Consider the following 57,671-nt stretch of genomic DNA (forward strand, 5'->3'; position numbering starts at 1 on the left):
CACCGAGGTTGAGGTCACACCACCGGCGCCATCTCATCCTCCACCCGGCTCTGCCGCAGCGCCCGCGCGTAGAGCATCATGCCCTCGCGCACCTTGCGTTGCTCGGCTTCCGTCAGCGCCGCCAGCGCACCACGCACCTGCTGCCGCCCGAACGCATGCAGCGCCTCCAGCGTGCGCCGGCCCTTCGCCGTGAGCGACAATAGCTTGCTGCGGGCGTCGAGCTCGTCCGGCGTCTCGCGCAGCTCGCCGCAATCGATCAGCTTGCGCACCAGGCGGCTGATGCTGGATTTCTCCAGACGCAGGAAATCGCCGAGCTCGCCGGAGGTCATGGGCCCGCGGATCCCGATCTCCAGGATGGTGTGGACGGCGGACGGCGGATAGTCCGATGCCGCCACCGTCGCATCCATGAAGCCGAGCTCGCGCACCATCAGGCGCGAGGCGGCGCGGATGTCGTCGATCAGCGAAAGCTCGGCCATCCTTGACTCCCGGCATATAGTTGTACCATACAACTATATGGGCGCAACGGCGCGCGCAAGCGTCTTGGAGTCGACCATGAGCGGAGCTTTGCCGACGATGCGAATGACGGGCAAGGTCTGCCTGATCACCGGCGGCGGCAGCGGCATCGGTCGCGCCACCGCGCTGCGGATGGCATCCGAGGGTGCCGAAGCGATCCTGGTCGCGGGCCGCCGCGAGGCCGAGATCGAGGCGACCGCCGCGTCATGCCGCGAGCTCGGCACGGCGGCGATTGCGCTCCAGACCGACATCACGCGCGAGGCCGAGGTCGAGCGGTTGGTCCGCACGGCCGTCGAACGCTGTGGCCGGCTCGACGTCGCCTTCAACAACGCCGGCTTCCAGGAACGGCGGGCGCCGCTGGAGGAGCAGGGCACCGAGATCTACGACAGCGTGTTCGACACCAATGTCCGGGCGCTGTTCCTGTGCCTGCGCCATCAATTGCCTGTCATGCTGGCGCAGGGGCGCGGCAGCATCGTGGTCAACGCCTCCGTCAGCGGCGTGCGCAATCCCAATCCCGGCTTCTCGCTCTATTCGGCCTCGAAGGCCGCCGCGATTTCGCTGACGCGCTCGGCGGCGCTGGAGAACGCCCCGCGCGGCATCCGCATCAACGCGATCGCGCCGGGTCGTGTCGTCACCGACATGATGCTGCGCGCCGGTGTCGGCGACGTCGCGACGGTGAGCGCCGGCCTGCCGCTGCGGCGGATGGGGACCCCGGAGGAGGTGGCGGAGGCCGTGGTCTGGCTGTCGTCCGACGCGTCATCCTATGTGGTCGGGCACGTGCTGGCGGCGGACGGCGGATTTCTGGCGTCGTAGTGGCGTAGCCCGGATGAGCGAAGCGACATCCGGGACCTTTGGTGCAGCCCCCCGGATATCACTTCGCTCATCCGGGCTACGACAGGCTCAATGCTTCTGCCCGTACAGCACCGGCACCGCGGAATCCACGACGACCTCGATCAGGCTCGTGCTTGCATAGGCCATGCCGCGCTTCAGCGCCTCGCCGAGCTCCGCGGCCTTCGTGACCCGCACCGCATGGCAGCCCATTCCTTCGGCGAGCCGGACGAAGTCGATCCCCGGCAGCTCCAGCCCGGGCACGTTGCGCACCTGCATCACCTGGCTGAACGAGCGCATCGCGCCGTAGCCGGAATTGTTGATGACGACGACAGTGAGCGGCAGCTTGCGCTGCGCGGCAGTCCACAGCGCCTGGATCGAATACATCGCCGAACCGTCGCCGATCAGGCACACCGTGCGCTGCTTCGGCTTGCCGAGCGCCATGCCGACGGCGGCGGGCAGCGAATAGCCGAGGCCGCCGCTCGCCATGGTATAGAAACTGTCCTGGCCCGGCATCGGCAGAAACTTTTGCATCGCCGGCCGGTGAGAGGGCACTTCCTCGACCAGCGAGGCGCCGTCCGGCATCGCCTGCGACAGCGAATGCAGCAGGAACTCGACCGGCAGCGGATCGGCGGCCTGCGGTGCCGGCGGCAGCGTGCGGCCCTTGGGTGTGGCGCGCTTGCTCTCCGGCAGCAGCTCGAGCAGCAGGCTCAGCGCCGGCTTCATGGTTGCGATGATGCTGGTGCCGACCGGCGTCACCGCAGCGGCGTCCGCATCGTCGGTGATCTGGAAGATGCTCGCGCCACCGTCGAAGATCGCGGCATGGCCCTCGACATGGAAGGTGAACACCGGCGCGCCGATCACGACGACGAGGTCGTGCGCGCGCAGCGCGTCGGACAGCTGCGCCGGCGAGGCGTGCAGGAAGCCGGCGAATTGCGGATGCCGCTCCGGGAAGGAGCAGCGCGCGGAGAACGGGCTGACCCAGACGCTCGCCTTGGCCTTTTCGGCCACGCGCACCATCAGGTCCACCGCGCCGGCGCGGTCGACGCCGGGGCCGACCACAAGGGCAGGGTGCTTTGCGCTGGCGAGCGCCGCGACCAGCGCCTTCATCGCCTCAGGCTCTGGGCCGATCTCGCGGCTGACCTTGCGCGCTTCCACCGGCGCGGTGGCATGGGTCCAGTCGTCGATCGGGATCGATACGAAGGTCGGCCCGCACGGCGGCTGCATCGCGGTGTAATAGGCCCGCGCGATCGCGGCCGGCACGTCCTCGGGCCGCGCCGGCTCGACGCTGTACTTGACGTAAGGACGCGGAAATTCGGAGGCGCGCTCGGCATAGAGGAATGCCTGCAGCGGCAGGATCGAGCGCGCCTGCTGGCCTGCGGTGATCACGAGCGGCGTCTGGTTGCGATGCGCGGTGTAGATGTTGCCGAGCGCATTGCCGACGCCGGCCGCCGAATGCAGATTGACGAAACCGGCATTGCGCGTCGCCTGCGCGTAGCCGTCGGCCATGCCGACGGCGGAGGCTTCCTGCAGCGCCAGCACGTAGTCGATGTCATCGGGCCAGTCGGAGAGGAACGGCAGCTCGGTCGAGCCGGGATTGCCGAACACTTTTGTGATGCCGAAGGCGCGCAGCAGGTCGAGCGTCGCCTGCTTGACGGTGACGGACTTGCTGCCGCTCTTGCCGTTCTTGGCCATGGTTTCCGTCCCCTTCTTATTCCTCATCCTGAGGAGCGCGTCTTCGCGCGTCTCGAAGGATGAAGGCCCGGTTGGCGGCCTCGCCCTTCGAGACGCGCGCGAAGGGCGCGCTCCTCAGGGTGAGGGTCTAACTTCCTACATCGCTGTTCGCAACGATGCGGACGGAGCTCACCACACCGCCGTGCCCTTCATGGTCGGCTGCCCCTCCGCATTCGCGGTCCACAGCTCCATGCCATCAGCGGTCTCGTTGGCATTGACCGAGAACTCGCTGCCCTCGAACAGCGGCTGCAGGCCGCGATAGCTGAACTTCTTCGGCGCCTTGCCGCCGCGAAGCTTGGCCGCCATCTCGATGATCAGTGCCGCCTGCAGCGGGCCGTGGAAGATCAGGCCCGGATAACCCTCGACCTTGGTGACGTAGTCGCGGTCGTAATGGATGCGGTGGCCGTTGAAGGTCAGGGCGGAATAGCGGAACAGCAGCACGGGATCGGAGACGTGGGTCTCGCGGTGCTGCGCCTTCGGCGGCGGAGGCGAGGCCTTCGCGCTTGTCGGCGCGCTGCCGGTCATCTCGCGATAGACGATGTCCTGCCGCTCGCGGATGGCGGTGCCGCGCGGCGAGGAAATGCTGTGCTCGACCGAGACGAAGCACAGCGTGCCGGTCGAGCCTGATTTCACCTGCACATCGGCGATACGGGAGGTCCGTGTCGATTCATCGCCGACGCGCAGCGGTTGCAAGAACTCGATCTCGCCGCCGGCCCACATCCGGCGTGGCAGCGGCACCGGCGGCAGGAAGCCGCCGCGGGTCGGGTGGCCGTCGGGCCCGAGCATCGACATCGGAAACACCGGCTGCGCCAGGCACCAATGCACCGTGAACGGCGCGGCGTCACCCTTCCTGGGCTCGCCGACGTCCTGGAACAGTGTCGCGCGCAGGCCCATCACGAGCTGCGCGGTGACGATGTCGGTCGCCTCCGTGCTGCGGCCGATCCATTGCCGCAAGTGATCGATGTCGAGCTTCTCGGTCATGACGCCCTCGCTCTTGTTACTTCCTCGATGGACGTTCGCCGATCGCGGGCACGGCGCCGTAGCTGCGCGCCTCGCCGATGATGATCGGCGCCGGCGCGGGATAGCTGACACGGCCGTTCGGCGTGTCGACCTCGATGCGGCGCAGATGCGGATGCTTGGCGAGATCGGCCATGGTGTTGACCTCGGCAAAGGCGATGTCGGCGTCCGATAGCCGCTTCAACAGCTCGTCGCGCGTCATCTTGCCGAAGATGTCCGCGACCGTCGTGTCGGTGAAGTCGCGGTTGCGCACGCGCTCGACCATGTTGGCGACGCGCGGATCGGCGGGCAAATCGGGTTGATCCAGCACCTTGGCGCACAGCGTCTTCCACTCGCGCTCGCTCTGGATCGAGATCAAAATGTCCTTGCCGTCCTTCGAGGTGAACACGCCATAGGGCGCGATCGAGGGATGGCGCAGGCCCATGCGCTTGGGCGGATTGCCGGCCTCGGAGTTGAGTAGCGGCACCGTGCACCAGTCCGCCATCACGTCGAACATGGAGATGCGGATGTCGGCGCCCCTGCCGGTGCGCCCGCGCGCGATCAGCGCCTCCAGGATCGCGGCATGCGCGGTGGCGCCGGTTGCCACGTCCACGATCGACATGCCGACGCGCGAGGCGCCATCAGGGTTTCCGGTGATCGAGGCAAGCCCGCTCTCGGCCTGGATCAGCAAGTCGTAGGCCTTGCGATGCGCATAGGGGCCGTCGTCGCCATAGCCGGTGATGGTGCACGAAATCAGCTTCGGATAGTCCTTCAAGAGCCGCTCGCGGGAGAAGCCGAGCTTGTCCATCGAGCCCGGCTTCAGGTTCTGGATCAGCACGTCGGCGCCGGCGATCAGCTTTTCCAGCTCGGCGCGGCCTTCCGCCGTCGTGAGATCGACCACGGCCGATTGCTTGCCGCGGTTGAGCCAGACGAAATAGCTGCTCTGGCCCTTGGCCGCCGCGTCATAGCCGCGGGCGAAATCGCCTTCGGGCCGCTCGATCTTGATCACCTCCGCGCCGGCATCCGCCAGGCGCGAGGAGCAGAACGGCGCCGCGACCGCCTGCTCGACCGCGATCACCCTGATCCCGTCAAGTGCTCCCATGGCCGGACCTCAGTACGAGCGCGGCATGCCGAGCACGTGCTCGGCGACGAAGGAGAGCACGAGGTTGGTCGAGATCGGCGCCACCTGGTACAGCCGCGTCTCGCGGAACTTGCGCTCGACGTCGTATTCCTCGGCAAAGCCGAAGCCGCCATGAGTCTGGATGCAGGCGTTCGCCGCTTCCCAGGACGCATCGGCCGCCAGCATCTTGGCCATGTTGGCCTCCGCGCCGCAGTCGAGCCCGGCCTCGTATTTGCGCGTCGCTTCCTTCACCATCAGCTCGGCCGCGCGCATCGAGGCATAGGCCTTGGCGATCGGGAACTGGATGCCTTGATTTTGGCCGATCGGCCGGCCGAACACGGCGCGCTCCTTGGCGTAGTTCGTCGCCTTGGCGATGAACCATTTGGCGTCGCCGACGCATTCGGCGGCGATCAGGATGCGCTCGGCATTCATGCCGGAGAGGATGTAGCGGAAACCCTTGCCTTCCTCGCCGATCAGGTTCTCAGCCGGCACCTTCATGTCGGTAAAGAACACTTCGGTGGTGGCGTGGTTCATCATGGTGCGGATCGGGCGGATCTCAAGGCCGTTGTTCTTGGCCTCGCGCATGTCGACAATGAACACCGACAGGCCGTCGGTGCGCTTCTTGACTTGCTCCTTCGGCGTGGTGCGCGCCAGCAGCACCATCAGGTCGGAATGCTCGGCGCGGCTGGTCCAGATCTTCTGGCCGTTGACGATGTAGCTGTCATTGCCGTCCTTGCGCGCGAACGTCTTCAGCGAGGAGGTATCGGTGCCGCTGGTCGGCTCGGTGACGCCGAAGGCCTGCAGGCGCAACTCGCCGCTCGCGATCTTCGGCAGGTACTTCGCCTTCTGCTCGGCATTGCCGTGGCGCAGCACGGTGCCCATCGTGTACATCTGGGCATGACAGCCGCCGCCGTTGCAGCCCGCACGCTGGATCTCTTCCAGGATCGCCGCCGCGGCCGACAGCTTCAGGCCCGCGCCGCCATATTCCTCGGGGATCAGCACCGAGAGATAGCCGGCCTCGGTCAACGCGTCAACGAAGGCCTTCGGATAGGCCATCTCGCGATCGAGCTTGCGCCAATATTCGCCGGGAAACTGCGCGCAGAGCTTTGCGACGGCTTCGCGGATGTCGGCGTAATCTTCGGTGTGGTGTTCTTCGCTCATGGCGTTTCCCGTTCCTAGCGGCAGTTAAGATAACGCCGGCAATCCCTTGGCGTTGTGAAAACAACGCCAGCCCCCTATGCTCATTTGTTATAGCGTATGAAGCAGCCTTCCAGGATTGGCAAGCATGGATTTCCGGCAGCTCAGGACCTTCAGTTGCGTGGCGGAGCTCGGCAGCCTCTCCAAGGCGTCCGACACGTTGCGCGTGGCGCAGCCAGCGCTCTCCAGGCAGATCAAGCTGCTGGAACACGAGCTGCGCACTGAACTCTTCACCCGCAACGGCCGGGGCATGGTGCTGACCGAAGCCGGCCGGCTGCTGCTGGCGCGCACCTCCGGCATCGTGCGGCAGATCGACCAGATCCGCGACGACATCCAGTCGTCCCAAGGGCCGCCTTCGGGCCAAGTCGTGCTCGGCCTCGTTCCGACCGTCAGCTGCGTGCTGTCGGCGCGCTTTGCGCGGCGCTGCGTCGAGAAGTTTCCCGGCATCTCGCTGCGCATCGTCGAGAGCTACAGCGGCCATCTGGTCGAATGGCTGCATCGCGGCGAGATGGATCTCGCCATCCTCTACGGCCGCTCCGCCGATCTGCATCTCAACGTGCAGAGCCTGGGGCGCGACAACATCGTCGCGGTCGGGCCGCGCGGCTGCGGCCTTTCGCGCAAGAAGAGCGTCGACATCGGCTGGCTGCTGCGGCAGCGGCTGGTGCTGCCCTCTCATTCCCACGGCCTCCGCGCGCTGATCGAGCACGCGGCCGCCCAGCGCAAGATCAAGCTCAACGTCCAGCTCGAGGCGGATTCCTTCCGCGTGCTCACCAGCCTGGTCGAGGAGGGGCTCGGCTTCGCGCTGCTGCCGCCCTCGTCGGTCCATGGCGAGGTCGCGGAGGGGCGGCTGGAAACCACGTCCGTGTCGAAGCCGATGACGCGCGAGCTCATTTTCGCTTCTCCGATCGATCGGCCGGTCTCGACGGCCTCGCTGGCGGTCACAGCTCTCCTGCGCGAGGAAGTCGCCGCCTGCCGCAAGGACGGCGTGTGGGACATCAAATTGAGCTAGATGTGCCGATGTCGTAGAACAGTCAGGCGCCGACTTGCCTTCGCATCTGGCGCGAGCTGTCATGCCGAAATTTTATAGCTGGGCTTCAATGCCTGATCCTCATCCTGAGGAGCGCGTCTTCGCGCGTCTCGAAGGATGAAGGCCCGGCTGGTGGCCTCGCCCTTCGAGACGCCCGCTTCGCAGGCTCCTCAGGGTGAGGGGGAGCGGTTCAGCGCGCCGCAGCGTTCGCTGTCCGGAATGTGGCGCGCCTATGTATCCAAGACCTCGTCATTGCGAGCGCAGCGAAGCAATCCAGGAATCTTTCCGCGGCGACGGTCTGGATTGCTTCGTCGCTTCGCTCCTCGCAATGACGGCGGAGAGAGCTCAGCCCGGAATCCGCACCGGCAGCGTCTCATACCCCTTGATGAAGCTCGAATAGATCCGCTTGGGCTCGCCGACCACCTCGATGCGGTCGAAGCGCTTCAGCATCTCCTCCCAGACGATCTTGAGCTGCAGTTCGGCGAGCCGCATGCCGACGCAGCGGTGGATGCCGAAGCCGAAGGAGAGGTGGGTGCGCGGGCGCGGGCGGTCGATGATGAACTCGTTCGGCTGGTCGAACATCTCGTCGTCGCGGTTGCCCGAGACGTACCACATCACGACGCGGTCGCCCTTGCGTATGTGCTTGCCGCCGATCTCGGTATCGGCAAGCGCGGTGCGACGCATATGCGCCAGCGGCGTCTGCCAGCGGATCACTTCCGGCACCATGGAGTCGATCAGCTCCGGATTGGCGCGGAGTTTGTCGTACTGCTCCGGGTTCTCGTTCAGTGCCAGCACCGAGCCGGTCATGGTGTTGCGCGTGGTGTCGTTGCCGCCGACGATGAGCAGGATGATGTTGCCCATGAGATTGTCGGGGTCCATGTGGCGCGTGGCGTCGTTATGGGCCATCAGCGACAGCAGATCGTTGCGGGGTGCCGAGTTGACGCGCTCGTTCCAGAGCCTGGACATGTAGGCATAGCATTCGTCCATCTCGCGGCGGCGCTCTTCGGCGCTAGCCACGATGCCGCTCTTGGGCAGCGCGGTCGAAACGTCCGACCAGCGCGTCAGCTTGCGCCGCTCCTCCCAGGGGAAGTCGAACAGCGTCGCGAGCATCTGCGTCGTCAGCTCGATCGAGACGTGCTCGACGAAGTTGAAGGTCTCGTTGCGCGGCAGGTTGTCCAGCACGGTCTGCGAGCGCTGGCGGATCAGCTTCGCCAGCTCGTCCAGATGCGTTGGCGTGAACATCGGCGACACCGTCTTGCGCTGTGCCGAATGCCGGGGCTGGTCCATCGCGATGAAGCTCGGATAGTCGTAGCCCTCCGGCACGTCGCGGATCGAGATGCCGCCGAGCGTCGAGTCCGAGGAGAAGATGCCGTGATTGGTGTCGACATGCATGATGTCGTTGTACTTCACCACCGACCAGTACGGCTCGATCGGCGCGTTGGTGCAGTAATGCACCGGCTCTTCCTTGCGCAGCCGCTCGAACCAGGGCCACAGCGTGTCGTCCTGGAACAGCCGGGGCGCGCCGGGGTGGAATTGCGACAGCGGCGTCGCATAGGCCTCCTCGCGGGCCTTGCGCATGCGTTCGGCCTTGTCCACCTTAACCGGCGCTTGGATGTTCATCGTCGTGGCTCCAATGTTTCTCTTCCTTCGCCTCTCCTCGCTTGCGGGGAGAGGCCGGATTGCATCGAAGATGCAATCCGGATGAGGGGGACTCTCCGCGAATCCGTCTCTCAGCGTGTGTGCGGAGAGAGCCCCTCACCCCGACCCTCTCCCCGTAAGAACGGGGAGAGGGAGATGTCCTAAGCCGCAATCTTCACCGGCAGCTCTTCCAAACCCTTAACAAAGCTCGAATAGACCCGCTTGGGCTCGCCAACCACGTCGATATGGTCGAACCGCCTCAGGATCTCTTCCCAGATAATCTTGAGCTGGAGTTCGGCAAGCCTGAGGCCCACGCAGCGGTGAATGCCGAAGCCGAAGGACAGATGCGTGCGCGGTCGGGCGCGGTCGATGATGAAATCATAGGGCCTTTCGATCACCTCCGCGTCGCGGTTGCCCGAGACGTACCACATCACGACCTTGTCACCTTTCTTGATCTGCTTGCCGCGGAACTCGAAGTCGGAGAGCGCGGTGCGGCGCATATGCGCGAGCGGCGTCTGCCAGCGGATCACCTCCGGAACGAAACTGTCGAGCAGCGCGGGATTCTCGCGCAGCTTGCGATATTGCTCCGGATACTGGCTCAGCGCGAGAAGCGAGCCGGACATGGTGTTGCGGGTGGTATCGTTGCCGCCGACGATCAGAAGGATGAGATTGCCCAGGAAGTTCTTTGCGTCCATGTCGCGCGTCGCGGCGCCATGCGCCATCATCGAGAGCAGGTCGCTCTTCGGCGGCTGCTCGGCGCGTTCCTTCCAGAGGCGCGAGAAGTAGGCCGCGCATTCCCCGAGCTCGGCCAGACGTTCCTCGTCGGTGGCGACGAGGCCATCAGGCCCGGGAATCGTGGTGGCGACGTCGGACCAGCGCGTCAGCTTGCGGCGGTCCTCCCAGGGGAAGTCGAACAGCACCGCCAGCATTTGCGTCGTCAGCTCGATCGAGACACGGTCGACCCAGTCGAACACCTCGCCGCGGGGCAGATTATCCAGGCACTCGGCCGAGCGCTTGCGGATATTGAGTGCAAGGTTGTCCAGGTGCGTCGGCGTGAACATCGGCGCCACGGTCTTGCGCTGGGCGGCGTGGCGCGGCGGATCCATCGAGATGAAGCTCTCGCGGCGCAGGTCCGGATCGATGTCACGGATGGTGATGCCGCCGAGCGCGGAGGCCGAGGAGAACACCGCATGGTTGGTCTCGATCTCCATGATGTCGTTGTAGCGGGTTATCGACCAGTACGGCCCGAACATCGAGTCCTTGCAATAATGCACGGGGTCTTCCCGGCGCAGGCGATCGAAATAGGGCCAGAACGTATCGGTCCTGAACAGTTCGGGATCACCCGGATCGAATTGCTCCAGCGGCAATGACTTGGCGCGCTCGCGAAGCGTGTCGAGCTTGGCCGCGCTCTCGATGGTCCCATGCATGACCGTTCTCCCTGGCACGAACCGCGCGTTCTCGTTGAATTCTGCGCTGCGGTATTTGATTTGCAATTACAGCCGGTTGTCTGCGCCGGGGCAAGGGAGAGTTTTGCCACATCCAACCCTTGCGAGAGGGGAATGCGTAGCCCGGATGAGCGAAGCGACATCCGGGACCTTGCTCGCGGCGTCCCCGGGTATCGCTCCGCTCACCCGGGCTACAGGATTGGACTACGAAGCTGCAGCGTGATCCGCCGCACACCGTTTGTCGTGAAATCATGCAAGAATCGACTGGAATCGAGCTAAATCGAACCCGGCCGTGTTGGGGATCGACCAATCTCGGATCTATAGTTTGATTGCAACAGACCGACATCCCGAGGTTGCCGCCGTGAACGACATGCAATGGACCCCGATCGGCTCTGAGCCCATTCCGCCGCCGCTGCCGCCGACGCGCGTCGAGTTTTCCGGCAACCGCTCCGAATTCCGAAAAATGGTCACCAAGGGGGCCATGCTGGAGCTCGTCACCTTCGGCTTCTACCGGTTCTGGCTCGTCACCGACATTCGCCGTCATCTTTGGGCGCACACGGCAATCGACGGCGATGCCGCCGAATATACCGGGCGGGCCAAGGAGCTCCTGGTCGGCTTCCTGTTCGCGCTCGCGATCCTGGTGCCGATCTACCTCGCCTACTTCCTGATCGGCATCGAGTTCGAGCGCTGGCAGGGCTTTGCCTCGACGCCGCTGTTCATCGGCTTCTACGCCTTCGGCCAGTTCGCGATCTTTCGCGCGCGACGCTATCGGCTGACGCGCACGGTCTGGCGCGGCGTGCGGTTCTGGATGGACGGCTCCGGCTGGGCCTATTCGTTCCGCGCCATGGCCTGGGGCCTGTTGGTGTTGCTGACGCTCGGCCTGGCGCTGCCGTGGCGCGCGGCCGCGCTCGAACGCTACAAGATGCAGCACAGCCATTACGGCGATCTCACCGGCGATTTCGAGGGTGACGGCTGGACCTTCTTCAAGCGCGCCTGGTGGCTGTGGCTGCTCAGCCCGATCGCGCTATTCGTCTTCCCGCTCGCGCCGTTCGTCTATGCCGAATTCAAGGCGCGCGAATGGCGCTGGTGGCTCGACGGCATCCGCATCGGCGGCGTCAGCCTGTCCTCGAACCTGCCTCATGATGCCTTCTACGGCCTGTACTGGAAGGTGGTCGGCTGGTGGATGCTGCTCACGGTCGCCTTCGCTGTCTACATGGGCGGCGGCTCCTTGCTGCTGGTTCAGCTGAGCGGCGTTTCGGCCGAGGAGATCTTCGCCGGTGACAACGCCGTCAAGAGCATCCCGATGGTGGTGATGATGGTGATCGGCTATTTCGCCCTGGCGCTCGCGATCAACATCGTGATGCGGGTCTATCTCCAGCGCGATCTCTGGGCCAAGGTGCTGGAGACCGTCGAGGTGCACGACATCGCCGCCGCGGCGGATGTGCGCGGCAGCGGCCAGCTCGCCAGCGCGCTCGGCGAAGGTTTTGCCGACGGGCTCGATGTCGCGGGATTCTAGGCTGTGAGTGAAACATTTGCCGAAGCGCCGGCGCAGTCGGCGAAGCCGACCATCTTCTTCGACGGAACGTCGAGCCGCAGGCGGCAGGTGACATTGGCGCTCGGTGATGCGCTCGAGATCGCCGAGGAGGGCGGGGCGCCGGTTCGCTGGGCTTACGGCGACATCCGCCGTGCCGACAGCCCGCCCGGCATCCTGCGCCTTTCGTGCACCGCCGCGCCGCCATTGGCGCGGCTGGAAATTCGCGACGCGGCGCTTGCCGCGGACGTGACAGTCCGTTGCATGCGGCTCGACGAGCACAGGACCTCGCGCCGCGGCATGGCAAAAATCGTCGGCTGGTCGGTGGCGGCCGCCGTCTCCATCGTCTGCGTCGTTCTGTTCGGCGTGCCGCTCGCCGCCGACCGTCTGGCGCCGCTGGTGCCGAAACCCGTCGAACGGCGCATCGGCGACGCCGCCGAAGTGCAAGTGAAGACCATCTTCGGCCGCAGCGTCTGTGAAGACCCCGCAGGCAAGGCCGCCTTCACCAAGCTCGTCAACCGCCTGCGCGATGCCGCCGGTCTCGACGACGATTCCATGACCGCGGGCGTGCTGCCGAGCTCGGTGCCGAACGCGTTCGCGCTGCCGGGCGGCAAGGTCTACCTGCTCAAGGGGCTGCTCGACAAGGCCGAAAGCCCCGACGAGCTCGCCGGCATCCTCGCGCACGAGCTCGGTCACCTCAAGCATTACGACAACATGCGCGGGCTGATCTACAACGGCGGCACCTCGTTCCTGATCGGCCTCTTGTTCGGCGACGTCACCGGCTCGTCCGCGGTGATCTTCGCCTCGCGCAGCCTGGTCGAAGCCTCCTATTCGCGCGAGGCGGAGACCGCCGCCGATACGTTCGCGATCGAGATCATGCACAAGCTCGGCCGCTCGCCGAAGCCTGCCGCCGAATTGATGTTCCGCATCACCGGCAAGGAAGGCGGCTCGACGCTCACGACCATCCTCGCCAGCCACCCGCTGACCGAGGACCGCCTCGCCCGCATGACCAGGGAAGATCGCCCGGCCTCCGGCCCGCCGCTGCTGACGGACAAGGAATGGCAGTCGCTGAAGCTGATTTGCGGCAGCGGGAAGGTCTAGGCTCCTGCCTATCGCGTTCCGTAGGCGCGGTCGCCGGCATCGCCAAGGCCGGGCAGGATGAAGCCGTTGTCGTCGAGGCCCTCGTCCACCGCCGCCGTCCAGATCGGCACGTCGGGATGCAGCCCGCGCAGCCGTTCCAATCCGACCGGCGCTGCGATCAGGCAGGCGAGGCGGATGTCCCTGGCGCCGCGCTCCTTCAGCCGGTCGATGGCGGCGACGGCCGTGTTGGCGGTCGCGACCACCGGCGTCACCACGATGGCGAGGCGCTCGCTGAGATCGGACGGCGATTTGAAGAAATACTCGACCGCGGCAAAGCTGTGCGGCTCGCGGTAGAGCCCGATATGGGCGACGCGCGCGGTCGGCACCAGGTCCATCATGCCGTCGACGAAGGTCGTGCCGGCCCGCAGCATCGGCACGAACACCAGCTTCTTGCCGGCGATCTTGGCCGAATGCATCGTGGCCAGCGGCGTCTCGATCACGGTGTCAGCGAGCGGCAGATCGCGCGTCACCTCGTAGCAGAGCAGCATGCCGATCTCCTTGATCAGCTCCCTGAACGATTTGGTCGAGATGGACTTGTCCCGCACCAGGGTCAGCTTGTGCTGCACCAGCGGATGATCGACGATCGTGACGCCTTCCATGACGGATGCTCTCTTCTTCCCTTCTCCCCTTGTGGGAGAAGGTGGCGCGAAGCGCCGGATGAGGGGTCTGCTTCCACGAACTCAAGCGAGAGATATGCCCGCGGAGACAACCCCTCACCCGGCTTCGCTTTCGCGAAGCCACCCTCTCCCACAAGGGGAGAGGGTTAGAAAACCGTGCCGTCGCTGATCACCTTGAGCGGCGGCGAGCCGTCGGGGCGACGAGCGAAGGCGATGGCGCGGCCGGCGGCCCAGGTGCCGCCTTCCAGGATGCTGGCGAGCGGCAAGGTCTCCGGCGTGCGGCCGAGCTTTGCGCGAACCAGTTCGGCGAGCCGGTCCAGCAGTGCGACCGTCAGCGCGCGCCATTCCACGACGAGCAGCGAATCCACCGCATGCGCGCGCTCGGCATCGGCGCCATCGCGCAGGCGCAGCACCTCGTGATCGACGAACAGGCCGCCATTGCGATATTCGGCCAGTCCTGTCAGGCCGTCGATGTCGGTCACGTCGAAGCCGGAGCGCTGCAGCGGCTCGATCAGCGAATAGCTCAGCCATTGCGACAGCTTGTGCAGCGGCACGAGGCCTGCCGTCGCGTCGTCGGCCTTGAGCGCGGGATGGCGCCAGCAATCGCCGAGCGGGACGCCCGCCAGCTCGAGCCGTGAGGGCCAGATCGGTCCGAGCTGGTTCAGCACCGCGGCGAGGATCGCCGGCGCGGCAATGGCGCCGCCCTTCGCCTGCGCCGCGATGTGATCGAACAGGCCGCCCGGCCGTGGCGTGTCACGCAGGCCGAACACGTCGGCGCGCTCCGCCACCAATGTTCCGAGACGCCGCAGCAGATCGACGCGTCCCTCGAGGCCCAGCAGCGGGTTGGCATCGCTCACCTGAAAGGCGGAGGTGAGGGAGGCGAGCGGCAGTTTTGCCAGCACGTCCGCATCAGCCCTGAACGGCGCGCGGGCGGCGTCCGAGAAGAGGCCGCCCGCGAACATGTCGAGGCTCGCAATCGCGAGTCCCTCGGAGCGGCCGATGTTCTCGCCGTTCGTCGCATCGCGATATCGCCAAGCCGCGCCGGCGCCGGCGTCGAGCAGCACGCTCACGATCGCAAGGTCGAACTCGGCACGCGCCCGTGCCTCGCGATCGGGCCAGGGCGCCGTGTCCGCCAGCCGCGCCCAGCGGTCGACGCCGCCGATCACAAAATGCCGCCAGCGCGCATGGAACGGAATTTCCAGCGTCGGATAGGCCTGTCGCGTCACCGCGAGCACGGCTTCCGCGACATTGTCCATGCGGTCGAGATCGATCGTGAAATGGCTCAAGCCGCCGGCAAGGCCCAGCCCGAGCATCTGTCCGGCACGCGCGCGCACCGCTCCTGCGCTGAGCAGGGAGCGGGCCTGTCGTTCCAAAGCGTCCGCCATCGTGCGATCAGTATTTTTCCAGCGAACGTCCGACCACGCCATCGACGTCCTTCTCCGGCGCGATGTCGGTCGAATAATAGCCGGCGGCCTTCTTCGCGGCGATCTCGACATAGGCGTCGGCCGGGATCAGCTCCGGCGGGATCGGCACGCGCTCGACGATGTCGATCCCTTGCGAGGTCAGCGCGTCGTATTTCATGTCGCTCATCGACAGGAAGCGGTCGATGCGCTTGAGGCCGAGCCAATGGATCGTATCCGGCATCAATTGCTGGAAGCGCGCGTCCTGGACGCCGGCGACGCATTCGGTGCGTTCGAAGTAGGCGGCGGCGGCGTCGCCGTCCTCCTGGCGCTTGCGCGCGTTGTAGACCAGGAATTTGGTGACCTCGCCGAGCGCGCGGCCTTCCTTGCGGTTGTAGACGACGAGCCCGAGCCCGCCCTCCTGCGCGCCGCGCGCCGATTCCTCGATACCGTGGATCAGATAGGGCCGGCAGGTGCAGATGTCGGAGCCGAACACGTCGGAGCCGTTGCACTCGTCATGCACGCGGCAGGTGATCCTGGTGCGATGATCCGGCAGTTTCGTCACGTCGCCGAACATGTAGACGGTGGTGCCGCCGATCGGCGGCAGGAACACCTTCATGTCGGGGCGCGTCACCAGCTCGGGGAACATGCCGGCGGTCTGCTCGAACAGCGTGCGGCGCAGCTCGGTCTCGCTGGTGCCGAAGCGCGTCGCAAGGCCGGGCAGGTACCAGACCGGATCGATCGCGATCTTCACCACGGAGACGCTGCCGTTGGCGTGCACGACCTCGCCGTCGGCGCGCAGCCGTTTTGCGGCGAGCGCCTCGCGGATCTCCGGCAGGTCCAGCCGCGCCCGCGTCACCGCGATGCTGGGGCGGATATCGGCGCCCTCGGCGATCTCCTGGCGGAAGTTCTCGGCGACGAGATGGCCCCAGGGATCGAGCGCGACGATCTTGGTGGGATCGCTCCATTGCGGGAACGGGCCGATCGTCGCGGCCGGAAACGTGTTGGTGAGGTCGGGGCGCCGGATCGGATCGAGCGCGCCGGCGGACACCGCGAGCGCACGGTACATCGCGTAGGAGCCGCCATGGCTGCCGATCACGTTGCGATCGCCGGCGCGCGACACCGTGCCGATGACCGGCCCGCGGGCGCGCGCCTCGGTGGCGCCCCAGTGGATCGGAAAGGCGGAGGTCCGGCCCGGCTCCGGATGGGAGGTCAGGCGGATGTGGTCGGTACGGTTCGCGCGGCTCATGTCCAGGCTCCCAAAAAGCCAACGGCCCGCCGCTCGGACGGGCCTGGCTCGCTTGCGGCACGGCTCTCGGAACAGCCGGCGACGCAAGCTCAATCCAACATATTGTAACCCCGGCGAGCGACAGACAAGTTAATCGTGCGCGGCCGCCGAGACCCGTTCCCGCGCCCGTCCGGATCGGCCAACGGCGCCAGAATGCTCCCTATATCTATGTAATTGCTATAATTTTTGAAGGGGCGGGCGGCGCCCCGGCGGCCCGAACAGGTGACTGGATAAAGCCTGCATATTCGGACATATCGACCGGATCGGCTCTATTCCGGAGATCCCCATGCCCGCCAGTTACATCGACCCCCGCAACGGACAGCTCTACCCGCTCGACCAGCCGCGCTGGTGCTCGGACGAGCGCACGCCGCTGCTGGTGACGCCGGGAGCCGGCATCTCGCGTGATGATATCGATGGTCGCACCCGCTCGCTCTGGCGCTACCGGGCCGCACTGCCGGTCGAGATCAAGAATCCGATCACGCTCGGCGAAGGCTGCACGCCGCTGGTTCAGCAGAATTGGGGCGAGCTGCGCCCGTCGTTCAAGCTGGAATGGTTCAACCCGACCGGCAGCTTCAAGGACCGCGGCTCTTCCGTGATGCTGTCCTTCCTCCGGCAAATCGGCGTCTCGGCCATTCTCGAAGACTCCTCCGGCAATGGCGGCTCGTCGATGGCAGGACTGGGCGCCGCCGGTGGCATGCGCGTGAAGATTCTCGCGCCGGCCTCGACCTCGCCGGCCAAGATCGCGCAGGTGCGCGCCTATGGCGCGGCGGTGCAGCTCGTCGAGGGACCGCGCGAGGAATCCGAGGCGGAGGCCATTCGCCAGTCGAGCCAGACGTTCTATGCCAGCCACAATTGGCAGCCGTTCTTTCTGGAAGGCACCAAGTCGCTCGCCTACGAGATCTGGGAGGACCTCGGCTTCCGTGCGCCCGACAACGTCATCGTTCCCGTCGGCGCCGGCAGCAGCCTGCTCGGCTGCGCCTTCGGCTTTCGCGAGCTGAAGAAAGCCGGACAGATATCGAAACTGCCGCGCCTGTTCGCGGCGCAGCCGCTCAATTGCTCGCCGATCGATGCGAGTTTCAAGGCCGGCGTCGATACGCCCGTCGCTCGCGAAGTGAGCAAGACAATCGCCGAAGGCACCGCGATCAAGCATCCGCTGCGCCTGCGCGAGATCATCGGCGCCCTGCGCGAGAGCGGCGGCGGCTCCATTGCGCTCGCCGAGGCGGAGATCGTCGCCGCGCTGCGCCGCCTTGCGCGCCAGGGCCTGTTCACAGAGCCGACCAGCGCCAGCGCGGCCGCCGCACTGGACAAGCTCGCAGCCGCCGGCGCCATCAAGGCGACCGAGACCACGGTCGCGGTCCTCACCGGCACCGGCCTGAAGGCGGCAACGACCGTGGCCGATCTGGTGCAATAGGGCAGTGCAGTTTTCTCCGTCATTGCGAGCGCAGCGAAGCAATCCAGACCGCCACCGCGGAGAGGTTCTGGATTGCTTCGCTCCGCTCGCAATGACGACCGGCCTCACTCCTTCAGATCATTCACCCGCTTCACCCAGGCGCGCACGTCGGCGAGCACGGCGGGCAGCACCGCCTTGACCTCGGCGACGGTCATGCCTGCCCTGATGCGGGGATCGTACAGCAGATTGAGGATGTACTGGTCGTAGATATCGAAATAGCCCATCGAGACGTTGTCGTTGAACATGGTCCAGGGCACGCTCGTGGTGTCGTTGATCGGCCCGAGCGATTGCAGCAGCTCCTCATAGGCGCAATCGAGAAAGACGAAATCGCCGTTGTCGACGGTGAGGATGACGTCGGAATGCTCGATCTCGAAATTGTCGTTCTTGCGGAAGCCGGACAGGCATTGCGGGTCGAGCGAGGAGCGGATCTCGCGCGCCTTCTCGGCGCCGTAGAAGCTGGTGAGGGTGCGGTAGAGATCGCGATCGCGCACCAGCTTCACGCGCACATTCGCCGCCTCGTTGGTGTCGGTCATGGCGATGTCGAGATGCTGCACGCGCTTGCCGATGTCGGCCACGACCTTTGCCAGCTGTGCCTTGCGATCGGCGCGGTCGCTCTCGGCGTAGACGCGCACCGGTCCGTCGAACTTGCGGATGCGGTCGACGCGGCCGGCGAGGTGATATTCGGCGCCGAACGCCGTCTTCAGGAAGCCGTCGACGATCTCGCCGTCGGTAAAGCTCTTCTTCTCGGTGCGCTGGCGCGAGGAGACCGCGGGCAATTCGCCGGCGGCCGCTATGGGAGCGATGTCAGGCGCGCAGGTGAGCGCCGCGAACGCCAGCAGGGCGGAGCGAAGGGCAGCCGAGGAGGGATTCAATGCGCTCATTGTCGTGCGACGCTGCCGTATTCACGCCGCGTGCACAAGACCCTCTCCCCCAACCCTCGCCCGCAAGCGGGGGAGGGAGCGCACCGCATGTGCAGCGCTAATTGTTCAGCACCACCACAGGGGTACCGACCGCGACGCGGCTATAGAGATCGCTGACGTCGTCATTGGTCATGCGGAAGCAGCCCGAGGAAACCGCCTGGCCGATCGTCTCCGGCTCGTTGGAGCCGTGGATGCGATAGAGCGTCGAGCCCAGATACATCGCGCGTGCGCCGAGCGGGTTTTCGATGCCGCCCTTCATGTGGCGCGGCAGGTCGGGGCGGCGGGCCAGCATCTGCGAGGGCGGCGTCCAGTCCGGCCATTCCTTCTTGGCGGTGATCCTGTGCATCCCGCCCCAGCGGAAGCCGTCGCGGCCGACGCCGATGCCGTAGCGCAGCGCCTGACCGTTCCCGAGCACCAGATAGAGCCGGCGCTCGGCCGTGTTCACCACGATCGTGCCGGGCGCATAATTGCCGTTGTACATGACGGTGGTGCGGGGGATCGGGCTGGCGCCGCCGCCGCCGAGATAGCCGGTGGAACTGGTGCCCGTGAAGTCTATCATTCCCGCCGCGGATGCGTCGGCCGCGCCGGCCAGCACGAGCGCCATTGCGGTGATCTGCGCGGCAAAAAACCGGATCATTGCTTCCCCCAGAAAAAAACGATTCAACAAAAGCCACAGGCCATATTTGCGGGCATTCCGCAAGCCACGGGGCCGTGAGGCAGGGCATCCTTAACGGATGGTGTTACCAAATCGGCAACCGCGCCAATTTGCTCGAAGACGTTGGAGCGCTCTCACCGGAACGGAGTATTAGCCAAACCGGCGCATCGCCATGCGGGGCAGGGCCGCGATGCCGGCTATTGCTTTGACGGGCCGAGCGAACAATGATTGATCGCGTGGATCGCCGGAAGTGGCCGGTTGCGGAGCAAAAAGAATGAACGGTGCGGAAAGCCTGGTGCGGACGATGGTCAAGGGCGGGGTGGACGTCTGCTTCACCAACCCGGGCACTTCCGAGATGCATTTTGTCGCAGCGCTCGATCGCGTGCCGGGCATGCGCTGCGTGCTCGGCCTGTTCGAGGGCGTGGTGACGGGCGCTGCCGACGGCTATTTCCGCATGAAGGGCACGCCGGCCTCGACCCTGCTGCATCTCGGCCCCGGCCTCGCCAACGGCCTTGCCAATCTGCACAACGCCAAGAAGGCCAATTCCGGCATCGTCAACATCGTCGGCCAGCACGCGGTCTACCACATCGGCTACAACGCGCCGCTGACCTCCGACATCGAGGGCCTGGCCCGGCCGATGTCGTCCTGGGTCCGGACCTCGCCGGATGCCAGATCGGTCGCCGCCGACGGCGCCGCGGCCATTGCCGCCGCCAAAAGCGCGCCGCCGCAGATCGCCACCCTGATCCTGCCCGCCGACACCGCCTGGAACGAGGCCGACGGCATCGCCGAGGTCCCGGCCGAGCAGCAGCGCGCGAGCTATTCGCCGCAGGCGGTCGAGCAGGCCGCAAAGATCCTGCATGGCGACGGCGAGGGTACGCTGCTCTTGATGACCGGCAGCGCGCTCAGCGAGCGGGGCTTGGCGTTCGCCGAGCGCATCGCGAACAAGACCGGCTGCACCGTGATGGGCCCGACCTTCCGGCCCAAGATGGCGCGCGGCCGCGGCCGCTTCTCGATCGACCGCATCCATTACGTGATCGAGCAGGCGCTGCCGATGCTGGCCAAGTTCCGCCACATCGTGCTGGTCGAGTCCGACGATCCCGTGGCGTTCTTCGCCTATCCGAACAAGCCGAGCATGCTCAAGCCGCAAGGCTGCGAGGTCCATCGCATGACCTCCTGGGGCGAGAACTCGGTCGCCGCGCTCGAGGCGCTCGCCGGCGCGGTGAAGGCCAGCGCCAAGGACGTCAAGCCGCAGGCCTTGCAGGAGCTGGTCAAGCCGACCGGCGCGCTGACTTTCGCCTCGATCGCGCAGGCGATCGCGTGCGCGATCCCCGAGAACGCCATCATGGTCGACGAGTCCCTGACCACCGGCCGCGGCTTCTTCCCGCCGACCGCGGCGGCGGCTCCTCACGATTGGCTGCAGAACATGGGCGGCTCGATCGGCTTCTCGACGCCGCTGTCCATCGGTGCCGCGATCGCCTGCCCGGACCGCAAGGTCATCACCATGGTCGGCGACGGCAGCGCGATGTACACGATCCAGTCGCTGTGGACCCAGGCGCGCGAGAACCTCGACATCGTCACCATCGTGTTCGCCAACCGCATCTACCAGATCCTGCGCGGCGAGTTCGACAATGTCGGCGCCGGCGAGCCCGGCCAGCGCGCCAACGACATGCTGCGGCTCGACCGTCCGACGCTGGATTTCGTGGCGCTGGCCAAGGGCATGGGCGTGCCCGGCCGCGCCGTCACCAATGCCGACGAGTTCAACAAGGCGCTGGCTGAGGCCGTCGCCGAGCCGGGGCCGCGGCTGATCGAAGTCCAGATGTAAGGCATGCTCGGTCTCTTCACCTCTCCCCGCTCTTCTGCGGGGAGAGGTCGGATTGCTCCCGGCGATGCGCAGCATCGTCCGGCGCATCCGGGTGAGGGGCAGGGCAGGCTGCAAGCCCACGTAAAGGACCATCCGACTCGCACGCCGCGCGCGTTCGACTTATCATTCCATCCGAATTCGCGCAGACGGCCCCTCACCCCACCCTCTCCCCGCAAGAACGGGGCGAGGGAGCGAGAGACCGGTCGGGACGCAAGGCCGAATGAGTCGGGAGGCATGATGCAGACCGAGCTGAACAAGGTGGTCGCGGCGCTTCGGGACTTCTACGCCCACGAGGGCTTCCTGTTCGAGAAGGACATCGGCGAGCGCGCGGTCACGCACCGCTTCGCCGTGCATCTGGAGAAGCAGTTCTCCGGCTGGTCGGTCGACTGCAATTACGACCGGCTCGGCGAGCGCACGCTGCATCTGCCCCACGGCACCATCATCTCGACCGACGATCATCTGGGAAAGTCGATCTACCCCGATGTCGTCGTGCATCAGCGCGAGATCCCGAACAATCTGCTCGCCGTGGAGATTCGCAAGGCGAGCAATCACACGCCGCTGGAGCACGACCAGCACAAGCTGAGGGCGCTGACCGATGTCCATGTCTGGTTTCCCTACTGGATCGGCGTGCTGCTGGTGCTGGACAAGGACCGGCTGACGATGTCGGAGGTCTATGTCAGCGGCGCCGCCGACGACGCGCTGTCGCGCTGGTTCGCGACGCGGCTCGCGGAGGCCGGCCTCGGCGTCGCGCGGTAGCAGGCGCAATCATGCCGGTCGGACCCGCTCCGGGTGATCACCGACCATCCGTCTGCCATGCCGGTGACCTCGATGGTCCCGTGTCGTCTGAGACCCGAAGCGGACTGCGAGGAACTTGTAGGAAAGGCTGCGCCCGCCGCCGGTGGCGAGCAATGTGATCTCGGCCACATTTCTCGTGGGGGATCGGACCTAATGTTGACAGACTTGCACGTGTCGATGCCGCAGGCCTAGCTTTGGCCTCGTTGGGATCAGGCAATTTCGGAGGCTCTGATGCAAAAGTCATACTTGCTGGCCGCGACAGCGGCGCTGGCGCTCATCATGCAGACACCGCTCGCGCTGGCCCAGACCCCGCCCGCTGCCGGCGGGACCGCCGCGCCTGCGGCGACAGCCCCTGCGCCGGCAACGACGGCGGCACCTGCTGCGACCACCGACAGCTCCAGCCAGCCGACCGACGCCAAGAAGAGTGCGTCGAAGAAGCCGGCGAAGAAGAAGATGACGCGGCAGCAGGAAATCGATCACTCCATCGACACCGGCACCGTGCCCGCGCGCTATCGCAGCTCGGTGCCCAGGCAGTACCAGCAATATATTCCGTTCGATAAGCGGTGACGGATCGTACGGCGACGCGGGATGCTGGGCTTTGCGCCGCTGCTGCCTTCGAAGAACGGGCTGTCGAAGAGCCGGGCCCTCCGACCAACGGTCTGCGACGAACCGCCTCTGCCAGGCGGATTCCGGTCGCAGATCCCCGGTGGCGGTCTGCGAGAGCGGTGCTAGAGTTAAGCCGAAGCCGGGGGGAATGATGAGTGACGACGTGAAGGATGCTGGCCTTGTGGCCATGATCAGCAGCATCCTCGGAGGCAACAAGCGCGCAGACAATGTTGCACCGCCGCCGCTCACCGAGGCGCCGCCGACAATGCCCGCGAACGGAGCGGAAGCGGTTTCGGCGCCCGTCGCCGAGGCGACGTCTATCCGGCAGGAGGATGCGTCCGACGCTGCACCGGCCAAAGTGGAGCAGGTCGAGCAGCCTGCCAAGGTCGTCACGACGCGGGATGGCAAACGGCTGCTGCCTGCCGAAGCGATCGCCGATCTCGTGCTGGGCGAGTTGCGCAAGCTGGAGGATTTTCCGGCAACCGGGGCCTCAATCACGGTCTATGGCTACCGGCAATGGAACGCGATGATCACCTTCGCGCCGTTCTCGACCAATTTCCAGAATGCAACGCGGTTCCGCCGGGCCTTGCCGGATATCGTCTTCAAGCTCCGTCGTTTCGTCGAACTTGAGATATAGTCCGGGACAAGCGGCGGCGCCTGGCGCCGCCTCCCGGAACGGTTCGACAGGATTCTTGCATTGAGCGTCGCCTTTACCAAGGAAGACAGCGCCGAGACCGCGTCAGAGACGCTGTTGCCGGATCGCCCGATCTCGCCGCATCCCAACCTCGTCACGGAAGCCGGCCTGCAGGCGTTGCAGACGCAGCTTCGAGAAGCCCGCGAGGCCTATGAGGCCGCGCAAGCCATCGAGGACGTCAACGAGAAGCGCCGGCAATCGGCCGTGCCCTTGCGCGATGCCCGCTATCTGACGGAGCGGCTGCGCACGGCGCAGGTCGTTCCCAATCCGGTGTCGAACGATATCGTCGCCTTCGGCAGCACGGTGACCTTCAGCCGCGCTGACGGCCGCGTGCAGACCTATCGCATCGTCGGCGAGGACGAAGCCGACCCGAAGGCGGGGACGATCTCGTTCGTCGCGCCGGTGGCGCGGTCGCTGATGGGCAAGGCGGTCGGCGATGTCGTGGGGGCAGGCGCGCAGGAGATCGAGATTTTGTCGATCGCGTAGCAATGCGCGCTATCGACAGGAGCGATCTCATTCGCCTAAAGCATGATCCGGAACAGCGCGAGGCCGTCGTCTCCGCCAAACGAAGCGCGATGGTTGGATGAGACGGTTTCTATCGGGAGCGTTGCCGTTCTACGCGCTGGCCGGCCTTGCCGTGTGCATGTACCTCGTTCTGTACAGGACGAGCCTGTTCGACTTGAACGCGATCGTCCATGGCGCCACCGGGTCGGCATGGTTTCCGGCCTTCATGTTCGTCTGCGTGCTGCTGGAAGCGGTGTTCCCGTACTTCGGCTATTTTCCCGGAACAGCCTTGATCCTGATGTCCGTGGCGCTCAATCCCAAGGCCGTGGACGGCTCCGTTTTCACCGTGGCATGGCTCGCCATCATCCTCGGCGCCGTTCTCAGCTACGGACAGGCTCGCTTCTTCAGGCCGTTCCTGCAGCGGGTGGCCTCGAAGGCGGCCCTGCGCCGATGCGAGTCGCTGTTCGATGCCTACGGTCGTTACGCACGCATCGCCTTGTTCATTCATCCCAACGCCTGCGCGATGTATTTCACGGCGCTCGGGCTTCTCGGCCGCAATTTGACGCGGGAGCTCGCTTATCTCTGCGTGGGGGCCGCGGCCGCCGTCGGCATTCTGTTCGTCATCGTGACCCGGCTGGTGTCGTCCGTCGGCCCCACCGATGACGGGGAGTTGCAGCTGCTGCTGGCGGCCGCGCTGGTCGCCATCGGCACCCTGGCCGGTCTCTACACGGCGTGGCGGCCCCAGCGGGTTGCTTGAAGCTTGAGGCGGCGTGCGCGGCGATAGGGCGCATCTTTCTAGTTAGTGTCCCGGACGCGCTGCAATGCGCGAGCGTTGCTGCGCTGAGCCGGGACCCAGGGAGCCAGGCACTCGCTGAGACATGGGCCCCGGCTCTGCAGCGCACCGCTGAAGTAGCGCTGCGCTGCGTCCGGGGCAGGAGAACGGAGTTCCGGGCATAACTGCATCAACAACGTCATTGCAATGACGACGAACGAAGGTTGGATCGCCGCGAACTCGTTCAACTCGCCCGCAAGCGGGAGGGAGCAGACCTCCGTCGTGGCAAGCGATGCGCCTTCGGGGAGCGGATCGCCAGGACGTCAGCATCGGGCTCGGTTGAACTACCGCTTTGGCGGTCCCATCATCGCCAGGTACTAAGGCGTGGCGGGCGCGCCACTGATCGTCTGCGATCAATAGATCGCTGCGCTGATCGAGCCATAATCTATTTAATAATGCGCCTTTACCCCAAGCTTAGTGCAATACGCGAGAGCCTTCTGCTAGCCGGACTTTCTTTCTTAGGCCCTCAAGATCCTTTATTGCCTTAAGCAATCTCACCAAATCGGAGATCATGTGTGCCAAAGTAGGCTTTTGCGGCTTTGAGGTTCGAGATTTCTGTTTCATCGCGAAACGGCTCCCTGCCAGGACCGGTGAAGATAGGCCGGGATTGGCAAGGACCGTGCCAGCGACGTGCAGCCGGCATTTCAGACCAGAGCGCGCAGGAGGCAAGTGAAAGGGTTATCTGGCCGGCGCCCCTTTCCATCCATACGACTGGCGTGCGATCTGGCCAGTGATGTCAATGTCCTTTTCGTCAGAGAGGCGCCAGGCCGCCACTCCGAAGCAGACGGTTAGAACCACGGCTGTTGTCAGCAGCAGCATCGATAGAAACTGGCTCACACCTACACCCCCGAACGGCCACGCATGAGCGAGCGACCATGGAACGTCGATTCGGAAAATACAGATGCGTTGACCTATTGGCAGAATATCCCCAAGCCACGCGCGAAAGCGCAATTATCCCTGGGGTGCAGCTGTCATCGTTCCAACCGTGAAACTGTGCCAGGCCCTGATTGAACAGCGGAGCGCCGATCCATGGTTCGGAAAGCAGCCGCTAAGAACGCACGCCCGAACCGGTCCGCGGCCCGGGGGGCAAAGGGCAGGCGGCAATGTTTGTTGCTGGCGCGAACCGCGTTGAGAACGTTGCGGACTTCGCATCCCGCGTTGCCGAAAGAGCGGCCGAAATAAACGATGAAGATCCGATTGCTGCTAGCGCAACGAGCACGACCCCGAAAATTAGGCTACGCATTTAAAACCTCCCTCGCTCATCTCAGCATCGGACCGCGTTGTTTCAGCATTGCTTCGTCTGGCCGCCAAAATGGCTTCGTGCACACGACCGTGAAGTCCGCCGAAAGCGCTTACAAGCCCCCGATGACCATGGGGACGGGCTCGAAGATGATCCATAGGACAGGTGAGCTGAACGAATGGCCGGAAATGCAGCGGCCCCGGCGCCGTTCGCCGAGGCCGCTTTTATTTGCTCGGCAAGTTTTTATTTGCTCGGCAAACGGAACGACTTTCCCAATTCCGAGTCGAATCCAAGCTCCCGACAAGTCCCCAGATCAAAAGCCCCCCGTCGGGAGCAAACCTTCCCCAAGGTTGGCGACCTCGGCCCCAAACCGAGGTCGTTTGTCGTAAACGTCGAAAAAGGCGTCGGCAAGACGAGTGCGAGTGGCGCACATCGCAACGCTTCCTAATGCTCAGTTTGAATGCGCCGGTTGCAGTCGCGTGAGAGCTGAATTAAATAAGATTTAATTCCCCACGGAGACTTTCGGGCTCCCGGGCCATGATTGTCGCAGCTGGCAGGTTACAGGGCATATCGACTGTTCTGGTAAGCTTTGGGCTTGACCGGGGCATAATGCGAGTTCCCATTTAAATCTCCACCTCGAGATGAGTCGGGATTTGCCGTGGATATTTACTTGCTCTCACTCGCGGCGTGCGTTGTCGGGGTTCTTCTATTCATGGCATTCCATCGATAGGGCCGACAACGGACGCAACAGTTACATTGAATCCTCAGCCCAAGCCGAAATTAATAATTTGGGCCGGTTGTTTTTGACTGTGCACAATTGCTCGCGTTCAATTCCAAGGGTTGGAGGCGAACGTGTTTTTGAATTGGGTCCTCGTTATCCTTATCGGCGTCAGCGTTGCGGTCCTGATAGCCCACGCGATTGACGCGATGCGTTCCTGAGGTGCCCTCTTGGGGTCTGATAGACCTTGCCGGCAGATCATGAAGAGACTGGAGGCAATCCGAAATCAGTGGACCGAAGCAAATTAGTCCCAGCGGCAACTTGTGGAACTCGCCGCTTCGGTAGATCGCGGAGGCGAATTGACGCGCAGTTGATTGAAAATCAACTAACGATACGTCTGGTCGGAAGCACCTGATGGTGGAATAATTCCCGACGCTTTCTTGATTTAATTTTGACGTCGGCCGCGAACCGGCCGGCGATGTGGATTTTTCATCATGGCCGCGCTTCCTCAGGACGTGGTGACGGATTTGCAGCAGGAGAATGCGCGGCTCCAGGCCGAATTGCGCGCCGCACAAGATCGCGAGAGCGCCACTGCGGACATTCTCAAGATCATCGCCAGTTCGCCATCGGAGGTGAAGCCGGTATTCGATGCAATTGCGAGGCAGGCCAATGCCTTGCTTGGCGGATTTTCGACCACCGTATTCCGCTTCATCGACGGCACGGCCCATTTGGCGGCATTCACGCCGACGAATTCTGCCGCCGACGAGGCCTTAAAGAACATGTTTCCGAGGCCGATTGCCGAGTTTGAAAGTTTCGCAGATGTCCAGGCAGGTAAGGTAGTACCGACTCCCGACACTGAAGCGCTGACGAACGAAATTAAACTCATCGCTCGCGCCCGCGGCTTTCGCAGCATGTTGTTCGTTCCGCTCGCGACCGGCGGCGTGGTGATCGGCATGATCAGCGTAACGCGGACCGAGCCCGGTACTTTCGCTCCGCATCATGTGCAACTTCTGCAGACCTTCGCCGACCAGGCCGTTATCGCCATTGAGAATACGCGGCTGTTCAATGAGGTGCAGGCGCGTACTGACGACCTGCGGGAATCGCTGCAGCAGCAGACCGCGACCGCCGATGTCTTGAAGGTCATCAGCCGCTCCGCGTTTGACTTGCAGCCGGTTCTCGACACGCTGACGGAATCAGCGGCATGGCTGAGTGGTGCCGACATGGCGGCCATCGTCCGGCAGGACGCCGACGGCGCCTACTGTCATGCAACGCGATACAATTTCTCGCCCGAGTGGGCCGAAGTCTCGGCGGGCATTCGGCTTAGTGCTGGACGCGGCAGCGTCGTTGGGCGTGTGCTGCTATGCGGCAAAGCCGTCCAGATTCAGGATGTCCTGGTCGATCCCGAATATGCCTATCCCGAGCAGCAGAGGGCCGGCGGTTATCGCACCCTCCTGGGCGTGCCCCTGCTTCGGTCCGGGGAAACGATCGGCGTGCTGTTCCTGGGCCGCAAGACCGTGAACTCGTTCACGGACAAGCAGATCGACCTGGTCTCCACTTTCGCCGATCAGGCCGTGATCGCGATCGAGAATGTCCGGCTATTCGATGAGGTCCAGGCGAAGACGCGCGATCTCGCCGAATCGCTTCAGCAGCAAACGGCGACGGCCGATGTGCTGAAGGTGATCAGCCGCTCGACCTTCGACCTGCAAACCGTGCTCGATACGCTGGTCGATTCGGCGGCGCGGCTGTGCGAAGCGGAGATGGCGTTCATCATGCGCCGCGAGGGCGATGAATATCAGGCCGGAGCAGCGGTAGGGTTCTCCGAGGAATACATCGAGTTTCTGCGGGTTCACCCGATTAGCCCCGGACGGAGCACGGTCACAGGTCGGGCCGTCCTCGAACGCCGTCCGGTGCAGATCCTCGACGTCGCTGCCGATCCCGAATACGGCCTGCAGGCGTCGATCACCATGGCCGGTCAGCGCACCGCGCTCGGTGTTCCTCTCCTGCGCGAGAATGAGCCGATCGGCGCGATCGTGATCGCCCGCAAGCGCGTGCAGCCCTTCACGGAAAAGCAGATCGAGCTCGTCACCACGTTTGCCGACCAGGCCGTGATCGCCATCGAGAATGTGCGGCTCCTGGAGCAATTGCAAACCAGGACGCGGGATCTGTCCGAGGCGCTGATGTACCAGACCGGCAGCGCCGATATCCTGCGCGTCATCGCGTCCTCGCCGACCGAGGTCGGTCCGGTGCTCAAGGCCATTGTGGAAAGCGCATGCGGACTTTGCGAGGCCTATGATGCGCTGGTCGTTCTGAGGGACGGGGACGATCTCGTTATCCAGGCGCACCATGGCCAAGTTCCCGTGGTGTGGAGCCGACGATCGATCAGTGCGGAATCGCCCACCGGCCGGGCCATTATCGATCGCCGCACAGTTCATGTGCACGACCTGCTCGGGCCTGAGGGGGAGGAATTCCCGACGGGACGAGAATATGCGCTTCGCTCCAGCGTTCGGACCGTCCTGAGCGTGCCGCTTTTGCGAGAAGGCGAGAGCATGGGGGCGATCGTGTTACGCCGTACGGAGGTGCGCCCGTTCGGCGAGAAGCAGATCAACCTGCTTCAGACCTTTGCAGACCAGGCAGTCATCGCCATCGGCAACGTGCGTCTGTTCGAGCAGCTGAACGAATCGCTGGAGCGACAGACGGCAACGTCGGAGGTGCTGGAGATCATAAGCGCTTCATCGGGCGCCTTGACCCCGGTCTTCGACAAGATGCTGGAGAATGCGACCCGCATTTGCGGCGCAGGTTTCGGCACCATGAATCTCTACGAGGACGGCGGCTTCCGCACGGTGGCGCTGCATAACGCGCCACAGGCTTATATTGACACCCGGCTATCCCAGAAAATTCGCCCGCACCCGGCAAGCGGGCTCGGCACCGTCGAGAAAACTCATCAGACGGTTCATATCGACGATATCAGGACTCAGCCGCCCTACGTCGAAGGCAACCCGAACGTTCGCGCGCTCGCCGATCTTGCCGGCGCAAGGACGCTCGTCATCGTGCCAATGCTCAAGGAAGATGAGCTGATCGGCACTATCACGATCTTCCGGCAGGAAGTTAAGCCCTTCACCGACAAGCAGATCGAACTCGTATCCAATTTCGCGCACCAGGGCGTAATAGCAATCGAGAATGCACGCCTGCTGAATGAACTGCGCGAGCGCACAAGGGAATTGTCGCAGTCGCTCGAGGGACTTCGAAATGCGCAGGATCGGTTGGTCCAGACCGAGAAGCTTGCCTCGCTCGGGCAACTTACCGCCGGCATTGCACATGAAATCAAGAACCCGCTCAACTTCATCAACAATTTCGCTGCGCTGTCCTCCGAGCTGATCGACGAGCTCCGCGACGGGCTGCGCTCAGCCACGTTTGGCGAGGAAGCAAGGCAGGACATCGACGCGCTGATACACCTGCTGCAGGGCAATCTGGAAAAGATCGTGCAGCACGGAACGCGCGCCGATTCCATTGTCAAGAATATGCTTCTGCACTCTCGCGAGGGGGCAGGCGAGCGCCGCTCGGCCGATATCAACGCCATCGTCGAGGAGAGTCTCAACCTTGCTTATCACGGGGCGCGCGCTGAAAAAGCAGGCTTCAATATCACGCTTGAAAGGAATCTCGATCCATCCGCAGGGGCGCTCGAGCTGTATCCGCAGGAAATCACGCGGGTGGTCCTCAATCTCGTTTCCAATGGATTCTACGCGGCGAGCAAACAAAAGAACGCCACCGGCGGCGGCTTCGAGCCAAGGTTGCGCGCGACGACCACAAATCTGGGCGGCTCCGTTGAAATCCGGATTCGCGACAATGGCGCCGGCATCCCGGCCGACGTGAGAGAGAAGATATTCAATCCATTCTTCACGACCAAGCCCGCAGGCGAAGGCACCGGCCTCGGCCTTTCAATTTGTCACGACATCATCGTGAAGCAGCACGGCGGCAGCATCGAGGTCGATACCGAGCCCGGCGATTATACCGAGTTCATCATTACGCTGCCACGCACGCTGGCTGCACCATCGCGAACCGGAGGCAGAAGTTGAGCGTCTACATATTGGTCGTCGACGACGAGCCGGACGTCGAGGCCTTGTTTCGCCAGCAGTTTCGCCGCGATTTGCGCGCCGGCCGCTTTCTCATGGAGTTCGCGTCTAGCGCGCCCGCGGCCTTGGAGCGCGCGGTCGAGATGGAGGATGCCACCCTGATTCTGATCCTGTCCGACATCAACATGCCCGGAATGAGCGGGCTGGAGATGTTGCCCATCGTGCGTTCGGTTCGCCCCGATGTGCCGGTCATCATGATCACGGCCTACGGCGACGCCGAGACAAGGCGCAAGGCGCTGGCGAACGGCGCAACCGATCTGATGACCAAACCAATCGACTTCGCGGCGCTGCGCCAGGAGATAGACACAAGGCTTGAGCAGGCCGCCTGACTGTTCTCGCGGTCGATGACAAACCGGAACGTCTCGCATGGTGGAATAACGCAGCGCATCTGACCTCGATGTTCACCGAAAACACTGGAAGGTTGAAAATGAAGACGCTCTTGGTCCCGCTTCAAAATATTCCAATGATGACATCCACGCTCAATGTCGTCGTAGGCCTCGCGCGACGTACTGGCGCCTATATCGAAGGCTTTCCGCTGCGATTCGGCATCCCGCCATATGTGGCCTCGGAATTGGCCACCGGCATCCTCCTGGATTCGTATGAGGCGAAGAGCGAGGCCGAATTGAATGACATGCGCAGCTCCTTCGAAGCATTCATGCTGAAGCACGACATTCCTCGAGCCACTGCGGGTTCAGGTCGGCCATGCTTCGGCTGGCTGGAGAACGCGCCCGAGGGCGAAGACTTTGTCGGAAATTATGGGCGCGCTTTCGATCTGATCGTGATGGCACGGTCTGACGTCGATGCTGCGGGCCTTCACCGTCGCGCGATCGAATCCGCGCTGTTTGAGAGCGGCAGGCCGGTCCTGCTGGCGCCGTTGAATACACCGCCAAGCGTCGCGACAAACATCATGATCCACTGGAATGGTAGTACCGAGCAAGCGCGCGCAAACGCATTTGCCATGCCGCTGCTTCGCTTGGCGAAAAGGGTATCGGTCCTAACTGTCATTGGCGGCCAGGAGGTAGCAGGACCATCTGCCGATCGGATCGTCGAGCAACTGCGCTACAATGACATTGCAGCCGAGGCGATAAGGGTCGAGCTGGGGAATCGCGATACCGGCGAGGCGGTCCTCGATGCCGCCAGGACCAGGGGCTGCGATCTCCTGATCAAGGGCGCTTTCACCCGCACTCGGCTGCGGCAAATGATATTCGGCGGGGCGACCAGCTACATCATGGAACACGCGGATCTGCCGGTCCTGATGGCTCATTAAAGCATGATCCGGAAAAGTGCGCAGCGGTTTTCCGAAAAGATCATGCTCAAACAACAACCTAAAGCGCGATGACGATTCATCCTATCGCATCGCGCTTTAGAGCGGTAAGCGGCTCTGTTTTGCCCGGCGGAGCAAGATGAACTTGGAAAATTCGTAACCCATTGATCCAGCTGACGCCGGTTACTGTGCATGGGGTTGTTTTCACGATTTTGTCGGACCGGGAGCAAGACGCCCCAGTCCGTCTACGCTCTTCGAGCTACGCCGGACACGCTTCGCCACTGTTGGACGTGGCTGCGCCACGCGAAGCCTCCTGGCGAAGCGTGGTGGGCGCACAAAGGATCGAACCTTGGACCTCTCCCGTGTGAACCACAATCGGTAGACCCGATCCAACCAAATCCGGCCATAGTTGAGATGCAAAAACCTCTTTGATTGATGGTGGGTATGGCCTTGTGCGGCCATAAGAGGCCATAGGTGATCTTGCTACATTTTGTATGCCCCCGTTGTGCCCGCCGTGGATTTTCCCTCGGGGCACAAAAACGGGGGAGGTCTGAGACCCGGTTCTGTTCGAGGTTGGCCGCCCTTGTTGCGGGGCACAGAGAGAGGGAATGGATCATGACGGAGCCGGCCAGCCAGCTGACACTCACCGATGCGGTGATCCGCAACGCAACGCTGCCGCCGGGTAAGGCGCAGCACTATCTCCACGACGACAAGCTGCCCGGCCTCGCCTTGCGCATGCGCGCCACCGGCGGCCGGACCTGGGTCTACCTCTTCACCAAGCCGGGGGTGAGGGGTACCCAGCGCAAGACCCTCGGCGCGTGGCCCAAATATAATGAGAAGGCCGCGCGCAAGGCCGCCACCATCGCCGCAGGCGAGGTGGTCAAGGGCTTGGACCCGAACGACGCGAAGCGCGAGGCGAGGCGGCAACAGGCAGCCGAGAAGCAGCGCACCACGCTCGCGACCCTCATTGTTGAAGATGGTCCCTACCAGACGTCCTTGACCGAACGTCAAGTTGTCAACTGGAAGCCAGCAATGTCGGCGTTGCGGCGCGGGCTCAAGGATCACGCCGAGAGCGGCGTAGGGGACCTGACGCGACGGCAAATCATGGCTGCGGTCGACAAGATTGCCAAGACCGGCAAGCGCGGTGCCGCCAAGGACTTGCGCAAGCACGTGCACACCTTCCTCGAATGGTGCGTCGGCGAAGGTTACGTCGAGCACAACGTGCTCGCCGGCTATCGCGCGCCCAAGGAAACTCGCGCGCAGAGAGTCGGGCGCCGAACAAAGGGCCGCGCGCTGACCGATGAGGAAATCATCAAGGTCTGGGATGCATCCGGCAAGCTCGGGGCTTTCGGTCTCCTGGCACGCATGTGCCTGCTCGGCGGCCCGCGCCGCAGCGAGCCTACGATGATCGAGTGGCGAAAGCACATCATGGACGACCGGATCACCTTCGATGCGGCGTGGACCAAGATGGGGCTGCACCACGATGTGCCGCGCACTCACCTGGTTGACGAGGTGCTCACGGCCGCGAAACATTTCCAGCGCGCGACGTCCGACTATGTCTTCCCGTCACCGAAGACCGGTGGGCAGATGTCGGGCTTTACCAAGATGGTCAACCGCCTGGTCAAGGAAGCGGGCGTTGCCAAGTTCACCATGCATGACCTAAGGCGCAGTTTGCGCACCATCATGTCGCGCTGTGGCTACGACAACGAAATCCAGCGATTGTGTGTTGGGCAGAAGCCAAGCGGAATCGATCAAGTCTACAATCACGACGAACAGTGGATCATCCGCAAGATGGCGTTCGAGGCCGCTCACGACTACATCGCAGAGTTGGTTGGCGCGAAACGCATCGGGAAGATCGTGCGCCTGCAGCGGACGAATCCACTTGACCCGATCAAGGCCGAGCTGCTCGGCCGTCTCCGTGAGCATTATGCGGCCGAGGCGTCCTAGTCGTCTTATCGCACTTGGCCAGATAGTCCCGCACCGCATCGACACGATAGAGGGGGCGGCCATCGACGTAGCGCCATTTCAGCGGGTGGTTCGGATCGCGCCGCCACTGTTCCAGCGCTCCGGGCGTGCGCCGGATGACCGCTGCTGTCTCCAAAGCCGTCAAATTAGAGCTGCCCGGCAGCGTATCGATATCGAACGTCGCCGGTGGCGGCATACCACGGTTCCTGCGATGGCGCTTCGCCCCAGGCGGTATTTTCCTACTACCTGGCGATCTAAATGCCTCGATCCGAATCATTCCGTCCTTGCCGCCCATGCCTCCGCTCCAACCCACAATCGGTCTTGGGCGATCAAAGCCTAGGCTTCTCCGGAAAAGAAGAAATCCCGAGCGCGGATCGGGCTGCTGGGTAGCCGTGGCGTACAAATAGGACGAAGAGCAATCTCACGCGCGCCGGGTCCGCTCAGGCGATAGAAAGCCACCCGATGGTGATGACGTCGGGGTCAGCATCGCGTCTCTTTTGCGCGGCGATCGGCGCTCTTGGTCGGCATGGGGACCGAGCTAAGCCTCGCGAGGGCGAGAACCGGGCGTTCGCGGGCCGACCGGAACAGCTAGAGGCGGCGCCCAACCCCCAATTGTGCTGTTTAAATCGGGCGGTAACCCCATCGTGCGACGGTCGGATTGCGGTTATGATTCGACCCAACCGGAGAAAGTGAAGCAGAGCCATGGCCCGCGGAGAGTTGATGAAGAAATTGCTGGCCAGCTACGGTCGGGACGAGGAGTTCCGCGCCGTGGCGGAGCAAATCATCGACGAGGAAGAGAAGAAGAATAATCGGGTGCTTGCGCGTAGCCTGCGCAAGACTTTGGAGACCGGCCCAAGCCCAAGCCGACCCAGCGGTCCAAAGGGACTGGCGCCCCTGATTCCCTTCCCCGATGCGGCTGCAGATTTCATTGAACGTGTAGAACCAACGCATGCGCGCAATGATATCGTTCTCGGCGCGACCAATGTCCGCGTGCTCCTTGGGCTCATCAAGGAATACCGTCGCGCGGACGACATTCGTCGCCATGGCCTGAAGGTACGCTCCAAATTATTGTTCTGTGGACCGCCGGGCTGCGGCAAGACGCTCTGCGCTGAAATCTTCGCGGCGGAGCTCGGTTTGCCACTTTTTCTCGTCAAGCTAGATAGGCTGATCTCGTCCTATCTCGGGGAGACAGCAGGCAATGTCCGCAAGATCTTCGAGTTTGCCCGCAAACAGCCGTGCGTCCTCTTCTTCGACGAGTTCGACGCGCTGGCGCGCTCGCGCGAAGACAGCAGCGAGCACAATGAATTGCGGCGGGTCGTGAACAGCCTGCTGCTCTTCATTGATAATATTCGACCGAAGGGCTTCCTGATCGCCGCCACCAATCTCGACCGATCGCTGGATCCCGCGATTTGGCGGAGGTTCGACGAGGTCGTATGGTTTGACAAGCCAAGCAAGTCGATGATCGGCCGCTTCCTACGATTGAAGTTCAAGAATGTCTCCGTGGCCTTCGATCCGCTGCGGCATGCGTCGGCGTTGGACGGCTATTCCTATGCCGAGATCGAACGCGTCTGCATCCAGGCGATCAAGTCGATGATCGTCGAGCGCCGCAAGCAGGTTTTGGAACGCGACTTCAATCGCGCCTTGGAAGATGAGGTAAGGCGCCGCGCTGGCCAATCGCGGCTCGCGCCGCCGAGTTAGTCGCAACGTGGCGCGCTACGATCATCTCGAACTCGTCCGACTGCCCGAGCAATTCGAGCGTCGTAAGCATGGCGGAGGTGGACCCCCACCCGCACGGGACCGTGGCCAGCACAGCGGGAGGCTGCGCGACGAGCTCGATGCAGCAACTCAGGAACAACGCAGCCGCCGCAAACCCGAGTTCGTTGACCCCTCACTAATCCTACGCGTACAAATGACCGGGGCGCCTCTGGAGGAAGAGTGGCAGCGTCTCGGACTCACAGTGCTGTCGAGCGATGCGGACCGCACACTCGTGCTGTTCGCTTCGAACGACGAGATGCAAGAGTTTCGCGCCCGGCTCGACGCCTACCAAGCCGGGGCCCCGCCTGGCCAGAAGCACGCGCCATACAACAATTTCGTCGCTGGAATCGAAAGCATAGGGTCAGTCGAGCCACGCGACCGAATCGGCCACCGCCTGCGTGAAGAGGGTTTTTCCGCTCCCAACGATTTTTTACCCCGCACATCTTACCTGGTCGATCTCGAGCTTTGGGACCTCGGCGAGCGCCGCCTGCGCGAGCGCAAGCTCGAGGATGTCATCAGCTATGTCGAAGCCCGAGCGGGCGAGGTTCTAGATCGCTATATCGGCCCCTCGATCAGCATGTTCCGCGCGCGCCTGACGGGCGAACTCATTCGCACCTTACTGACAATCGAGGAAATCGCCGCGATCGACCTCCCGCCCGCACCCGATGTGACGACGGCGGACGCGCTCGATCTGACGCTGACCGACGTTCCTCCAATGAACGCGCTTGCCGACGATGCACCGGTGATCGGCATCATCGATAGTGGTGTCAACGATCATCCGTTTCTGGCCGATGTTTTCGCAGGCGCGATCGCCGTGCCCGACGACCTTGGCACCGCAGATGTCTGGGGACACGGCACTCGTGTCGCTGGTGTGGCGGTCTTCGGCGACCTTCGTGCACAGCTAGGGCGGGGGGAACTGCAGCGCGGCGCCCGGATTTGCGCGGCGAAGGTCGTGAACGACCAGGGGGATTTTGACGACCGGCGCCTCGTTCCCTCCCAGATGCGGCAAGCGGTGACGACCTTGAAGCAGCGGTTCGGTTGTCGGATTTTCGTCATCGCTCTCGCCGACCGGCGCCGTGTCTTCGATGGTGGGAAGGTTGGAACGTGGGCCGCCACGCTTGACGAGCTCGCGCGCGAGCTTGACGTCGTCATCATCGTGTCGGCCGGAAACCGCAGCCCGCGTGGCGGCAATCGCCTTGAGCAGGCAGTCACTGAGTATCCGCGATATCTCCTTGAGGATGCCAACCGCTTCTTCGAGCCAGCTGGCGCGCTGAACGTCATTACCGTGGGTGCGCTGGCGCACGGCGAAGGGCTCGATCCAGATCGTGCCGATGACGTTCGCGTCCGTCCGATCACGCGCGAGCTTGAACCATCGCCATTCTCGCGCGTGGGGCCTGGGCCCGGAGGCGCGACCAAACCCGATGTTGTTGAAGTCGGCGGGACGCTGATCTTCGACCCTGTGGTCGGCCGCCTTCGTGGAGGCGAGGAGCTAGCCAGCGCCGGCGTGCTGACACTTTATCACCGCTATCTTGACCGGCTGTTCACAGGGGGATCGGGAACGTCCTACGCCGCGCCGCGAGTTGCGTTTAGCGCAGCGCAAATACTGACGCGCTTCCCGCAGGCGTCAGCCAATCTGGTCCGCGCTCTGCTCGTGGGATCTGCAGACATTCCAGAGTCCTCGCGGGATCGATTGCAGCTTCTAGGGACCGAGGCCATACGCAACATCTGCGGGCATGGCCTCGTCAACCTCGAACGCGCAGCTTTCTCCGACGATGCTCGCGTGACGCTTTACGCCGAGGACGAGCTTGCTCTCGATCACTTCGCAGTCTACCGGATTCCGATTCCCGATGCCTTTCAGGCGGGTAACGGTGAACGCGTAATCCGCGTAACGCTGGCGTTTGATCCCCCGGTTCGGCACACGCGAAACGACTATGCAGGTTTGGGTATGAGCTTCCGGCTGGTCCGAGGATGTGAGCCGGACTTGATTTTCGAACACTATCGTCGACGCGAGCAGGCAGAGGGTCCATTTCCAGAACTCGCACCGCGATACAACTGTCAGCTTATTCCTGGGCCGCAGGCACGAGAGAGGGGGACCGTTCAATCCGCGATGGTGGCATTCAAGCGGGGCGTCGAGGAGTATGGAGACAGCTATTATCTCGTCGTGCGTTGCGAGAGTGGCTGGGCGACGCATGTGGAGCGGCAGTCATTTGCCGTCATTGTCCAACTATTGCACAAGGCCGAAGTGCAGCTCTACGAAAGAGTACAACAGAGGATTCGGCTCGGCGCGTAACCCCGGCGCGTAAGCGAGACGAGGAAGGCGCTCAAAGAGCGATGAGCGTCACAGTAGCATTGCATCCGGTGTGATTTTCTCGGCTCCGGTTTGTGCGGGCGCCCCGCTGGAGGGACCCGGCAGTCGCTGTTAGGTGAGAACAATAAGGGAACAAGGTGGCTTGTCTTGATCAACGAGCGGATTATCCACTGGTGGTCGACCACTAGCCGGGGCAATTTCTGGCTGTGCGTCACCTATTCGCTCAGTAGGAGCCGGAGACTCGGTTAGGATTCTTCGACGTTACCGGCTCTTGGTCTTTAAGCCGGATTGCATGCCTTGGGCACTTCAGACCTCGAGGAAGTTGGAGGTGATTGATGAGGCGTCGAATTTTGGTGCTTCATAGCGGGGGTATGGATTCGACCGTGTGCCTTTACGCAGCGCATCGGGCGGGTCATGAGGTAATAAGCCTTGGCGTCGACTATGGGCAACGGCTTGCTGTAGAAATGACGTTTGCAGAGCAGCAAGCTGCAGCCATCGGGGCGCGCCGGGAAGTGGTCCGTGTTCAATGGGAAAAACCCCAGCGTAAAATTCCACTCGATCGCGACATTGAAGAAATGCCCTCTTCGATCTCACCCGCGTTCCTGCCTGGACGCAATATTGTCTTTCTGTCACTTGCCGCCGCACATGCGGCGGGCCTACACGCGGATGAAATCCACATAGGGCTCAATTGCGTAGACTTTTCCGGTTATCCTGACTGTACGATCGAATTTTTTGAGTCTTTCAGAAATATGTTAGCCATAGCAAGCCCTGGAGGGGCCAGCTTACAAGCTCCGTTGCTGAGAATGAGTAAGCGGCAAATCGCTTTGCTCGCGCGCGAGCTTGGCTTAGGCGAGTGGGACACTTGGAGCTGTTACAGGCCCCAACGCGTCAACGGCACCATCGCACCGTGCCATCATTGCGATGCATGTAAGCTACATGCTCACGCTTGGGCAGGACTCTGATTATGGGTGATCTCGCCCTCGTTGCGTGCACGAAAACCAAGCGCCAAGTAGCGACGCATGCCTCAGATCTCTACGTCTCCCCGTTGTTTCGAAAGTCGTTGCTCGCGGCTCTCGATCGCTGCAAGCAAGTTCGGATCTTATCGGCGAAGCATGGGTTGCTGAATCCAGGCGACATCGTCTCGCCCTATGAGCAGACTCTTAAGTTCATGCCCGCAGCTGAACGCGCTGCTTGGGGAACTCGGGTCGCTGCTCAGCTCGCATCGGCCGCTTCCCCAAATGATACCCTTATCTTCTTCACCGGGGATGACTACTTCAAGCCCCTTAAGTCTACCTTGCTGGCCTCAGGCTACAGACTCCAACAACCGCTCGGGCGTAGATCCCTTGGCGCACGGTTACAGTACCTTCGAGAGATTAATGACGAAGCCCTTCTGAAGACGATGCTAATCCGCTTCGGACAGTTGATGCGTCAGTTAGCTCGCATTCAGGTCGGTGGACGACTTCTTTCCCAAGCGACTGGACGGCAGCCATGGCCCGAGCGAGGGCTCTATTTCGTTGTCGAGCCTGTTGGACCCGCTGGCCGAGACTGGATCACGCGGGTCGGAACTCACGCAGTGAGTGCTGGCTCACGCACCACCTTGTGGGACCGCATTAGTACGCACCGTGGGGTCGCAGGCCACGGCGGAGGTAGTCATCGATCATCGATATTCCGCTCGCACGTAGGACGGGCTCTCGGCCGCAGAGGGGACGAGGCATTGCCCGCATCTTGGGGCGTCGGTCAGTCTGCACCAGCAGATGTGCGGGCTAGTGAGTCTTTGTTGGAGCGAAAAGTATCCAGCGTCATCGGCGACATGCGATTGCTTTGGCTAAGTGTTCCTGATGCGGCTGGGCCTCGGAGCGATCGAGCATATCTTGAGCGAAATATTATCGGTCTACTGTCCCGCACAAACGTTTTGGGAATACGACCGGCTCCCAATAGCAATTGGCTCGGACGGGCGAGCGTCGACTGGCGGATCGTCACCTCCGGGCTTTGGAATCTAGATCATTTGTTTTTTCGTCCGGATCCCAGATTCTTGGACGTACTTGAAATCTACATAAACATTATGGGCGGCAAGGACGCTCCACGGGAAGAATCGCTCGCCCCGGTAGATTGGGCTTGCCGGCCCTCACATGCGAACCACGAACAGCTCAACCTCTTCGAGACGGATAACAAGCTTCATGGTGCGTAAATCTGGTCCGTCAGATCCTTCGAACTTGATGGGCAACTCAGCGCGAGCGATCGTGCACCTGCGCGCACAGCGACATCGAAAGCGACTAGGCCTAATCTTCGGAGCAGGCGCCAGCAAGGCGTTAGGATTTCCCGGATGGGAAGATCTGGTCAATCGTATTGCAAGGCACGAGGCCGTTCAGGCGGAAGATGTGTTGAGCAGGGCAGGTGAGATCAAACCGCCACGATCACTCGCTGCACTCACGCACATGATGTTTGACCATTTTCGCGCGCGAAAGCTGAGTGGTGCAGGTCTTGACACATCGGTGCCTCTACTGCAGGAGCAGCGGATCAAAAGCGATTGGCTACGAATCATTCATAGCGAGCTATATCGAGATGTCCCTAAAGCTGCAGACGACCGAAAAAAGTCGATTGAGGCCCATCCGTATCTGAAATCATTCCTGGATGTCGTTAAAGCCTCGCCGCTCACGGTGAACTACAATTTCGACGATACGATCGAGAAGTTGTTGATGTTTTCGCGAAATGAAGAAGAGGAGTCGACCACTCGGGGTTACGAGACCATCGACAAACCGAATGCTCAATTCCAGAAGCCAGCTGGCGTGATCTATCATCCCAATGGCTTCCTGCCATCTCGCTTCGACGACGGCGCTAGTGCAGATCTTGTGTTTGATAGTGACGGGTTCCAGGATCAGTTGATAAGCGCAGCGAATGGACGCTACGTTCACCTCTCAAATCACCTTTCCCGCAATACATGCCTGTTGATCGGGTTGTCGCTTGATGACACGACTCTGCAGAGTATGCTTCGGCAGAATGCCGTTGCGAGCCCTGGGCACATTCACTATTTTGTTCACTTTGTCGGGACCGATACCTCCCTCTCCGACGAAACTCGGAAGGCGGTCTTCGATTCCAACTTTACATCGTACAATCTCTATACGTTGTTTCTAGACGCTGATGGAATTCGCCATCTGGCAGATTTAATCCGGATGCCAGACTCGCAATTCGTCCGTTTCCAGCCGAATAGTCGGAAACTCGTCTACTACGTGGTAGGCTCTATCGGGGCAGGCAAAAGTACTGCAGCCTCCAATTTTCGTAGCTTGATCACCTATGATGAATGGATCGACGAGCGACTTCCCGAGCTGGCGCGCCCGCAGAGTGCCGAGGATGATGCTTCGAGCATAGACAGTTGGATCGCCGAACAATTCCGCAAAAAGAACTATGCCCTAAATGAATGTAAGGAAGGCATTCATCTTGTGGATCGATGTCCACTTGATCCTCTGACCTTCCCGGGAGACAAGCAAGCGAAGGCGGCGAACCTCCTCGCGACGATGACTCACGAAAATGCGATGACGATTGCGCAGGGGCACGTGATCATGCTGGATTGCGATTTGGATGAATTGAAGCATCGCAACAGTCTCAAGCACAAATATTGGGAAGATGACAAACTCTCAAGCTTGATCAACGAGATCGATTTGGTGTACCGCGACGTTCCCAAGACTGTTCTGTGCACTCGCGGTCGAAGCATCGACGAAGTCGCTCGTGAAATTGCTCGTATAATATTTCTCGCGGAATACACCCCTGTCGATATTGGCGCCGAATTGCAAAAACATTGTGAGGCCGTCTGTGCCTAGTCCCTGCGTCTACCTGGCTGCACCGCTCTTCAATCCGCGTGAACGCGCCTTTAATGATCGTCTCACTCGAGAATTGGAGCAACGGAACGTTAAGGTGTTTCTTCCACAGCGCGACGGTACACTTCTTGTCGATATGCTGGAAGCGGGCGTCTCTCAGATTGTCGCTGAGCGCAGAGTATTCGCGCAAGACATTGACGCATTGCGATCGTCGGATGCCTTGGTAGCAGTACTGGACGGCGCGACAATCGATGAGGGGGTCGCCTTTGAGGTAGGCTTCGCCTACGCTCTCGGGCTCACATGCGTTGCGATTCAGACCGACGTGAGAAGAGCCTTACCCACAGGCAATAATCCAATGATTAGCCAATCCTTTCGAGAAATCTTCACGTCGGAAGACGAGTTGCTACATTGGGTGGACACCTATTCACTCGACTGGCAGGCAGCCCGGGCGACTGCTTGAGGCACTGTAGCGAGCGATGGCCAACATTTTCATTGCCCGGCGCCGAACTGCGCCGTTCCTGTAGCGGCCATGCCGACACCGAATTGGTGCGCCACGCCGACTGTACGACTGAGAGACAGAGCGGGCTAGGTGCGATGGATAGTTGCTCCTTCGTTCCTTCAGAATCCTCCTGCTCGGCCTCCCGAATTGACTCCAGGCATGGGCTTCCAAGCCGGCTACGCAGGACGATTGCTTCGGCGGTCGTGAGCTTCACCGGACTGAAGGTGAGGACTGCTTGAGGTCCGCCGGTGGCGGATTCGCGATCGGCACGAACTAGATCTGCCGCAATGTAGGGAATGATACCACCTTGTTCTGCAGGCTGCCGCTAGGTAGCGAGCAGAGCGACTCCACATCACTGGCGTTGAGGAGCACGTCCTCGGCGATCTCGGTGGGGAGCTTGACCTTGTTGTCAATCAGCATCTGCGCGGCCGAGCCGAGCACCGTCGGCCTCGACAGCGCGAAAGCATTGTCGAGCGGTTCTCGCTTGCGGATGCCACGGGCGTTCATTTGCTTCCACATGTATTTGACCTGATCGGCGTTCAAGATCCCGAGTTCCTTGCACCGGTAGATCATCGCCGCCACGGCCACGCGCCACCGGCCCTTGAGCGATATGAAGTAGTCGATGGTTGTGTTCGCGATCTCCCGCGCGAACGTCCGGCGTGGCAGGAGCAGGGCGCCGGCGAACCGGTTGGCCTGGTTCTCAAGCCGGTCCAGGTTGCGACTGTTCACTTCGACGGCGTTGTGCAGGACGAGGTGGCCGAGTTCGTGTGCCATGTTGAAGAGCTTACGCGAGTTACTCTCCTGGTCGGCTGCGTAGAGCACGTATGGTCGGCCGCCCTGCCAGCGGGAGACTGCATCCATGTCCTCGCAGCGCACCGGCTCCTCGATCACGATAACGCCGTGGTATTCGAGCAGCGGAGCCAGATCGGTGATTGGACCATAGCCGACGCTCCAGAACTCGCGCAGTTGGTCAGCGATCTCCTCAATCCGCTCGTTGCCGTCGCGTTCGTAGTCGAACTCGATAGCGGGTAAGTGCACTGGCGGCAGCTCGACGTATTCCGCGAGGGACTCCGCTATGTAGAACGCCCACTCCAGCCGACGGCCGATCCGCAGGCGGTCGGGCCGCTGCATGCGCTTCAGGCTGCGCCATGTCGGCGTCAGGAAGCGCTCAGCAGTATGTTTGCGCGGCGCTATGAAGAAACCCGGTGGCTGGCGGGTGACGGCGATGATCTTGCTGAACACGTCGCCGCGCGGTGCGAAGGCGCCAGTCTCATAGGTGCCAACGGACTGGCGGCTCACGCCGATCGCGTCGGCGAACTGCTCGTCGGTCATGCCGACGGACTCGCGCGCCTCCCGAATCCTCTCGGGGATGATCCTCGCAGACATGGGCACGCCTTCAACGCTTGGTGTCGTCGTTCTTTTTCTTCTTCTCCATCATCGAGACCACGTTGTCCTTGAGCTTCATCTTGGACTTCGGGTCAACCTCGGCCGGCCGTTTCGCGTCCTCCGACTTCTTCTGCACGACGACGGTCATCAGGTTGATACGCGCGAGCCACTCGTCAGCATTCGCCGACGGCGACTGCCAGAGCGCGTGCGAGAGCCGCCCGTCTGGCGCTGCGCGATAGGTCAACCACGTGTAGAGCTTCGGCGGTGCCAGGCGGATGATCCGTTCCTGCTCGGTCTCGAACAGGTTCGGCATGTTCGACGCCCGCGCGTCCTGGCGGTTCGGCGTGTCTTCCGGAAACTTGGTCGGGTCCTCGGTGCGGACGATGTGCGCGTGGCAGTCGCCGCTGTAAATGTCGAGCCAGTGCCAGGTGCCGCGAGGCATCGGCATCAGCGTGCACTTGAATGGGAGATCGCCGGCTTTGCACATCTCCTCGAAACGCATCAGGATGCCGGCTCGGCGGATCAGACCGCGCATGTCGTCCCCGACTTCTGACGAGAACATCGGGGTGCCCTTGATCACATCGTCGCCTGCGGCGATGCCTTCTCGCAGGGCCCGCAGCGTGTTTGCGTAGGTGTCGTAGGCGAACGCGGCGTCCAACCGCTGCTGAAAAGTCTTGGTCTGCATGGTGGTACGGCTTCCCTCTGCCCCGACGCGCGCCAAGTAGATCGCCCTTTTTTCTGTCCTGTGTCAAGTTCTGTGCCCCTTTTTCTATCAGTTCGTGGAGGTTGGGAGCAAAGATCCCAAAAGATCAGGGACTTAGGCTGCCGAAGAACGAGGTCCGGCCGTTCGCCGCCTTGCGCCGAAACCCACCGAAGTGCCCACCGTGTTGCTACTCATCCGATTCGTACCCCAAAACCCGCGAACCCGAATCGCGGCTCAAGAGGAAGCAATGGCAGAAAAACGAAGCGTTCCGAGGCGGCTGTTCAAATACCGCGCGTTCAATAATCTCACACTCGATATGATCATTGCGGACAATCTCTTTTATGCCGATCCGAGCACATTCAATGATCCGCTCGACACGCGGCCGTCGCTCAACGCCGATCTTCCTGCCACAGACATCGAGAGCGCGTTACGGCAACTCATCGAGCGACGCGTCAGCGCGGAGATGAAAGCCGCGGCTCAGACAATCAGGTACAAAGGTCCGAAAACCCTGGATCATATCGATCGACTTAGCCGCCTACAGGCCGATCAGGTCATCTCGGAAATAATCCACAACGCGACCGACCCAAGCTATGAAATAGATGACCCTCTTCAGTTTCTGCTTGGCCGCTATCTGGAGAAGGAACTGTTACTGCAATATGATAAGGGCATTGTATCTTTGGGTCAGCGCGCTACCTGCCCGTTAATGTGGAGCCACTATGGCGATCAGCATCACGGCGTCTGCATCGGCTACTCGGTGCCTTCTGATGCGCTCGATGATCTCCATAAGGTTCAGTACGGCGGCACGCGGCTCGTCGATGCCAGCAAGGTCCTAGCTATGCTCGACGGCGACAAGGACGCCCGTCGTCAGGTCGACGAGGCCGTTCTGTTGCGAAAGGCGGCGAGCTGGCGATACGAGCAGGAATGGCGTTTGATTGGGCCGCGCGGGGTGCAGCGTTCCCTACTGGAGCTCGAAGAGGTGATTTTCGGAATGCGCTGCAAGGAAGCCGTAAAGTACGCCATCGTTACCGCCCTGGATGGTAGGCAACGGCCCGTTCGTTTTTATGAAATGCGCGAGCTCCACGGGACCTTCAATCTGAAGAAATATCCGCTGGAAGAAGGAGAAATGAGGGCCTTTTTTCCGAGGCGATCTCGTGACATCCACGAAGCATTCCAATCCATCGCCGCTACCCAGAGGGAGGGGCAACCGTCCTGATGGCTCTGCCTTCGCTAAGGTCGTATGCCGAAACTCCTCAGCATGTACGGAGACGAGACTCAACCTACGTGCAAAGCATACATCGATAGATCTCCTGCGGTCTCCGACCTGGTTATAGAGCGCTGCGGCTACGTTCGATTTGATCCCGTGACGGTAGGAATCGCTCCGCCGGGGATATGATCCGAATGCTCGTTGTCGCCCGGGTCAGTGCGACGTACCAATCCTTCCTCGTCATCGCGTCTTCTGCGATGATGATCGCGCGTTCGAACTCCAGGCCCTTCACCAGCAGCGTGCTGCCGATGCTTCGGTTACCGGGGCGACGCCCCGCATGCCGCATCCGATTTTGAACTTCCCAAATCGCGATGCTCAGCGTGGCAAGTTGGCGCGTCGCCTTCAATTGCAGGGCTGATCGCATCGCATGGAACATCTCACGACGATACAGATAAACGCCGGGTCTGTCGTGGAGCGTTTGCAGAAGGGCGAGAATGCTCGCTTCCGAACCGCTGGAGATCACGGCGTCGCTGAGTGGAAATAGCGAACCGAACTTGGCCTGTCCCAGGCGCCGACCTTGCTGGCGGGCTCCGAGCGCTTTGAGCAGCTCCGCCCTTTCGAGGCCCGTCAGGCATTTGGACCCGAAGTCGACGATTGCTTTTGCTCGGGCCAACCCGGTCGTCCGATCGATCGTCTTGGCGGCGGCATAGAGGGTCTTGCAACTGATCGCTTCAAGGTTGCCAAAACCCTGTTTGGCAAGTTTTTGTGCCAGTGCGGAACGCCGGTTCTCGCTTGTGCTGTCGCCAATGACGATCAGGCTGCCTTGCACGGGGTCGCGCATGGAAGCGAGGCATTCCCCGACGATGGCTCTCTGACGGCGTTGAGCTGCCGCGGGCAGAGACGTCCAAGTTACACATCGTGGTCTTGATCGCAGGTCCAGATCGTTGCCGTTCTCAAGGGCGGTACGGACGCCCTGCAGCCACTCGGCCAATTCTAGATTTTCCGCGTTCTTCCAGCGCCATGGCGTCAGAAGCTCCGCCGAACGCTCAAACAGGGGAAATACATCGCTATCCCAGTCGACCGGTTGCTGATCTCCGAAATCGAAGATCGCTTGCAATGGATCGCCGAACACGCAAGTCGGCAGAAGGTTGGCGAGCCGTGAAACAACTTGATGCTGCTGTTTGGTGCAATCTTGATATTCGTCGACGAAGCATCCTCCATAGGATGCGAGTAGAACGCCATCGACAGCGCCGCTATCGAGCAGGCGCGCGCCGGCACGGTAGACATCGTCCCAGTGGGCGCTTGTTGCCGGCGCAAACGCGGCGAGTCCCGAACGTTGTGGAAACGATGCCGCAAATCGCAAGCACCACCCAGCAATGGTGTCGATGCGGTACTTTGCGGTCGCAACTTGGTGCTTACGCAGGCGTTTGGTCAGGGCGTCGACGCCCGCATGTGTGTGCGTGAGGATCAGCCTGCGCCGATCGGAGATTCCGACGGCGAGCGCGATCTGCTCCGTTTTACCGCACCCAGCTGCGGCGACAATGCTGCCACGGCGGATGCTTACAGCGAGCCGGGCAATATCGTCATCATTTGCCATCGACCCACTTCCTCAGGGCGGCAACACCTATGCTGAGAGGCTTGTCGGAAACAGCACAAAGATGAGGCCCGATGAGCGCGGCCAGCCGTTCGCCGCGCTCGATTGTTTTGAACCACTTCTTGTCGTTCGCGACCTTGCCGAGGATACGTCGGACTTGCACGGTATCGCGGTCATTGCCGAGCTTAGCTGCCGTGGCGGTGGGGAGCCCGACTGTCGACAGAGCGTTGTCAATCACGGCCCTGACGCTCTCGACGCTGCTGAATTCAATGGCGAGTGCGATCATCGAGCGTATACAAGCCCAGGGGAGGTCGAGAAACAGGCGTTCTTCCGTCGAGCACTTGTCAGGCCATTGGTGAACAACTGCGCCTTTCCCCTTGGCGCGCTCCAGATCTGCCTGATTCGGTTCTTCGTCGGAATCCAGGAGAAGCCAGACCTCATAGCCAAGGTCACGTAAATGTTCGGCGATAAGGGGTGCTTTGTCCTTACCTCCGCCGTCGATTGCGACAGTAGCTTGCAAGGCAAATGAGTCATTGCCGGACGTCTGCCACCATTCGTCCAGGCCGCGGGCAAGCCCCTGTTCGGTGCGGCCTTCCCCAACCAGTATTTTCCGGGCGAGAAAGGCCTCGGGGTTTCCTCTGAGATGGCGTTGTGCAGTGTCGGAGTCCCTTGCAAGAGCAGAGATGGACTTGACGGTGATGATGCCGACATCTGACCGGACTGAAAAGATATCGGCCGCAGTAAGCTCGCGGATCACGACCGGGGAATGTGTGGTTGCAAATATCTGCGGCTGAGCCGCGTCGGCGGCGGCTTTGGGCGCCTTGAGATATCTTAGTAGGCGAGCGATACGATGCGGCTCGAGGCCGTGCTCGATCTCATCGATGATCGCAACATGCGGGGGACCGGCGTCGTGCTGGAGAGCCGACACAAGAAGACGTGCGGAGCCTGTGCCGAGCCTGCGCAATGGCAGATCGCCATCATGAAGTGAGATGCCGCCTGAAGTGATGCTGACACCCTGTACGTCGAGCTCCGCCGTAAACTTGCCCCGCACAGGCACTGCGAAGAGCTTGCTCAGCTCCTCCGCTCGATCGACGGCGCTCTTGAAGACATTTCGGTCGCCGGCTTTGAACGAGGAACGGGCGGCGCGGGCCGCTTCAGCGAGTTGCAGGCTGAAGCCATCGCCCGCCTCGCCGATGCGAGTCAGCACGGAGGTTCGCCCCCAACCCAGATGTCTCTCCGCGTAGGGGCCGAGGCGGTTCGTCGCAAGCTGCTTGGCGTCCTTGAACCGGATCGTCGGCGGATCGCTGTCGAGCGCGTCGATCCTGTCATTATATATCGACCACCGAGCCTCTAGGGTCTGATCGATGACGACGTTGATCGAGAGCACTTCCTCCAAGCCTGGTCCCGGCTCATCGATGATTTTTTTGGCCGAGACATCCCAGCCGCGGAGGTGGAGCCCATATCGATCTTCGGCCTTGAGCTGCGGTGGCAGGTCAGAAAGCGTTACGGTGATCCGGATCGGCGCCTTAATGTCGAGATCGAAGAAATCGCAGTCGTCGGCAAAAATGTAGGACCTGGGATTGAGGCACAGCTCGATCGCGTCCAGCACAGTGGTCTTGGTCGAATCCCCGGGGCCAATGAGACAATTCATGCCAGGGGATGGTGCCCATTTCAGCCTTTTGATGCCGCGGAAATTTTCTACTTCCAAGTAGACGATGCGCATTCATTCCCCCAGGCCTTACCGCACAACCTGTCCTTCAGTTTGAGATTGCCACGATCTCGGATCCCTCCAGGAGAGGTAATACAGTAGCGCAACCTGAGGTCATCCCGTCCTGGGGTGCATCCTTTCGCGAAAGTCTCGGTCGTGGTATTCTCCGACTCGGCTCCCGGCAGGAGCCTGCCGCCCGTCGTAGCGAAGCCGTTGAGGCGCTGTCCAGATCAATCGTTCCCGCCATGTCATGTCGGGCCCGAGAGGTGGTTGACGGGCGACGCTTCGCTAAGGGCCGGGAGACCTGACGTGTCGAACGATCACATTCGTCCGTCCTCAATTGAGGGCATCAAGCAGCTCGCCAAGCGATTCAAGAAGTCCGACGGCATTCAGCATGCTGTCGCCTTGGACAAGGCATCAAAGGCGGCCGGCTTCGAAAATTACAAGCACGCACTGCGCAAGCTTGGAGACGGCCTCGCAGCCCCCGGGCCGTCGGCCGAACTGTACATCTCCGTTCTTTGGCGGGATCGTACGACCAAGGTTACGGGCTGCGAGATCCTGAAAATGCCGCTCGGCAGACCTCTGGACGCGCTTGTTAAGCCGGCACAATACAAAGCATCGCGGGGGCTGGGTACGATGCGCCGAGAAGGTCCTGATCATCTCGCAGACACATACACCGCGTCGTCGCAGGAGGCGGCGCGGGAGGCTGCGTGCGAGGCTGCCAGGACTATTCAGTTTATTGAGGCAGCCCGATTGGTCCCGTCAAAGGCGAAACGATCTTTCCCCAGAGGACAAGTCCAGCATCGGATGCCGGGCTCCGATCACGATGCAGCGTGGTTCGATCCCGCAGCGAAGACCTTCATCCGCACCAATGAGCCTTATTCCCATAGCGTCACTCGCGAGCAGAAGGAATGGGCTGACCGACACGGTTGGGCGGTCGCGGTTTCGCCGTGGAAGGGAATGTATCGGCCTGACGGCGGGACATCGCTCTTTCTTTTGGCCGATATGTCCAAGGGATATTTGCTTGAGCCGATGATCTCGCGGTTGGTGGAGGCACCGGCTCCCATCGTGGCGTCGGCCTGGGATGGAGAGTCGAGGCCGATCGCACCGGCCTTCGTCAGCCCGGGTCAGGTGGCGGAGATCGAGACAGAGGCCCGCGAGGTCAAGAGAGCTGGCGAGCGGCGCAGCTCCAACAACTCTGTCCCATATAGCATGTTTCTTTCGGGAGCGCAGCGCCGACCGAAGACGCGCATGCCAATTGAGGGGCACAAACTGGTCGGGCGACTGCTGAAGTCGATCCTGATCGGGACGAGAACTCGCGCGGGCGTTCACCGACGCGTCGACGCAATCCGCTGCGAGCTCGATAACTGGGTCCAGTGTGAGTATAGGCGCGACGAGCTTTCGGATGACGTGTTTTTCGATCTCTACTATCATGAGCTTCCCGAAGGGGACGCACTCGCTGCGGTACCCACAAGCTGGGATCGGCACATTTTGAATCTTGACGAGGTTAAGGCTACGCTCGTCCGATACTATCCCGAGTGCCCACCGCTGCGCCAATTGCTAAAGAAAGCCGATCTGGCGATCGCATCTCTTCGCGCTTGGAATGTCGCCCCAACACATACAGGAAGATTGGAGAGTTCGGACATCAATCGAAATCGAGGTCCCGACGATGGTGGGCGCCTCTGACCGAACAACAAGCGTCGCCTCTGGATGAATAGGCACAACGCCGGCGTTTAATCCGGCGTTGTGCCTACAATCCCCTCAATACCTGCCGCCGATCCCGCCGAGATTTTCGGCATCGAGCAGCACCGCGCCCCAACTAACCCCTGACAGAAAAGCGATTGAACGCAGTCAGGCTCTGAATACGCGGTTCAAGCTCCCGGAGATAGATCGTCTTTTGCAAGAACTCGATTTCCGCGTTTTGATCGCCGTCATCGACATCGATGTACCAGGACTTTGGCCGTCCATCGGTACCGTCACTCCAACGATATCCGCGTCGCTTGAGTTCATCCTTCAGCTCGAACGGCGAATGTTCAGCCCAGATCCTAATGGTTTTGCGCCGCGCGCGTTCCAGCAGAGTGGAACGAACAGTCTGATTGTGATGGGGGAGCTGCAGCGCCAGGATCTCGAGGAGCGCGAGGCAGTCATCGACGGCGCGATGTGCCTCATGAAATAGGCCCGCCTTCATCAGCAGATACGGCAATCGTGAGCCTTCGAACCCATGATTGCGCCATTCAATCTCACTCACTGAACATGCCCACGCTCGATGTTCAAACGATGGACAGCAACGCTCAATGAACTTCCGGTCGAAAGCGGCATTGTGAGCAATGACGACAACAGCATCTGCCGCAAAGGCGGCAACGCGATCCGGATCAAGGCTGTGGCCATCGACCATCTCGTCGGTAATCCCTGTGAGAGCCGTAACCTCCGCGGGGATGGGCACCGACGGCTGGTTGAAGCAGCTGAAGGTATCGAGAACTCGGGTGGTCCGGCCGTCCGGCAGGTAGGCGAACTTGACCATTCCGAGCTCGATAATCTGATCGTGGGCCGGATTCAGGCCGGTTGTTTCGACATCCAGCAGGAGAGCAGTCTTGACCGCTTCACCGTTGCTCGTAGCGAATTCTGATCGTGGAATGAGCCGGCGCAAGACGCGATAATCCGGCGATTGCTCGAGCGCGGCCGCCATTTCGGCCAAGGTTAGGGGATTGGTCATGTTCATGGTCAATAGATGAAACCGCGCTCCGTGCGCGCCAGAGTGCACTCTATCGGATGCGATCGGGCTATGCATCGGAGCCTGTGGATAGCTCTTCGCCGGTGTACATCTCGCAGCTAACGGCTGGGTGGAAATAGCCGGACGCCAATGCCCATCCTTTGAGCGACTCCGCTGCGAGCATCGATCCACAACCTGCGATGACCGATCGCCACTGTTGCGTAGGTAGCTCTAGCGTGGTCCAGGCGACTCACGCTAACCATCATTCTCAACCACCTCACTGCACAATGGGAATGAAATGGTTGCAGCCACCCGTGAACCGCCGGCTTCTGGTTATGCGCTTGAAGTGGACGGCCGACTCAAAGCCGAATTTGCAACCAGGGACGGCGCCAGAGTAGGTGGAGAAGAACTCAAGAGGCGTTTTCCCATGCTTCAGATCAGAATCTATGACGCGCACACGCATGCGCGCGAGGAAATCTAGATCCGCTGGTTTAATCTAGGCAGAGTTGCTCCGTTTGCGCGCGTGCGGCCGCTGCCGCAGCGGGCTCTCGTGAACCGAGCCGCTTCGCGTCTCGGCCATCCGGCTTCGATCCCTCGCGCAAGGACTGAGGAGCTCCTCGCGGGGGCACTCGGGAAAGGGGCCCGCCTGCGGCGAGCGCTATCACTGCCCCGTTCCCGGGTGCGCTATTAAACCGGTCTCGTCGCTGCTATCGGACCCGCGTGCCCGTTCGGGTCGCTATGCTTCACGCTCTCCGGGGGCCTCTTTTGATTCTCCCAGTCTTTCGCTTTGTCTTCTCCTCGGCCGAATTCCCCAGCATTCCCACGAGAATTCTGAGGGCACTGCCGCGCGCGCCGGGGCAAAGCGCCGGCCGGCGCCCGTGCGACGCGGGCGGTTCCTTTCCTCAAGTGCGGTGGGGCGGCGCTTCCGCATGGACCCGAGGCAGCAAATCTCGAGTCCACCATGGAAGGTGACACGCGATGCACGCAACACGTTCAGTGGGAGCGAGGTCTTACTGGTTGCCCATGACGGTGAACTGGACGTCGTTCAGATAATCGCCATTTCCGCGTTGTGACCCACCTAGAACATAGAGAAAGTTGTTGTATTGCACTGTGGCCTGACCCCACCGGGGCACTGCGAATTGATGTGTGTCGAACACAAACCGCCCGGTTTCACTGTCTGGCGCCAGGGGGGCAAATTGCACGTTGTTAAAGTAGTTGCCCTGTCCGGCATTACCGCCGAGTACAACGAGCGACGGCCTCCCAGCTGCTAACGTGACAGTCATTGTATGACCGTACAGCGGCATGTTCAGTCTTGCAGCGTTGGTGTGCCAAGCGTCAGGACAGCCGTCATCCCTGATTGGAGCATACTGGACATCGCTAAAAACGTCTTCAATTAGCAGGTCACCCCATCCTCCAGCGACATAAAGGACGCCTTTGTTCACGGCTACGCCTGGAGCTGAACGACCACCCTTGAGGTGAAATGGACATAGTTTCCATTGGCCGAGCGAGCCATCGGGATTGATCTCTGCGGTCTCGATCGTATCGAAATGAACCGTATCCTTGCCAATCTCGCCGACGCCAGCGATTGCCGCGAGATAGCTCGTGCCCGACATCGTGGAGAATATCTGCAAGGCGAGATTCGAACGAGGTATTGCGAGCTGGTTGGGACTCGTAGTCCATGAGCCCAGCATACCGTCTGGCATCACGCGGGCGTACTGAGCGTCGGCACGCGTCCCCTTATTCGAAAAGCCACCGACGACGTAGATGAACTCCTTGTGGACAGCTACGCCCATTCCCGAGCGCGGCTCCACGAAGGGCGTTGTCTTCTCCCATGCGCCTTCGGCGATGGCACCGTCGTTCCCGAGAAGCGCAGTTTGAACATCGTTGTATAGTGTGAAGTTGTTTGCCGAAGCGTACAGGCCCCCTAGGATGTAGATCCTGTTGTTGACGAGAGTCGCGGCATGCGAGGTCCTAGGACCTTCGAACGGTGTTGTCGCCTTCCAGGTGGAAAACGTGAGTTGGTCGCCGCGCGCGGCAGCCAGCGTCGCAAGCAGCGACATCACAACGGTGGCGCAATATACACGCACGGCATTTCGCATGAGCCTGCCTCCGACAGATCAGTTGAGCGCTTGCTTGTAAGCACCGTTGAAAGAACCAACCGATGCTGCCATGACTTCTAGTGAAGAACCACGACGATGATCAGTCGCACTCAATGTCAGGCAGGCTAGAGCTTCCTTTCGCAAGAGCCGCATTTAGCGCCTTCTTGATGTCTGCCACGCTCCAGCCGCGCACGCCTGCTTCGCTTTGGCCGAGATAGATGGCCTTCGTTGCACCACAGACGGTCATTTGATCAACCGCCGTTCCAGTTGGTAGCAGCTGGGTCAACAGCGCAAGATCGCCGTAGATTGGCTGGCCGCCAACCACGACCAATGCAATGTCGGCAGGAGTGGCCTTAACAACAGGGTCGAGAGCAGTTGGCTTTGTCGGATCGACGGCAACGTTGACGACGACAAAATCTGCGAACTTGTTCGGAGCAAGGCTTCCGACATGGTCTGAGATGCGCGCCATCTTCGCCGGTGTTGACGTGGCCATCTTGATAAGGTCGTCCGACTTCACGCCGTAGTGCCGCGCGGCGTAGCCCATCTCTTGGAGCATCCCGGCGCTGCCAGACGGACTCCAATCCGGAGCGATTGCCATGTCGATGCCCGCTAGATGGGCGGCTGCGAGGTTAACCGTCGAGCCGTATAGTTCATCGTTGCTGCGTGGAGACCACACTAGCCCAACCTTACTTTCCTTCATGCCTTTGAAATCTTGGTCTCGCAGCGCTGTGCCATGTATGAGGATGAGACCTTCTCGCTCGATGGCGGACTCGATGCCGGTCTTCAGGTCCTTCTGCCGCAGGATTTCCTTGCTCAGCATGGTGTATTCGCGATGAGCCGCGGAATCAGTCGGTGCGCCTTCTGAAAGGTGGACGACCATGCCGCGCAGAGTCCCAGCCTTGAGCTCGCATAGAAGGAAGTCCATCCGGCCATGCGTCAATTCCAGCGGGAAGACATCATTCTCCACCACATCAAGTAAAGTGCGGTCGATCGCTAGATCGGTCGGGCAGATCGTGTCTTTCGGATCGGAAGGCGGCTTGGTGAATGGCATGTTCGAAGCCGTATCCAGATTACGGACAAGGCCGGCCACGCACTTTGCGTTGTCTGGATGCTTGTCGTCCGCCAGCAATCCACCAAGGACTGATGTCGCGCCGCCCGCAAGCGCCTTGATTTCGGCATAGATCTCGGTTTCGCAGGCTGTATCAGCAAGCACTACGTTGTGTGGGGCCACCAAGGCCCTGTCGTATTCGGCCGTATCCTGCCATTCGTATCTGTTGTTGAACTTCCTCGCCGGGATCCACCGCGGCAACGCATTCCATGTCAGATGGTCGTGCAGATCGATGAAGCCCGGGAGGATGATGCCGGGGACTTTGATCGCCGAGGAAGACGACGGGACCGAGGCAATCGGGCCAACGGCGGTGATTATTTGCTTGGAGATGGAAATTGCGCCATCGGAGATGATGCCGTTGGGGCTAAGCACCATCCCGCTGATTGTCCAATCGTCGGCGGCCTTGGCTGTTGTGAGTGGCGAAAGTGCCAATGCGACCAGAGCGGTGCTCCATCCAGCGATTCTTAAAAAAGTTCTCATGCGCGGACCGTGCCCTGAATTGATGTGACCGAAAATAGGTTCTGAAAAGACTCCTAGGTTAACTCGCGGTTGCGGAAAGATACAAGAGCAACGGCCGCTTGCGCTGGGGGTAACACCCCTACGCACGGCACCGTCAGCGTGTCTGTTCAAGCAAGGGTTAACAGGAACTTTGGAGTGGCGCTTCGGCCGCCGTCGGAAGCATTCGGAAATTGCTGCCTTCTGGCGGCTTCAGTTGGCGCCATCCGACATACTCACTGTCAAGATCTCAGGGGGTGCCCCCTGGTGCCCCGCCCAGAGTAGGGCGCCGGCCCTGTCGGGCGGGTCTTCCTCCGCTCGGTTCCCCCTGGCACTTGCTACCCCGGTCTCCTCGATGCGCATGGGTGCAGGGGTGAAGTGCACCCTGCATCCATGTCGTCTTCCTCCGTCACGTCGCCGGTTCCGCCGGGTCTTCCTTGACACCTCGGGCGACGATCCGAAGCGACCCATCCGGAAGCGGGCGTTGCAGCTTTAGTGCCTCATCGCTACCCGCGGTCATCCAGGTCTCGACGTCGTCCGGCGTTGTCAGGATCACGGGCATCGCCTTGGAGTGGATGGCGCCGACCTCGGCGTTCGGCTCCGTCGTGAGGAACGCGTAGAGGTCGTTGGTTGTCTCGCCTTCCCTGACCTTCCGAACGGAGGTCCAGTTGGTCCAGATCCCGGCGAAACAGGCGAGGGGCCGGGACTCGTCGAGGGCGAACCAGATGTCGCCACCTTCGGCCTTGTTGAATTCGCTGAACGAGTTGAATGGCACCACGCAGCGATTTTCGACGCCGAGCCAGCGGGCCCAGTGCTTACTTTCCACGTTGCGGATGTTGGTCGTGCCGCCGTCCGGCTCCATCCGCAGCAGTTCCTTGAAGTCGACGGTCTTGCCCTTGGCCTGCAGCTTTTGCGCTCGTTTCTTGGTGGCATCCATTAACGCCTTTGATGACGACGGCATCCCCCATCGCGCCGTGGCGAGCTCGCGGCCTTCGGCCCCGTTGCGCACGATCGGTGCCTTGTAGTCTGGAAACACGCCGGGCATCGACGCCAGATTGCCGTCGTATCGGTTTACGACGCGAAACAGCGCACTAATAGCAGCTTGGTTTGTCGTGATCGAATAGAGATTACACATCAATCAGGTTTCGGTTCGAGGGTGGCGAGGCTGCCAAGCCAACTGTAGCAGAGTCGCCGATGGACGCCGGCCCGCCTTGGCGCATTTGCGGCAACGCAGCCGGCTGGCGAGATCGTGCACGAAGGTGGTTGGCGGGTGCTTCATCGCCGCGAGGTCGACGTCGCTCGGCGTCTTGCAGCGCGTGCACCTGATCTCGAGCCAAGGGAAGCCTCCGTTCACGGCCTGGTCAATGGTGGGCGACGGATCGATCGGTTCGCCGTCGCTCCACATGCGCTCGTTCCAGCTTTCGCAAAGCAACCTGTCTGCTTGCTGAATCATGGCCTCGCCCTTAGCCCGCATCTGCGCCGATTGGGCAGCAAGCATGTTGGCCATCGCGCGTGCCTTGCCGAGCTCCTTTGCCAGAGCTTTGCGATCGCCACCCGACAGGGGCGTAGGGTGATACTTCGGGGCCATCCGGATTTCCGGGCGCAAAGAGATCGGATCGGCAAATTCAGAGCGACTACGGCGACTCGAACGCTGGCCAACACCCGTCTTCTTCATGCCTGCCGGTGCGCTGTTGGCAGGTGTTGTCGAGCAAGCGCTGCGCCACGTCCTTCCAGACTGCGTTGGCGCCATACAAGCGGACGGCATCGGCGGTCTGGATTTCCACGGTCCGGTCGCAGCGGCGGCAGGAGACGCGCAGGACGTGGGCCCTAATTTCCGAAAGGCGTCGCTGCCGGGCCTGGGCCACGGTCGCGCCGGCGCGAGGATCTTTCAGGACCGATTCCCAATATTCGGCCGGGAGGGGGGCATCCGGACCCGCAGCGGACGGCGCTCGTCTACGGTCGGCTTCAGTGGCCAATTTTTCCATCTGCTTTGGGGTCGGCATGCGCCAGCTCGCGGGTCGGTCGGTCATACGCAATTAGAACATAACAAGAACAAATGTCGAGTCCAGGTAGACCGGCGGTGAGAAAAATCCTCCTGCCAGACGGCTGGCGGTGTCGGAACCAAGCCGGCCCGTTCGTCTTGAATCCGGCACCAGTATGGAGTTCCCCCGCATGGCCCCCC

General features: G+C 62.1%; 46 protein-coding genes (1 of these 46 cut by a window edge). 24 read left to right on the plus strand and 22 right to left on the minus strand.

Annotated elements, in window-relative coordinates; all coding sequences use genetic code 11:
- Window positions 1–14 precede the first annotated feature (14 nt).
- On the minus strand, window positions 15–476 hold the full coding sequence (locus AC066S_RS03465) for a MarR family winged helix-turn-helix transcriptional regulator (protein WP_478268922.1): 462 nt from the start codon (window positions 474–476) through the stop codon (window positions 15–17).
- 76 nt (window positions 477–552) lie between these two features.
- Between AC066S_RS03465 and AC066S_RS03470 the strand changes: the two genes are divergently transcribed.
- Entirely contained in the window at window positions 553–1,326 is a 774-nt protein-coding gene (locus tag AC066S_RS03470) for an SDR family NAD(P)-dependent oxidoreductase (RefSeq protein ID WP_478268923.1), read from the plus strand.
- Between the two features lie 87 nt (window positions 1,327–1,413).
- Here the strand turns inward: AC066S_RS03470 and mdlC are convergent, their stop codons facing one another.
- The 4 genes from mdlC to AC066S_RS03490 all read right to left on the minus strand — a co-directional run bounded on the left by mdlC (window position 1,414) and on the right by AC066S_RS03490 (window position 6,352).
- Window positions 1,414–3,036, minus strand: a complete 1,623-nt coding sequence (gene mdlC / locus AC066S_RS03475) for a benzoylformate decarboxylase (RefSeq protein WP_478268924.1) — start codon at window positions 3,034–3,036, stop codon at window positions 1,414–1,416.
- Window positions 3,037–3,204: 168 nt separating this feature from the next.
- Window positions 3,205–4,056, minus strand: a complete 852-nt coding sequence (locus AC066S_RS03480; protein ID WP_126259217.1) for an HTD2 family dehydratase — start codon at window positions 4,054–4,056, stop codon at window positions 3,205–3,207.
- Window positions 4,057–4,072: 16 nt separating this feature from the next.
- Window positions 4,073–5,173, minus strand: a complete 1,101-nt coding sequence (locus tag AC066S_RS03485) for a CaiB/BaiF CoA transferase family protein (protein ID WP_478268925.1) — start codon at window positions 5,171–5,173, stop codon at window positions 4,073–4,075.
- A gap of 9 nt (window positions 5,174–5,182) precedes the next feature.
- Complete coding sequence (locus tag AC066S_RS03490) at window positions 5,183–6,352, minus strand: acyl-CoA dehydrogenase family protein (protein ID WP_126259219.1); 1,170 nt, start codon at window positions 6,350–6,352, stop codon at window positions 5,183–5,185.
- A 124-nt stretch (window positions 6,353–6,476) separates the two neighbouring features.
- Here AC066S_RS03490 and AC066S_RS03495 point away from each other — a divergent pair, with 124 nt between their 5' ends.
- On the plus strand, window positions 6,477–7,397 hold the full coding sequence (locus AC066S_RS03495) for a LysR substrate-binding domain-containing protein (RefSeq protein ID WP_478268926.1): 921 nt from the start codon (window positions 6,477–6,479) through the stop codon (window positions 7,395–7,397).
- A 363-nt stretch (window positions 7,398–7,760) separates the two neighbouring features.
- Here the strand turns inward: AC066S_RS03495 and AC066S_RS03500 are convergent, their stop codons facing one another.
- Both AC066S_RS03500 and AC066S_RS03505 read right to left on the minus strand, forming a co-directional pair.
- Window positions 7,761–9,035: a cytochrome P450 gene (locus AC066S_RS03500; protein WP_478268927.1), complete on the minus strand. Its 1,275-nt coding sequence runs from the start codon at window positions 9,033–9,035 to the stop codon at window positions 7,761–7,763.
- A gap of 179 nt (window positions 9,036–9,214) precedes the next feature.
- A complete protein-coding gene (locus AC066S_RS03505) occupies window positions 9,215–10,480 on the minus strand; it encodes a cytochrome P450 (RefSeq protein ID WP_126259222.1) in 1,266 nt (421 codons plus the stop codon).
- 388 nt (window positions 10,481–10,868) lie between these two features.
- Here AC066S_RS03505 and AC066S_RS03510 point away from each other — a divergent pair, with 388 nt between their 5' ends.
- Window positions 10,869–12,014: a DUF898 family protein gene (locus AC066S_RS03510; protein ID WP_478268947.1), complete on the plus strand. Its 1,146-nt coding sequence runs from the start codon at window positions 10,869–10,871 to the stop codon at window positions 12,012–12,014.
- A 3-nt stretch (window positions 12,015–12,017) separates the two neighbouring features.
- Window positions 12,018–13,130: a M48 family metallopeptidase gene (locus AC066S_RS03515; protein WP_478268928.1), complete on the plus strand. Its 1,113-nt coding sequence runs from the start codon at window positions 12,018–12,020 to the stop codon at window positions 13,128–13,130.
- A gap of 8 nt (window positions 13,131–13,138) precedes the next feature.
- Here AC066S_RS03515 and upp read toward each other — a convergent pair whose 3' ends face one another.
- The 3 genes from upp to AC066S_RS03530 all read right to left on the minus strand — a co-directional run bounded on the left by upp (window position 13,139) and on the right by AC066S_RS03530 (window position 16,435).
- Window positions 13,139–13,768 (minus strand): uracil phosphoribosyltransferase, encoded by a 630-nt coding sequence (upp, locus tag AC066S_RS03520; protein ID WP_135165022.1) that lies wholly within the window; start codon window positions 13,766–13,768, stop codon window positions 13,139–13,141.
- A gap of 164 nt (window positions 13,769–13,932) precedes the next feature.
- A complete protein-coding gene (locus tag AC066S_RS03525) occupies window positions 13,933–15,171 on the minus strand; it encodes a URC4/urg3 family protein (RefSeq protein WP_126259226.1) in 1,239 nt (412 codons plus the stop codon).
- A 7-nt stretch (window positions 15,172–15,178) separates the two neighbouring features.
- Window positions 15,179–16,435, minus strand: a complete 1,257-nt coding sequence (locus AC066S_RS03530; RefSeq protein ID WP_126259227.1) for a GTP cyclohydrolase II — start codon at window positions 16,433–16,435, stop codon at window positions 15,179–15,181.
- A 325-nt stretch (window positions 16,436–16,760) separates the two neighbouring features.
- Here AC066S_RS03530 and AC066S_RS03535 point away from each other — a divergent pair, with 325 nt between their 5' ends.
- Complete coding sequence (locus tag AC066S_RS03535) at window positions 16,761–17,885, plus strand: threonine synthase (protein WP_478268929.1); 1,125 nt, start codon at window positions 16,761–16,763, stop codon at window positions 17,883–17,885.
- A 104-nt stretch (window positions 17,886–17,989) separates the two neighbouring features.
- Here the strand turns inward: AC066S_RS03535 and AC066S_RS03540 are convergent, their stop codons facing one another.
- The gene (locus AC066S_RS03540; protein ID WP_478268930.1) at window positions 17,990–18,805 is read right to left on the minus strand and encodes a DUF2927 domain-containing protein; all 816 of its coding nucleotides are present in this window, start codon (window positions 18,803–18,805) and stop codon (window positions 17,990–17,992) included.
- Between the two features lie 97 nt (window positions 18,806–18,902).
- Entirely contained in the window at window positions 18,903–19,481 is a 579-nt protein-coding gene (locus AC066S_RS03545) for a L,D-transpeptidase (protein ID WP_126259230.1), read from the minus strand.
- A 292-nt stretch (window positions 19,482–19,773) separates the two neighbouring features.
- Here AC066S_RS03545 and AC066S_RS03550 point away from each other — a divergent pair, with 292 nt between their 5' ends.
- The 16 genes from AC066S_RS03550 to AC066S_RS03625 all read left to right on the plus strand — a co-directional run bounded on the left by AC066S_RS03550 (window position 19,774) and on the right by AC066S_RS03625 (window position 42,443).
- Window positions 19,774–21,321 carry an acetolactate synthase large subunit gene (locus AC066S_RS03550; RefSeq protein WP_126259231.1) on the plus strand — a complete coding sequence of 516 codons (1,548 nt, stop codon included), beginning with the start codon at window positions 19,774–19,776 and terminating at the stop codon, window positions 21,319–21,321.
- Window positions 21,322–21,597: 276 nt separating this feature from the next.
- On the plus strand, window positions 21,598–22,116 hold the full coding sequence (locus AC066S_RS03555) for a hypothetical protein (protein WP_135170887.1): 519 nt from the start codon (window positions 21,598–21,600) through the stop codon (window positions 22,114–22,116).
- A gap of 270 nt (window positions 22,117–22,386) precedes the next feature.
- On the plus strand, window positions 22,387–22,722 hold the full coding sequence (locus tag AC066S_RS03560; protein WP_126259233.1) for a hypothetical protein: 336 nt from the start codon (window positions 22,387–22,389) through the stop codon (window positions 22,720–22,722).
- Window positions 22,723–22,912: 190 nt separating this feature from the next.
- Window positions 22,913–23,398: a hypothetical protein gene (locus tag AC066S_RS03565; RefSeq protein WP_478268931.1), complete on the plus strand. Its 486-nt coding sequence runs from the start codon at window positions 22,913–22,915 to the stop codon at window positions 23,396–23,398.
- A 60-nt stretch (window positions 23,399–23,458) separates the two neighbouring features.
- Window positions 23,459–23,941 (plus strand): transcription elongation factor GreA, encoded by a 483-nt coding sequence (gene greA / locus AC066S_RS03570; RefSeq protein ID WP_126259235.1) that lies wholly within the window; start codon window positions 23,459–23,461, stop codon window positions 23,939–23,941.
- 97 nt (window positions 23,942–24,038) lie between these two features.
- Window positions 24,039–24,716, plus strand: a complete 678-nt coding sequence (locus tag AC066S_RS03575; protein ID WP_126259236.1) for a hypothetical protein — start codon at window positions 24,039–24,041, stop codon at window positions 24,714–24,716.
- Window positions 24,717–27,243: 2,527 nt separating this feature from the next.
- Window positions 27,244–30,822 (plus strand): GAF domain-containing protein, encoded by a 3,579-nt coding sequence (locus AC066S_RS03580; protein WP_478268932.1) that lies wholly within the window; start codon window positions 27,244–27,246, stop codon window positions 30,820–30,822.
- Window positions 30,819–31,208, plus strand: a complete 390-nt coding sequence (locus AC066S_RS03585; protein ID WP_126259238.1) for a response regulator — start codon at window positions 30,819–30,821, stop codon at window positions 31,206–31,208. The genes AC066S_RS03580 and AC066S_RS03585 overlap by 4 nt, the downstream gene beginning before the upstream one ends.
- Window positions 31,209–31,306: 98 nt before the next feature.
- A complete protein-coding gene (locus tag AC066S_RS03590; protein ID WP_126259239.1) occupies window positions 31,307–32,146 on the plus strand; it encodes a universal stress protein in 840 nt (279 codons plus the stop codon).
- Window positions 32,147–32,758: 612 nt separating this feature from the next.
- Complete coding sequence (locus AC066S_RS03595) at window positions 32,759–34,090, plus strand: tyrosine-type recombinase/integrase (protein WP_126259240.1); 1,332 nt, start codon at window positions 32,759–32,761, stop codon at window positions 34,088–34,090.
- 738 nt (window positions 34,091–34,828) lie between these two features.
- On the plus strand, window positions 34,829–35,806 hold the full coding sequence (locus AC066S_RS03600) for an AAA family ATPase (protein WP_235884853.1): 978 nt from the start codon (window positions 34,829–34,831) through the stop codon (window positions 35,804–35,806).
- A 7-nt stretch (window positions 35,807–35,813) separates the two neighbouring features.
- Window positions 35,814–38,153, plus strand: a complete 2,340-nt coding sequence (locus tag AC066S_RS03605; protein WP_126259242.1) for a S8 family peptidase — start codon at window positions 35,814–35,816, stop codon at window positions 38,151–38,153.
- A gap of 353 nt (window positions 38,154–38,506) precedes the next feature.
- Entirely contained in the window at window positions 38,507–39,133 is a 627-nt protein-coding gene (queC, locus tag AC066S_RS03610; RefSeq protein ID WP_126259243.1) for a 7-cyano-7-deazaguanine synthase QueC, read from the plus strand.
- Window positions 39,134–39,135: 2 nt separating this feature from the next.
- Window positions 39,136–40,359: a GIY-YIG domain-containing protein gene (locus tag AC066S_RS03615; RefSeq protein ID WP_430642547.1), complete on the plus strand. Its 1,224-nt coding sequence runs from the start codon at window positions 39,136–39,138 to the stop codon at window positions 40,357–40,359.
- Complete coding sequence (locus AC066S_RS03620; RefSeq protein WP_164718802.1) at window positions 40,349–41,986, plus strand: SIR2 family protein; 1,638 nt, start codon at window positions 40,349–40,351, stop codon at window positions 41,984–41,986. The genes AC066S_RS03615 and AC066S_RS03620 overlap by 11 nt, the downstream gene beginning before the upstream one ends.
- A complete protein-coding gene (locus AC066S_RS03625) occupies window positions 41,979–42,443 on the plus strand; it encodes a nucleoside 2-deoxyribosyltransferase (protein WP_126259245.1) in 465 nt (154 codons plus the stop codon). The genes AC066S_RS03620 and AC066S_RS03625 overlap by 8 nt, the downstream gene beginning before the upstream one ends.
- A gap of 312 nt (window positions 42,444–42,755) precedes the next feature.
- Here the strand turns inward: AC066S_RS03625 and AC066S_RS03630 are convergent, their stop codons facing one another.
- Window positions 42,756–43,868: an XRE family transcriptional regulator gene (locus tag AC066S_RS03630; protein ID WP_126259246.1), complete on the minus strand. Its 1,113-nt coding sequence runs from the start codon at window positions 43,866–43,868 to the stop codon at window positions 42,756–42,758.
- Window positions 43,869–43,878: 10 nt separating this feature from the next.
- The gene (locus AC066S_RS03635; protein WP_126259247.1) at window positions 43,879–44,553 is read right to left on the minus strand and encodes a hypothetical protein; all 675 of its coding nucleotides are present in this window, start codon (window positions 44,551–44,553) and stop codon (window positions 43,879–43,881) included.
- Window positions 44,554–44,818: 265 nt separating this feature from the next.
- Between AC066S_RS03635 and AC066S_RS03640 the strand changes: the two genes are divergently transcribed.
- Window positions 44,819–45,784 carry a DUF2971 domain-containing protein gene (locus AC066S_RS03640; RefSeq protein WP_126259248.1) on the plus strand — a complete coding sequence of 322 codons (966 nt, stop codon included), beginning with the start codon at window positions 44,819–44,821 and terminating at the stop codon, window positions 45,782–45,784.
- Window positions 45,785–45,896: 112 nt separating this feature from the next.
- Here AC066S_RS03640 and AC066S_RS03645 read toward each other — a convergent pair whose 3' ends face one another.
- Together AC066S_RS03645 and AC066S_RS03650 are read right to left on the minus strand one after the other, a co-directional pair.
- Window positions 45,897–47,372 (minus strand): UvrD-helicase domain-containing protein, encoded by a 1,476-nt coding sequence (locus AC066S_RS03645; protein WP_126259249.1) that lies wholly within the window; start codon window positions 47,370–47,372, stop codon window positions 45,897–45,899.
- Window positions 47,362–49,092 (minus strand): ATP-dependent nuclease, encoded by a 1,731-nt coding sequence (locus tag AC066S_RS03650; RefSeq protein ID WP_478268933.1) that lies wholly within the window; start codon window positions 49,090–49,092, stop codon window positions 47,362–47,364. The genes AC066S_RS03645 and AC066S_RS03650 overlap by 11 nt, the downstream gene beginning before the upstream one ends.
- A 294-nt stretch (window positions 49,093–49,386) precedes the next feature.
- On the opposite strand from AC066S_RS03650, the gene AC066S_RS03655 reads away from it, so the two are divergent.
- Window positions 49,387–50,763 carry a DUF5623 domain-containing protein gene (locus tag AC066S_RS03655; protein WP_235884852.1) on the plus strand — a complete coding sequence of 459 codons (1,377 nt, stop codon included), beginning with the start codon at window positions 49,387–49,389 and terminating at the stop codon, window positions 50,761–50,763.
- A gap of 133 nt (window positions 50,764–50,896) precedes the next feature.
- Here AC066S_RS03655 and AC066S_RS03660 read toward each other — a convergent pair whose 3' ends face one another.
- The 6 genes from AC066S_RS03660 to AC066S_RS03685 all read right to left on the minus strand — a co-directional run bounded on the left by AC066S_RS03660 (window position 50,897) and on the right by AC066S_RS03685 (window position 57,519).
- Entirely contained in the window at window positions 50,897–51,790 is an 894-nt protein-coding gene (locus tag AC066S_RS03660; RefSeq protein WP_164718803.1) for a 3'-5' exonuclease, read from the minus strand.
- Between the two features lie 1,007 nt (window positions 51,791–52,797).
- On the minus strand, window positions 52,798–53,886 hold the full coding sequence (locus AC066S_RS03665) for a Kelch repeat-containing protein (RefSeq protein ID WP_126259253.1): 1,089 nt from the start codon (window positions 53,884–53,886) through the stop codon (window positions 52,798–52,800).
- 100 nt (window positions 53,887–53,986) lie between these two features.
- On the minus strand, window positions 53,987–55,474 hold the full coding sequence (locus tag AC066S_RS03670) for an amidohydrolase family protein (protein WP_126259254.1): 1,488 nt from the start codon (window positions 55,472–55,474) through the stop codon (window positions 53,987–53,989).
- A 424-nt stretch (window positions 55,475–55,898) separates the two neighbouring features.
- The gene (locus AC066S_RS03675; protein WP_126259255.1) at window positions 55,899–56,624 is read right to left on the minus strand and encodes an SOS response-associated peptidase; all 726 of its coding nucleotides are present in this window, start codon (window positions 56,622–56,624) and stop codon (window positions 55,899–55,901) included.
- 3 nt (window positions 56,625–56,627) lie between these two features.
- A complete protein-coding gene (locus AC066S_RS03680) occupies window positions 56,628–57,077 on the minus strand; it encodes a hypothetical protein (RefSeq protein ID WP_126259256.1) in 450 nt (149 codons plus the stop codon).
- Between the two features lie 46 nt (window positions 57,078–57,123).
- Window positions 57,124–57,519 carry a hypothetical protein gene (locus AC066S_RS03685; RefSeq protein ID WP_205680519.1) on the minus strand — a complete coding sequence of 132 codons (396 nt, stop codon included), beginning with the start codon at window positions 57,517–57,519 and terminating at the stop codon, window positions 57,124–57,126.
- A 142-nt stretch (window positions 57,520–57,661) separates the two neighbouring features.
- Between AC066S_RS03685 and ku the strand changes: the two genes are divergently transcribed.
- Window positions 57,662–57,671, plus strand: partial view of a non-homologous end joining protein Ku gene (ku, locus tag AC066S_RS03690; RefSeq protein WP_126259310.1) — the start only. The gene runs 923 nt beyond the window's last position; only the first 10 of its 933 coding nucleotides appear in the window; its start codon is at window positions 57,662–57,664; its stop codon lies beyond the right edge, outside the window.

The organism is Bradyrhizobium sp. CFUWI, assembly GCF_056429085.1.

Excerpts from the sequence above, each read along its gene's own strand:
- AC066S_RS03530 (WP_126259227.1), bottom strand. The coding sequence starts at position 16,435 with ATGAGCCGCGCGAACCGTACCGACCACATCCGCCTGACCTCCCATCCG.
- AC066S_RS03630 (WP_126259246.1), bottom strand. The coding sequence starts at position 43,868 with ATGTCTGCGAGGATCATCCCCGAGAGGATTCGGGAGGCGCGCGAGTCC.
- AC066S_RS03680 (WP_126259256.1), bottom strand. The coding sequence starts at position 57,077 with ATGGCCCCGAAGTATCACCCTACGCCCCTGTCGGGTGGCGATCGCAAA.
- AC066S_RS03490 (WP_126259219.1), bottom strand. The coding sequence starts at position 6,352 with ATGAGCGAAGAACACCACACCGAAGATTACGCCGACATCCGCGAAGCC.
- AC066S_RS03620 (WP_164718802.1), top strand. The coding sequence starts at position 40,349 with ATGGTGCGTAAATCTGGTCCGTCAGATCCTTCGAACTTGATGGGCAAC.
- queC (WP_126259243.1), top strand. The coding sequence starts at position 38,507 with ATGAGGCGTCGAATTTTGGTGCTTCATAGCGGGGGTATGGATTCGACC.
- AC066S_RS03470 (WP_478268923.1), top strand. The coding sequence starts at position 553 with ATGAGCGGAGCTTTGCCGACGATGCGAATGACGGGCAAGGTCTGCCTG.
- AC066S_RS03665 (WP_126259253.1), bottom strand. The coding sequence starts at position 53,886 with ATGCGAAATGCCGTGCGTGTATATTGCGCCACCGTTGTGATGTCGCTG.
- AC066S_RS03480 (WP_126259217.1), bottom strand. The coding sequence starts at position 4,056 with ATGACCGAGAAGCTCGACATCGATCACTTGCGGCAATGGATCGGCCGC.
- AC066S_RS03545 (WP_126259230.1), bottom strand. The coding sequence starts at position 19,481 with ATGATCCGGTTTTTTGCCGCGCAGATCACCGCAATGGCGCTCGTGCTG.
- AC066S_RS03500 (WP_478268927.1), bottom strand. The coding sequence starts at position 9,035 with ATGAACATCCAAGCGCCGGTTAAGGTGGACAAGGCCGAACGCATGCGC.
- AC066S_RS03535 (WP_478268929.1), top strand. The coding sequence starts at position 16,761 with ATGCCCGCCAGTTACATCGACCCCCGCAACGGACAGCTCTACCCGCTC.
- AC066S_RS03485 (WP_478268925.1), bottom strand. The coding sequence starts at position 5,173 with ATGGGAGCACTTGACGGGATCAGGGTGATCGCGGTCGAGCAGGCGGTC.
- AC066S_RS03600 (WP_235884853.1), top strand. The coding sequence starts at position 34,829 with ATGAAGAAATTGCTGGCCAGCTACGGTCGGGACGAGGAGTTCCGCGCC.
- AC066S_RS03510 (WP_478268947.1), top strand. The coding sequence starts at position 10,869 with ATGCAATGGACCCCGATCGGCTCTGAGCCCATTCCGCCGCCGCTGCCG.
- AC066S_RS03505 (WP_126259222.1), bottom strand. The coding sequence starts at position 10,480 with ATGCATGGGACCATCGAGAGCGCGGCCAAGCTCGACACGCTTCGCGAG.
- AC066S_RS03560 (WP_126259233.1), top strand. The coding sequence starts at position 22,387 with ATGCAAAAGTCATACTTGCTGGCCGCGACAGCGGCGCTGGCGCTCATC.
- AC066S_RS03660 (WP_164718803.1), bottom strand. The coding sequence starts at position 51,790 with ATGACCAATCCCCTAACCTTGGCCGAAATGGCGGCCGCGCTCGAGCAA.
- AC066S_RS03595 (WP_126259240.1), top strand. The coding sequence starts at position 32,759 with ATGACGGAGCCGGCCAGCCAGCTGACACTCACCGATGCGGTGATCCGC.
- mdlC (WP_478268924.1), bottom strand. The coding sequence starts at position 3,036 with ATGGCCAAGAACGGCAAGAGCGGCAGCAAGTCCGTCACCGTCAAGCAG.
- AC066S_RS03555 (WP_135170887.1), top strand. The coding sequence starts at position 21,598 with ATGCAGACCGAGCTGAACAAGGTGGTCGCGGCGCTTCGGGACTTCTAC.
- AC066S_RS03565 (WP_478268931.1), top strand. The coding sequence starts at position 22,913 with ATGAGTGACGACGTGAAGGATGCTGGCCTTGTGGCCATGATCAGCAGC.
- AC066S_RS03640 (WP_126259248.1), top strand. The coding sequence starts at position 44,819 with ATGGCAGAAAAACGAAGCGTTCCGAGGCGGCTGTTCAAATACCGCGCG.
- AC066S_RS03670 (WP_126259254.1), bottom strand. The coding sequence starts at position 55,474 with ATGAGAACTTTTTTAAGAATCGCTGGATGGAGCACCGCTCTGGTCGCA.
- upp (WP_135165022.1), bottom strand. The coding sequence starts at position 13,768 with ATGGAAGGCGTCACGATCGTCGATCATCCGCTGGTGCAGCACAAGCTG.
- AC066S_RS03590 (WP_126259239.1), top strand. The coding sequence starts at position 31,307 with ATGAAGACGCTCTTGGTCCCGCTTCAAAATATTCCAATGATGACATCC.
- AC066S_RS03675 (WP_126259255.1), bottom strand. The coding sequence starts at position 56,624 with ATGTGTAATCTCTATTCGATCACGACAAACCAAGCTGCTATTAGTGCG.
- AC066S_RS03550 (WP_126259231.1), top strand. The coding sequence starts at position 19,774 with ATGAACGGTGCGGAAAGCCTGGTGCGGACGATGGTCAAGGGCGGGGTG.
- AC066S_RS03465 (WP_478268922.1), bottom strand. The coding sequence starts at position 476 with ATGGCCGAGCTTTCGCTGATCGACGACATCCGCGCCGCCTCGCGCCTG.
- AC066S_RS03575 (WP_126259236.1), top strand. The coding sequence starts at position 24,039 with ATGAGACGGTTTCTATCGGGAGCGTTGCCGTTCTACGCGCTGGCCGGC.
- AC066S_RS03635 (WP_126259247.1), bottom strand. The coding sequence starts at position 44,553 with ATGCAGACCAAGACTTTTCAGCAGCGGTTGGACGCCGCGTTCGCCTAC.
- AC066S_RS03615 (WP_430642547.1), top strand. The coding sequence starts at position 39,136 with ATGGGTGATCTCGCCCTCGTTGCGTGCACGAAAACCAAGCGCCAAGTA.
- AC066S_RS03650 (WP_478268933.1), bottom strand. The coding sequence starts at position 49,092 with ATGCGCATCGTCTACTTGGAAGTAGAAAATTTCCGCGGCATCAAAAGG.
- AC066S_RS03580 (WP_478268932.1), top strand. The coding sequence starts at position 27,244 with ATGGCCGCGCTTCCTCAGGACGTGGTGACGGATTTGCAGCAGGAGAAT.
- AC066S_RS03525 (WP_126259226.1), bottom strand. The coding sequence starts at position 15,171 with ATGGCGGACGCTTTGGAACGACAGGCCCGCTCCCTGCTCAGCGCAGGA.
- AC066S_RS03685 (WP_205680519.1), bottom strand. The coding sequence starts at position 57,519 with ATGACCGACCGACCCGCGAGCTGGCGCATGCCGACCCCAAAGCAGATG.
- AC066S_RS03540 (WP_478268930.1), bottom strand. The coding sequence starts at position 18,805 with ATGAGCGCATTGAATCCCTCCTCGGCTGCCCTTCGCTCCGCCCTGCTG.
- AC066S_RS03495 (WP_478268926.1), top strand. The coding sequence starts at position 6,477 with ATGGATTTCCGGCAGCTCAGGACCTTCAGTTGCGTGGCGGAGCTCGGC.
- AC066S_RS03645 (WP_126259249.1), bottom strand. The coding sequence starts at position 47,372 with ATGGCAAATGATGACGATATTGCCCGGCTCGCTGTAAGCATCCGCCGT.